At 39.8% G+C, this 57671-nt stretch carries 45 protein-coding genes (2 of these 45 cut by a window edge); 22 read left to right on the top strand and 23 right to left on the bottom strand.

The features are described from left to right. On the bottom strand, positions 1 to 377 hold the 5' portion of the coding sequence (rluD, locus tag H5182_RS08265) for a 23S rRNA pseudouridine(1911/1915/1917) synthase RluD (RefSeq protein ID WP_145237221.1). The gene continues 601 nt to the left of window position 1, outside the view; only the first 377 of its 978 coding nucleotides appear in the window; the start codon lies at positions 375 to 377; the stop codon falls past the left edge of the window. Between the two features lie 141 nt (positions 378 to 518). On the opposite strand from rluD, the gene H5182_RS08260 reads away from it, so the two are divergent. Beyond that, complete coding sequence (locus H5182_RS08260; protein WP_182759870.1) at positions 519 to 1280, top strand: outer membrane protein assembly factor BamD; 762 nt, start codon at positions 519 to 521, stop codon at positions 1278 to 1280. A gap of 82 nt (positions 1281 to 1362) precedes the next feature. On the opposite strand, the gene glnB is transcribed toward H5182_RS08260, so the two are convergent. Next, positions 1363 to 1701, bottom strand: a complete 339-nt coding sequence (gene glnB / locus H5182_RS08255; RefSeq protein WP_145237227.1) for a nitrogen regulatory protein P-II — start codon at positions 1699 to 1701, stop codon at positions 1363 to 1365. Between the two features lie 195 nt (positions 1702 to 1896). Between glnB and H5182_RS08250 the strand changes: the two genes are divergently transcribed. Together H5182_RS08250 and H5182_RS08245 are read left to right on the top strand one after the other, a co-directional pair. After that, positions 1897 to 2442 (top strand): GspH/FimT family pseudopilin, encoded by a 546-nt coding sequence (locus H5182_RS08250; protein ID WP_149980933.1) that lies wholly within the window; start codon positions 1897 to 1899, stop codon positions 2440 to 2442. Positions 2443 to 2558: 116 nt separating this feature from the next. Then, positions 2559 to 3050, top strand: coding sequence for a GspH/FimT family pseudopilin (locus tag H5182_RS08245; RefSeq protein ID WP_182731097.1), 492 nt, complete (start codon positions 2559 to 2561; stop codon positions 3048 to 3050). 22 nt (positions 3051 to 3072) lie between these two features. On the opposite strand, the gene H5182_RS08240 is transcribed toward H5182_RS08245, so the two are convergent. The 13 genes from H5182_RS08240 to murJ all read right to left on the bottom strand — a co-directional run bounded on the left by H5182_RS08240 (position 3073) and on the right by murJ (position 17950). Continuing rightward, positions 3073 to 3495, bottom strand: a complete 423-nt coding sequence (locus H5182_RS08240; RefSeq protein WP_145237238.1) for a type IV pilin protein — start codon at positions 3493 to 3495, stop codon at positions 3073 to 3075. Continuing rightward, on the bottom strand, positions 3479 to 6703 hold the full coding sequence (locus H5182_RS08235) for a PilC/PilY family type IV pilus protein (protein ID WP_182734405.1): 3225 nt from the start codon (positions 6701 to 6703) through the stop codon (positions 3479 to 3481). The genes H5182_RS08240 and H5182_RS08235 overlap by 17 nt, the downstream gene beginning before the upstream one ends. Positions 6704 to 6713: 10 nt before the next feature. Beyond that, positions 6714 to 7196 (bottom strand): pilus assembly protein PilX, encoded by a 483-nt coding sequence (locus H5182_RS08230; RefSeq protein ID WP_145237244.1) that lies wholly within the window; start codon positions 7194 to 7196, stop codon positions 6714 to 6716. Continuing rightward, entirely contained in the window at positions 7184 to 8173 is a 990-nt protein-coding gene (locus H5182_RS08225) for a PilW family protein (RefSeq protein ID WP_145237247.1), read from the bottom strand. Before H5182_RS08225 ends, H5182_RS08230 begins: the two co-directional genes overlap by 13 nt. Before the next feature lies 1 nt (position 8174). Then, entirely contained in the window at positions 8175 to 8735 is a 561-nt protein-coding gene (gene pilV, locus H5182_RS08220; RefSeq protein ID WP_145237250.1) for a type IV pilus modification protein PilV, read from the bottom strand. A 133-nt stretch (positions 8736 to 8868) separates the two neighbouring features. Then, a complete protein-coding gene (locus tag H5182_RS08215; RefSeq protein ID WP_145237253.1) occupies positions 8869 to 9570 on the bottom strand; it encodes a LytTR family DNA-binding domain-containing protein in 702 nt (233 codons plus the stop codon). Continuing rightward, a complete protein-coding gene (locus H5182_RS08210) occupies positions 9567 to 10607 on the bottom strand; it encodes a sensor histidine kinase (protein WP_182759868.1) in 1041 nt (346 codons plus the stop codon). The genes H5182_RS08215 and H5182_RS08210 overlap by 4 nt, the downstream gene beginning before the upstream one ends. A gap of 38 nt (positions 10608 to 10645) precedes the next feature. Beyond that, positions 10646 to 11575, bottom strand: a complete 930-nt coding sequence (gene ispH / locus H5182_RS08205; RefSeq protein WP_149980806.1) for a 4-hydroxy-3-methylbut-2-enyl diphosphate reductase — start codon at positions 11573 to 11575, stop codon at positions 10646 to 10648. After that, positions 11575 to 12015 carry an FKBP-type peptidyl-prolyl cis-trans isomerase gene (gene fkpB, locus H5182_RS08200; protein ID WP_145237262.1) on the bottom strand — a complete coding sequence of 147 codons (441 nt, stop codon included), beginning with the start codon at positions 12013 to 12015 and terminating at the stop codon, positions 11575 to 11577. Before fkpB ends, ispH begins: the two co-directional genes overlap by 1 nt. After that, complete coding sequence (gene lspA / locus H5182_RS08195; RefSeq protein WP_145237265.1) at positions 12012 to 12512, bottom strand: signal peptidase II; 501 nt, start codon at positions 12510 to 12512, stop codon at positions 12012 to 12014. Before lspA ends, fkpB begins: the two co-directional genes overlap by 4 nt. Before the next feature lie 9 nt (positions 12513 to 12521). Further along, positions 12522 to 15350 carry an isoleucine--tRNA ligase gene (ileS, locus tag H5182_RS08190; RefSeq protein WP_182759867.1) on the bottom strand — a complete coding sequence of 943 codons (2829 nt, stop codon included), beginning with the start codon at positions 15348 to 15350 and terminating at the stop codon, positions 12522 to 12524. A 25-nt stretch (positions 15351 to 15375) separates the two neighbouring features. Then, positions 15376 to 16302, bottom strand: coding sequence for a bifunctional riboflavin kinase/FAD synthetase (gene ribF / locus H5182_RS08185; protein WP_145237272.1), 927 nt, complete (start codon positions 16300 to 16302; stop codon positions 15376 to 15378). Positions 16303 to 16411: 109 nt separating this feature from the next. Continuing rightward, positions 16412 to 17950: a murein biosynthesis integral membrane protein MurJ gene (gene murJ / locus H5182_RS08180; RefSeq protein WP_392352530.1), complete on the bottom strand. Its 1539-nt coding sequence runs from the start codon at positions 17948 to 17950 to the stop codon at positions 16412 to 16414. A 297-nt stretch (positions 17951 to 18247) separates the two neighbouring features. Between murJ and rpsT the strand changes: the two genes are divergently transcribed. Beyond that, positions 18248 to 18508: a 30S ribosomal protein S20 gene (gene rpsT / locus H5182_RS08175; protein WP_145237275.1), complete on the top strand. Its 261-nt coding sequence runs from the start codon at positions 18248 to 18250 to the stop codon at positions 18506 to 18508. 92 nt (positions 18509 to 18600) lie between these two features. Here the strand turns inward: rpsT and H5182_RS08170 are convergent, their stop codons facing one another. Then, positions 18601 to 18984 carry a response regulator gene (locus tag H5182_RS08170; RefSeq protein ID WP_145237278.1) on the bottom strand — a complete coding sequence of 128 codons (384 nt, stop codon included), beginning with the start codon at positions 18982 to 18984 and terminating at the stop codon, positions 18601 to 18603. 109 nt (positions 18985 to 19093) lie between these two features. On the opposite strand from H5182_RS08170, the gene H5182_RS08165 reads away from it, so the two are divergent. The 3 genes from H5182_RS08165 (at position 19094) to smrA (ending at position 20601) form a co-directional block, all read left to right on the top strand. Continuing rightward, positions 19094 to 19543, top strand: a complete 450-nt coding sequence (locus H5182_RS08165) for a hypothetical protein (protein ID WP_145237281.1) — start codon at positions 19094 to 19096, stop codon at positions 19541 to 19543. A gap of 99 nt (positions 19544 to 19642) precedes the next feature. Next, on the top strand, positions 19643 to 19888 hold the full coding sequence (locus tag H5182_RS22330; RefSeq protein ID WP_145237284.1) for a hypothetical protein: 246 nt from the start codon (positions 19643 to 19645) through the stop codon (positions 19886 to 19888). A gap of 134 nt (positions 19889 to 20022) precedes the next feature. Next, a complete protein-coding gene (smrA, locus tag H5182_RS08160; RefSeq protein WP_182734410.1) occupies positions 20023 to 20601 on the top strand; it encodes a DNA endonuclease SmrA in 579 nt (192 codons plus the stop codon). Positions 20602 to 20631: 30 nt separating this feature from the next. Here the strand turns inward: smrA and H5182_RS22325 are convergent, their stop codons facing one another. Beyond that, on the bottom strand, positions 20632 to 20763 hold the full coding sequence (locus H5182_RS22325; RefSeq protein WP_257325490.1) for a hypothetical protein: 132 nt from the start codon (positions 20761 to 20763) through the stop codon (positions 20632 to 20634). Positions 20764 to 20861: 98 nt separating this feature from the next. Beyond that, the gene (locus tag H5182_RS08155) at positions 20862 to 21782 is read right to left on the bottom strand and encodes a glyoxylate/hydroxypyruvate reductase A (RefSeq protein ID WP_182734413.1); all 921 of its coding nucleotides are present in this window, start codon (positions 21780 to 21782) and stop codon (positions 20862 to 20864) included. A gap of 169 nt (positions 21783 to 21951) precedes the next feature. On the opposite strand from H5182_RS08155, the gene H5182_RS08150 reads away from it, so the two are divergent. The 3 genes from H5182_RS08150 to H5182_RS08140 all read left to right on the top strand — a co-directional run bounded on the left by H5182_RS08150 (position 21952) and on the right by H5182_RS08140 (position 26417). After that, complete coding sequence (locus H5182_RS08150) at positions 21952 to 23664, top strand: lysophospholipid acyltransferase family protein (protein ID WP_182759866.1); 1713 nt, start codon at positions 21952 to 21954, stop codon at positions 23662 to 23664. Between the two features lie 412 nt (positions 23665 to 24076). After that, positions 24077 to 25690, top strand: a complete 1614-nt coding sequence (locus H5182_RS08145; RefSeq protein WP_182759865.1) for an ATP-binding protein — start codon at positions 24077 to 24079, stop codon at positions 25688 to 25690. Between the two features lie 19 nt (positions 25691 to 25709). Further along, positions 25710 to 26417 carry a response regulator transcription factor gene (locus H5182_RS08140; RefSeq protein WP_182717074.1) on the top strand — a complete coding sequence of 236 codons (708 nt, stop codon included), beginning with the start codon at positions 25710 to 25712 and terminating at the stop codon, positions 26415 to 26417. 123 nt (positions 26418 to 26540) lie between these two features. On the opposite strand, the gene H5182_RS08135 is transcribed toward H5182_RS08140, so the two are convergent. The 3 genes from H5182_RS08135 to H5182_RS08125 all read right to left on the bottom strand — a co-directional run bounded on the left by H5182_RS08135 (position 26541) and on the right by H5182_RS08125 (position 30327). Continuing rightward, positions 26541 to 27212, bottom strand: a complete 672-nt coding sequence (locus H5182_RS08135) for a hypothetical protein (protein WP_182717073.1) — start codon at positions 27210 to 27212, stop codon at positions 26541 to 26543. Between the two features lie 227 nt (positions 27213 to 27439). Then, positions 27440 to 28627 (bottom strand): succinyl-diaminopimelate desuccinylase, encoded by a 1188-nt coding sequence (gene dapE, locus H5182_RS08130; RefSeq protein WP_182731092.1) that lies wholly within the window; start codon positions 28625 to 28627, stop codon positions 27440 to 27442. Positions 28628 to 28908: 281 nt separating this feature from the next. Beyond that, complete coding sequence (locus H5182_RS08125; RefSeq protein WP_145237310.1) at positions 28909 to 30327, bottom strand: MATE family efflux transporter; 1419 nt, start codon at positions 30325 to 30327, stop codon at positions 28909 to 28911. Between the two features lie 237 nt (positions 30328 to 30564). Here H5182_RS08125 and H5182_RS08120 point away from each other — a divergent pair, with 237 nt between their 5' ends. Then, complete coding sequence (locus H5182_RS08120) at positions 30565 to 31218, top strand: OmpW family protein (protein ID WP_145237312.1); 654 nt, start codon at positions 30565 to 30567, stop codon at positions 31216 to 31218. A 46-nt stretch (positions 31219 to 31264) separates the two neighbouring features. On the opposite strand, the gene H5182_RS08115 is transcribed toward H5182_RS08120, so the two are convergent. After that, entirely contained in the window at positions 31265 to 31801 is a 537-nt protein-coding gene (locus tag H5182_RS08115; protein WP_182759864.1) for a thioesterase family protein, read from the bottom strand. A 111-nt stretch (positions 31802 to 31912) separates the two neighbouring features. On the opposite strand from H5182_RS08115, the gene H5182_RS08110 reads away from it, so the two are divergent. Beyond that, positions 31913 to 32401, top strand: a complete 489-nt coding sequence (locus tag H5182_RS08110) for a hypothetical protein (RefSeq protein ID WP_145237744.1) — start codon at positions 31913 to 31915, stop codon at positions 32399 to 32401. A gap of 27 nt (positions 32402 to 32428) precedes the next feature. On the opposite strand, the gene tyrR is transcribed toward H5182_RS08110, so the two are convergent. Further along, complete coding sequence (tyrR, locus tag H5182_RS08105) at positions 32429 to 33985, bottom strand: transcriptional regulator TyrR (protein WP_145237318.1); 1557 nt, start codon at positions 33983 to 33985, stop codon at positions 32429 to 32431. Positions 33986 to 34237: 252 nt separating this feature from the next. Between tyrR and H5182_RS08100 the strand changes: the two genes are divergently transcribed. The 10 genes from H5182_RS08100 to hppD form a co-directional block, all read left to right on the top strand. Beyond that, the gene (locus H5182_RS08100; protein ID WP_220491207.1) at positions 34238 to 36463 is read left to right on the top strand and encodes a CapA family protein; all 2226 of its coding nucleotides are present in this window, start codon (positions 34238 to 34240) and stop codon (positions 36461 to 36463) included. A 25-nt stretch (positions 36464 to 36488) separates the two neighbouring features. Next, the gene (locus tag H5182_RS08095) at positions 36489 to 38480 is read left to right on the top strand and encodes a hypothetical protein (RefSeq protein ID WP_145237321.1); all 1992 of its coding nucleotides are present in this window, start codon (positions 36489 to 36491) and stop codon (positions 38478 to 38480) included. Beyond that, positions 38473 to 41589, top strand: a complete 3117-nt coding sequence (locus tag H5182_RS08090) for a poly-gamma-glutamate biosynthesis protein PgsC/CapC (RefSeq protein ID WP_182759863.1) — start codon at positions 38473 to 38475, stop codon at positions 41587 to 41589. The genes H5182_RS08095 and H5182_RS08090 overlap by 8 nt, the downstream gene beginning before the upstream one ends. After that, positions 41576 to 43849, top strand: coding sequence for a hypothetical protein (locus tag H5182_RS08085; protein ID WP_182759862.1), 2274 nt, complete (start codon positions 41576 to 41578; stop codon positions 43847 to 43849). Before H5182_RS08090 ends, H5182_RS08085 begins: the two co-directional genes overlap by 14 nt. Continuing rightward, positions 43833 to 44603: a hypothetical protein gene (locus H5182_RS08080; protein WP_145237330.1), complete on the top strand. Its 771-nt coding sequence runs from the start codon at positions 43833 to 43835 to the stop codon at positions 44601 to 44603. Before H5182_RS08085 ends, H5182_RS08080 begins: the two co-directional genes overlap by 17 nt. After that, entirely contained in the window at positions 44588 to 48928 is a 4341-nt protein-coding gene (locus H5182_RS08075; protein ID WP_182759861.1) for a hypothetical protein, read from the top strand. Before H5182_RS08080 ends, H5182_RS08075 begins: the two co-directional genes overlap by 16 nt. A 1-nt stretch (position 48929) precedes the next feature. Further along, entirely contained in the window at positions 48930 to 53042 is a 4113-nt protein-coding gene (locus tag H5182_RS08070) for a poly-gamma-glutamate synthase PgsB (RefSeq protein WP_182759860.1), read from the top strand. 313 nt (positions 53043 to 53355) lie between these two features. Then, positions 53356 to 54570 (top strand): DUF642 domain-containing protein, encoded by a 1215-nt coding sequence (locus H5182_RS08065; RefSeq protein ID WP_182759859.1) that lies wholly within the window; start codon positions 53356 to 53358, stop codon positions 54568 to 54570. 437 nt (positions 54571 to 55007) lie between these two features. Next, positions 55008 to 56438 (top strand): peptide MFS transporter, encoded by a 1431-nt coding sequence (locus H5182_RS08060; RefSeq protein WP_145237342.1) that lies wholly within the window; start codon positions 55008 to 55010, stop codon positions 56436 to 56438. Positions 56439 to 57062: 624 nt separating this feature from the next. Further along, positions 57063 to 57671: the 5' portion of a 4-hydroxyphenylpyruvate dioxygenase gene (gene hppD, locus H5182_RS08055; RefSeq protein WP_145237345.1), read on the top strand. 438 nt of this gene lie beyond the right edge of the window; the window shows 609 of its 1047 coding nt (coding positions 1–609); the start codon lies at positions 57063 to 57065; its stop codon lies off the right edge, out of view.

Genomic DNA, 57671 nt, shown 5'->3' with positions numbered 1-57671 from the left:
ATATCTGGATAATGATGCAACAATGCATTGAGCACTGTGCCATCAGGATTACCGGCACCAGGGTGCACAACTAAACCCATAGGTTTGTTGATAACCAAAATATCATCATCTTCATAAACGATGTTTAATTTGATATCTTGCGCTAAGTATTCACGTGGGGCTTCAATGCTAGTTTCAACATTGACTGTTTCACCACCAAAGAGTTTCTCTCTCGGGGTGTTTAAAATTTCACCATCCACGGTGATTTTATCATCCAAAATCCACGTTTTTATACGTGAACGTGAATAATCAGGGAACAATTGTGCCAATACTTGGTCTAGACGTTTACCGCCTAACTCAGTTGGCACCTCGGCTTGAAGAGAAATTTGCTCTGACATTAGTAACTTTACCCAATTTACCAGTGCAAGCTGTGCTCGACTGGGTTAGAATCGCTTTTAATAAAAGCATTATATAATAAGCATAGTTTACTCGGTTTTACCCACTTGGCCTAGCCGAAGACATCGAAGGTAACAAATAAAATGATAAATAGAATAGGGAAACGTGCATTCGCCATTGTTTTTACAGTTTCATTACTTGGTTTAGGTGCCTGTTCGTCAGCACCTGATGCAGAAGATATCCAACGCGTTCCTAATAAATCAGCGCAAGCGTTGTATGATGATGCCAAACAAACACTTGATTCAGGCTTGTACGCGCGTGCAATTGAGCTTTTGAGTGCGATTGATTCACGCTATCCGTTTGGGCCTATGTCAAAACAAGTACAAATGGATTTAGTCTACGCCCATTACCAAGCGGGTAATACTGAACAAGCGCTTGCAACAATTGACCGTTTTATTCGCTTAAATCCAAACCACAAAGATTTAGACTATATGTACTACATGCGTGGTTTAGTAAATATTAAAGCCGATAAAAACGCATTCCAAGAGTATTTTGGTGTTGATAGAGCCGACCGTGATGCTAATCGTACCCGTGTTGCCTTTACTGATTTATCAACCTTAGTCAATCGCTTCCCTAATAGTAGCTATGCCCCTGAAGCAAAAAGACGTTTAGTTTGGTTACTCAACAAAATGGCACGTTACGAGTTGAAAGTTGCTGATTACTACTATGAACGTGAAGCTTACTTAGCAGCAGCAAATCGCGGTAAATACGTCGTAGAGCATTATTCTCAAAGTAGTTATTTAAATGAAGCACTGGAAATGATGGAAAAAAGCTACAACAAGCTTGGTTTACCAGAATTAAGTAAACACGCCAAAATGACCCGAGAGTTAAATAAAAAGAAATAAATTAACATATACAAAAAAGGCGCTACTGATTGTTTATAAGTAGCGCCTTTTTTATGTCTGACTTTTAATCTCAGATAATAAATTAGATCGCGTCTTCATCTTCTTCAGCAGTACGAATACGAACTACACGCTCAACGTCAGTGACGAAAATCTTACCATCGCCAATTTTACCTGTTTGTGCTGTTTTAACGATCACTTCAATAGCACGGTCAACATCGTCATCACCAAGGACAATATCAAGCTTTACTTTTGGTAAAAAATCAACCATGTATTCAGCGCCACGATAAAGCTCAGTATGTCCTTTTTGACGGCCAAAACCTTTCACTTCACTGACGGTCATGCCAGTAATACCGACATCAGACAACGCTTCACGAACATCATCAAGTTTAAATGGTTTAATTATTGCTTCAATTTTCTTCATTATTAGTCGCTACTCTTATATTGCCAATTGAATCGATTTTAGACAATCCTGCACTTCATAGCAAACAAAGCAATTGAATTACGGTGATTTAATCGTCAGCAATGGTATGATTATATCAATTGGAACAATTATGTTTAAAATAAGTTCTTCAAAGTGCGCTGATTTACTCAGCGCACTCCAGTACCAGAGGTGAACATGAACAAACAACAACATGGCTTTACATTACTTGAGGTGATGGTCACCCTTGCGATAGTCGGAATTTTAGCCTCAATCGCTTTTTGGAATAGTAGCGACATGCTTGAAAATAACCGAGCTGAAAATTATTTGCTGGAGTTAAAACGTAACATCAACTTTGCTCGCGCAAAAGCCACGAGTACCGATTCATTGATCGTTGTGTGCAGTGGTAATACAACCAGAATAGAAAATGACAAAAAAGTGACCTGCTTAGATAGTTGGAATGACGGCTCTATAATCGTCTTTTATGATAGTAATAGTAATGGCGATCATAACCCACGCAGAGGAGACCGAATTCTCAGAGTTATGGAAGAAGTCCCTGACAATAATCAATTAACATTTTCAGGTGATAATTCATTGATATTTGATGCAAGTGGTCGTATTACCTCTAACCCAGGCACATTCATCTACTGTCCAAATAAAGATAACAAAAACAATAAAGCACTGACAATCAGCCAATCTGGTACGGCATTTTATAACGGAGATACGAGCGGCACCTGTGATTAAATTTCGCTCTATATTTGCATCTGATTTAGGGTCAACTAAGCTTAATCTACTTGTCATAATTGAGAACTTCAAGGATGAAGGATATAAACAACGGAGCAAAGCGACTAGGAACCACGTTGATTGAAACTATGGTAGTGTTAAGCATTATGTCAATAATGTGCCACTTAGTTTTATTTAATTATCAGCCATTACTCATAAATATCCGCCTTGACAACCATATCGCAAAAGTAAATCGAGCTATTGGCTTATCCCGTTTAAGCGCAGTATCTTATGGCGCAAACGTAACATTTTGCGCCCTTAAAAATAATCAATGCCATAGCGATAATTGGCACAAAGAACTTACTGTGTTTACTGATACTAACAAGGTGGGTAAATTTGATGGTAAAGATAAGGTTCTATTTTACATTGAACCAACACACTCTGAAGATATGCTCACCTACCCTAGGCCATTTATTACTTTTCGATATAACGGCACACCCATGGGCTTTCATAACGGTACATTTATATATTGTCCTAAGTATAAACAAGCAAGCCACAAAGGGCTTGCTATATCTATAAGCTATACTGGCAGAACGAAGATTAAAAATACCTCAAAATGCCAAGAGTAACCAAAAATAAAGCCATTACAAACTATTTACCCCAGCACATTGCAGAATTCGCTTTCGGTGTTGCGGTTTTTAGTCCTGCATCATCAATAACAAAGGTCTTACAGTCATCATCTTTTAATGGAGGACCAGCAACTGGAGTTGCTGTAAAGCTAAATGTCCCTGCATCGTTATCGACTTCAACCTCAATAGTATAAAAACCATGCTCAGTTGGTGTCGTTACACCAATATTTGCTAAATCATTTGTATATTCTCGATTATCAACAAAGAACTGCTCTTGCCGATTAGCCGCATCAAGTAATGACGTGATTGCTTCTGTGCGAGCAGTCCGTTTAACATGTTCAAAATAGCTTGGTAGAGCAATTGAGGCAATAATGCCTAATATTGCTACAGTGATCATGAGCTCAATTAATGTAAACCCTCGCTGCATGTTATTTTTGGTTGTCATTATTCTCTCGCTTATAGATAAAGGTTTGTTGAGTTTTAAAACCAAAGCCAATGGGCACCGCATCACTCACAAGCTTAATTTTGCCATCTTCATCAAACGTAATGCCTGGCCCTAGGATCTCTTTTGGTATAAATGGGTTTTTCGCACTAAATTCATCTTCAGTCGCTTTAGTTTGCTTTACTCCTGGTCCTAGTAATAAAAACTGGCTTTGTTCATTACATGCTTTACCATCACTGTCGCAAACTTCTGAGGTGCCAAAATAAAGTTGCGGTGTATCTGGTACATCATTGCTCGTGACATAACGCAATTGGTTATATACCTTGCTTCCGTAGTGCAAGTGAAATGCATATAAACCGCCACTTCCTCCACTTAAAGAACATTGGTTAATCGTGGCATCTGCTGAAGCTGGTGTGAAACTTGTAAAATAAGCAACTCCTCCAACTACAGTTGCAGCTGCGAGCGACTTTTCACCACTGCGAGGAAGATCATAATACCAACCGCTTTTTTTACTAAGCTTCACTTCCTCTTCTGTAAACTGCTCAATATCATCTAGCGCATTTGCAAAAGGATCACTATTTACATTCATTAAATCACTAGGCGTAATAGTCTCAGGAATGTCATCTCCTATAAATGACATGGTCACAGTATTAATATCACGGATCATATACAATTGATCTTGTACCGTTGTTAGTGTTGGCTTTGGTCTATTACCACTACCAATTAATATTGCGTCAAATGGGGTATCCTCGCGGATTATACTTGTTTGATTATTGCTTGTGGTACTGGTTACCTTGCTAAACATTGTACGTGCTACGGTCGCCTTATAAAAAAAGCGCCTATCTTGACTAGAAATTGCTCCCCCCAATTTAGCAAGTTCGAAATGGGTCCAAGGGTTTTTACTGTCGGTCGGGTTTGCACTTGGCATATCTACACGCCAAATACTACCCGCAGTATCTGTTGCATATAAGCGATCTATAAAACCGTCATAATCTGAATCAAGTATCGAAACTGTTGCTGCAATACTATGTTTTCCTTTAAAGCCTGTTTTAGGCGTTAATTCCCAAACCAAGCTACCGTCTGATGCATTGACGATATATATACCGCGCCCTTTCGTATCATTACTGAGTGATACATTGTCTTTATTAGTATCAAAACCAGCACCAAAAATTAACACTGGCTCTTTCTTTCCCTTAATATATGACACAGTTGGAGCAGACCAAGTTTGTGCTAACTCTTTATAAACTCCACTGCCACCTTGAATTGTCCACATTAATTTTGGTACATCTGGATTAGTAATATCTAATGCATAATATTGGTTACCACCACGTCGCATACCGAAGAATGCCCACACGCGATCACCAGCTTCAACAACACCATCACGATCAGCATCATCAAAAAATACAGTAATTGGGCCGTCAACACCGTACACTTTGGTGTCTGCTTGATTATTACGTAATGGAGTTAAAATTTTATATAAACTACTTGGAATAAATGACCATGTTTCGCTAACATCCTTACCTTTATCGTGGAACATATGCAGAAAACCAGCATTAGTACCAATCAATATGCGAATGTCACCACTACCATAATCAATCGTAACTGGCTTTGAGTGTAATGGATCACCAAATATATCTTTTCGTTGATCACGCCGAGAGCTATCTTTATCTTCATCATCAACATCTACCCCTCTAGCCCATTCAATAGTTGAACCAACACTATTGATATCTGTGCCAAAGCTAGTAGCAACCTTAGCAAGACTACCGAATGCGGTTTGCAACGTTGAGCTTTGAAACTCAATCAATCCTCCTTTAGGGGAATCTGTATAAACAGTTCGCTCTGCTAAATTGGTAAGGTGTAAATTGACACCACCACTTTCTACCGAATTACCATCAGGTGGAGTGTTCTCGGGTAACCAAAATGTCGATGCGGTTGACTTAATCAACCCATCGTCGTTCAGTGCAGGGGTCGAATTGGCATCAACTATTTCAGTTCCTGACACTTTTAATTTTTTCAAATTACCACGCCAGCGAGCGCCGGTTTCAGGGTAAAACATAGCGTAATATATAGATTCTCGACTACGAGTTTGATCAACATTATTACTAGCTATGGAAGGTGAAGTAAAAGTATCGTTTACTTCACGGATATTGGTAATGAATTTTTTAAATGCATCAGCTAATTGCTCTGCAGTATCTGCATATTCGTATTGACCACCACCGAGTGTAGCGGTTTCCTCTAGTAGTTTTTTACCAGAGCTACTCATCCCCGATCCAAAGCCCACGGTATATACACGGCCGGTTTCGTGAATATCGGGAGTTTGAGGATACAAATCAACAACGACCTCTTCGATGTTAGCCTTTTTATTCGCGTCTACACCATGAATTACTTTCGCTAACTGATGTAAGTAGTTACTGTAGATGTAATCATTATTATTTAAATAACGACCGAAATATGACTTATATGCTTCACTTATCGCACCGTCACTATTATTATCACTTCCAGCAGATGGATCACCGTCCGTCATATAAATTATATTTACTGAGTTATCACAGCGCTTAGCTTCCTCTACACTATCTGCAAAAGGTGAAATATACGTGTAACTAAAATTATCTACCCATACATTTTTACAAACCCAAACCCAATGCCGACCTTTACGCTCCCAGTCACACTCTTCTACTTGTTTTCTATCATTAACCTTATTTTCAACACTAGTATCCCGATTTGACTCACTAACTTGCTCGCCATAGTGCAAACCTTTCCCTGTTATATACAAATATGCTTCCCAAAGAGTTTCAGCTAATGGAGTACCACCATCGGCGGGTAGGTTATCTATTGATGCTTTTATAGCATTATGTGAGCTACCAATACCATTCAATATATAACCGCCATCAGTACTGTTATAGCGCATAAGCCCAAAATCGATGTCAGGGTTACCGGTGATCAACTCAGTCATAGCATCTTTAGCCACTCCAAGTCGACTGTCATTACATACCTTCCAGCCACCATTATTATATTGACCACAATCTTTACCTGTTTTGGATGAAAACGCCATACTGCCAGAGGTATCAAAAATCAATAAAACTCGCGCTCTTTCGTCTATTTCTACATTATGGTTTACATATAATTCAATATCTTCCGCATAGCATTGCATACTTAAAAGTACCGCGATACTAAGTGAAATATTCATAACTAACTTTTTAAACTTGATCATATTTACTCACTTAACCGCCAGTATTCAAGCTTGCCATTTCCTGAGCAATGCCTGATGTTACTGTTATAGTATGTCTACTTTTTGAGCCAAACGTAATGGTACTGTTTACCTGCACCATATTGCACGAAATGCCCGCTGTAAAATTAAACTTTCGAGGACATGGTAAGTCTAGTGCACCATTATTTAAATTACTCATCGTACTTGTTGTATCATCTATCTGAGGCAGTTCAAGCGTGCCATTTGGTATTTGAGCTCGAGTATATAGAAAATGACTTGTGCCGCCCTTGTTAGCCTCACCTGCAATCAATTGTTGTACGTTACCCATTAATAAATTTTCAGCTTCTTCTCGCTCAAATGCAGCATTAGTAATTTTTATATCTACACTACTACTGCTCATAAGTGTCACCGCAATGCCAGTGACAGCGACCACCATAATCAAAGCAACGACCAACACAATTCCTTGCTGTTTGGCAGCTGGTTTTAAATACGCCATAAGTTAGCCCCCACATTATTTAAGCGAATAGTTGTTGTAAATAAAGCTCGACGAAACCTGTCATTAAACCTAAGCACTCGTTGACCTGCATCCTCACCTAAAGTATACGTTTGATTGAGCTGATTTAAGTCTGCATATTCTTGTAATGACCGCACCAGTATAAAAACTTGTACGGTTAATATTCCTCGGCGGTTTTCCCAATCTGTTGCTGTCATCATTCCTACGCTTCGATAAGCATCCACACGGCCGTCATTATTTGTATCTAGCCCAAATAAAAAACGCATGTTTTCAACACCTTCCATAATAGTCTCAGTAATCATTTGGTCTTTTCTGGCGCTAAGTCGGCGTCGCATTAGTACCGGCACATTGATATTTTGTCCATTGACTTGATAAGTTTGTTCATCAATGTAATAAACGTGGTGACGATAACGCCAAATCGTTGCATTGCCGTTTATAGTCCCAGCAGCTATTGGACCTTTGCGAAATTCAGCTCGCTCTTGCTCAGCTATAAAGTAATAATTACTTGAACTGGTATCAGCAGGATCAATTTGCAGACCCTCTAGAAATTTCACCTGTAAGATATCTGTTGTATCGTTTGAATCTGTAATACAGTTCAACTGCGCGCCTCCAGTTGATTCAAGTGCAAATACCGAACGAAAATTACTATTTGCATTATTAACGGGGAAACTACCGTTATTAAGTCCAGAAAAACAATCACCAGTAGGGTTGGTTAGAGTTGTGGTATTTTCTTTCGAAAATGAATCTTCGTAGAATGTCCCCCAAAAACCGATTTGCTCTATATCGCGCTGCATAATATTTAATGCTAAACGACCCGTTTCTTGTAATTCACCAATTACCATAGTATCTCTGGTCGTTACTTTCATACTTATGTAAGTAAACATAACTCCGCCGAGCACTAAACCACCAATAAAAAGTGCGATCATCATTTCGACTAAAGTGAAACCTCGCTGCTTCATGCTAGCTCCTTGAATAAACATAGCTTTTTAGTACCATAACGCGGCGGGTATTACTTTCTTCGCCACATGTTATTTTTTTTGTCTCAGCATTAGCAGTGATCTCTTGACGTCCCCGCCAACTTACCACGACTTGAATATTAAACCCTCTGCCACCATTACCTGCCGCTACAGTATTTTCTATACACACAGTGGCGTCATCGAGCGCGCCAGTATTTTCACGGGCTTGTATGGCACGGATCCATTGTTGACGATCTAGAGCAGCTATTTGAGCTGAGCTACATGTATCGGTGTAACATGTTCGAGACTGTTCTAGTGCTGTGTTACTGGTGAATGTGCCATTATACTGAGTGATTGACGCAACTCGGTCATTTGCTCGTATCCGTTGAATAATGTCATTACCTAAAGCAACTGCTGCTGCTCGTTGCATAGAGTCGAAGCTGGCTTGTTTTGCTTTTGCTTGTAATGCGACCGCACCGAGTAGGCCAAAGCTTAAAATCACAAACGCAATTAAAACCTCTATTAACGTAAAACCATGTTGCGATGTATGCTTGATGGACCTCATATTACACCCAATATAAAAATACCTGATTATAAGGATATGCTAATAATATGTAGATACAAGATGGGTTAGGATGAACGGTTATATTTGTTGATGAATGGTTAACTATGCATTTTTGCTGCAAAATTTAATGTGCTTAAAGATGCTCTTTTACTGTTTTATAAGCGCGTCTACTTACTGGTAATAAACAACTGCAACCTTCTAATAAAACCACATGACTGCCATCTTCAGCTTTTTTTAGAGCGATTAGCCGGGACAGATTAATCACTATCTTGCGGTGAATTCGTAATAACTGTGTAGGATAATCCTGCTCGAGTTGTTTTAAGCTTTGATCAAGCAATGCCTCACCGTTAGTAAAAACTAAACGCGTGTATTTCTCTTCAGCTATAATATAACAAACATCCTCTAATGCCACACTGCGTGTCACCCCCGCAAGCTGATAACTGATTGCCGCTGGACGTTGCTTTTGTAGATGGGCGCGTGTTAAACGACCTAGTTGATCTATTGTTTTTGCTAGATTTTGCTCCGTCACAGGTTTTACTAAATAACCCGCGGCACTGAGTTGCAAAGCTTCTAAGGCATGCTCAGGATGAGCGGTGACGAAAATAATAGCCGGAGGGACAGACAACTTGTTCAATTGTGTTGCAACTTCTAAACCGCTCATAGCAGGCATATCAACATCCAGAAATACAATATCAGGAGCCTGCAGCTTCACTTGTTGCAAAGCCTCGTTGCCATTACTTGCTTGTGCTGCATGGTTATAGTCTGGGTAATGAGCAAGTAATCGCTGTAAGCGAGCACGTGCTAGTGGCTCATCATCAACTATGAGTACCTTCATGCTTGCTCCTTGGCATTATTAATAGCCAGGGGCAGTACTAACTTTACCCGAAAAATATCACCTCGTGTTGTCATTGTCAGCTTTGCATGACCTTGATAATAAAGATCTAACCGCTGGCGAATATTATTCAGTGCCATGCCATTTCCTGAGCGTTTTTGCTGCTGCGACGAGATTGGGTTTTCAACTAAAATGACTAACGAGCGTTTACTAATATGTAACTCGACGTAAATTATAGCGCCAGTCAATGAAGGCTCAACACCGTGACAAACAGCATTCTCTAGCAGTGGTTGTAATGTTAAGCACGGAATAGTTATCTCTGGCAATTGTTCCGGTAATTGCCAGTTAACTTGTAAACGATCAGCAAACCGCCAACTTTCAAGCGCAATATATTGCTGAGTCAGTGCGATTTCATCACTTAGTGCAGTCTCTTTCCCCACTCGCATTGCCGCTTGAGATAATGCCGCGAGCGCTAAAATCGCTTGCTCTGCAGCTTGAGGATCATAATGAGTAAGCTCCGCTGCGGTATTGAGGCTGTTGTATAAAAAATGCGGACGAATACGTGCCTGTAAGGCATCTAGCTCAGCGCGAGCCAACGCATTAGTTTGCTGGTCTTTTTCAAAATGAATAGTTAAAAATTGAATAAACAATGCGGTGACTAGAAAAGCGACTAATAAGTTTCTTAAAATAAACTGATAAGTATGTTGTTGTGCAATAAAGTCGCCTCCATAGGTCACTAACAATACGCTGAAAACCGCCGTTGTAAGTAGTAATGAAGCCATTAAAGCACTTAATTGCCAAGGCTGACCCAAGTTTGCAAGTGGTTTACGCAGTAAGTAAAGCCAAGTTAGACTAGACAAAAATGTGAGATGTAAAAACAGGCTGATCCCGCCGAGGCGGATCCAAATATCATCCGCAGTTGCAGGAGCGAAAGCTAGTATAGTGGCGATAACTTGCGCAACGACTAAAGTAGCAAGTACGCCGCGTTCTTTAAACAGCGCCGCAAAAAGCAAAGTATTGGTTTGCACCGACTTGCTCATTGCGCGCTCCTTAATAATGTCCTGTCAGTACGCTAAGGTTAGCGTAGCTCAACGGGTACAGCAAATACGATATTCTCTACTTCGCCTGGGTTTTCAATAACCTGTTTACCGCCTAATTCTTTAAGGCGGTTAATCACTTGTTGTACAAGCACTTCAGGGGCTGATGCACCCGCGGTAACACCAACCGCATTGACATTAGCAAACCATTGATCTTCAACATTACTGGCGTCATCAATTAAGTAAGCAACAGTACCCATTTTATCAGCAAGTTCACGTAACCGATTTGAATTTGAGCTATTTTTAGCACCAACAACTAATAACACATCTACTTTATCAGCTAAGTCACGTACCGCATCTTGGCGATTTTGTGTGGCGTAACAAATATCGTCTTTACGTGGGCCATCAATCGCTGGAAACTTACTTCTTAAGCCATCTATAACATCTGCGGTATCATCTACCGATAATGTAGTTTGGCTACAATAAAATAAGTTATTTGGATTTTTCACGTTTAGTTTGGCAACATCTTCAGGCGTTTCAACTAAATAAATACCACCTTTAGCGTTATCGTATTGCCCCATGGTGCCTTCAACTTCAGGGTGACCATGATGACCAATTAAAATACACTCGATACCTTTACGACTAGCGCGGGTCACTTCCATATGCACTTTAGTGACCAATGGACATGTTGCATCAAATACTTTTAAATCTCGACGCTTAGCTTCACTGCGTACAGCTTGTGACACGCCATGGGCACTAAAAATAACAATGCTGTCGTCTGGCACTTGATCCAATTCTTCAACAAACACCGCACCACGTCTTTTCAAACCATCTACCACGTAGCGGTTATGGACAACTTCATGGCGCACATAGATCGGTTTTTCAAAGATATCTAACGCACGTTCAACGATACTAATCGCACGGTCGACTCCCGCACAAAAACCGCGCGGATTTGCCAATAAAATTTCCATTACCCGTTCACCTCTAAAATATCAACTTCAAAAGTTAAACGTTGACCTGCAAGCGGATGATTAAAATCGATGGTCACAGACTCACCCTGCACTTCACGAACAACTCCTGGTAATTCGGTACCATCAGGTTGAGTAAACGCAATAATAGAGCCAATTTTTGCCGGCGTTTCTGGGCCAAACTTACTACGGTCTACATAGTAAATATTATCTGGGTTTGGTTGACCAAAAGCATCTTCTGGCTCAAGTTCAAATGACTTGCTGTCACCAGACGCTAAACCAAATAAGCATTTTTCAAAGTTAGCCGTTAGACTACCATCACCCATCGTTAATTTTGCAGGCTTATTATGCACTTTGGTTGAATCTGCCGCAGAACCATCCGATAGCTTAATTGAGAAATGAAAAATAACCTCTGATTTTTCACCTATAACTGCTTGGCTCATGCTTTTTGCTCCTTAGGACTTTCGCCAGTAAAGGCATCAAATAATAATAATGCGGCACCAATACAAATCGCACTGTCGGCAATATTGAACGCAGGGAAATTCCAGCTTTCATAATAAAAGTGTAGAAAGTCAATCACATAACCATGGCTGATACGGTCATATAAGTTGCCAATTGCGCCCGCTAATACTAACGAATAAGCACTGCATAAAATTTTATTAGTGGCAGGTAAACGTTTTAGCCACCAGATCAATAATACGCTGATTGAAATAGCGATAACGCTTAAAAACCAACGTTGCCAACCACCCGCTTCACTTAAAAAACTAAAAGCTGCGCCATAGTTATGCACATAGGTTAAATTGAAAAATGGCAATATATCAATTGATTCGCGTAAATTCATGGTTTTAACAACCAGTGTTTTACTGGCAAAGTCTGCTACTAAAAGTAGCAAACTTAACCAAAGCCACACTAAACCACTTTTTTGGGCTAGTTTGCTCACTTCCTACTCCTATGCGAATTGGCGTGTTTCGCCTTCGCCATCTACATTGCTAACACAACGACCACAAATTTCTGGATGCGCAGGATTTGCACCTACATCATCACAGTAATGCCAACAACGTTCGCACTTTTGTGCATCAGTAGCTGATACGCTGATGTATAAGCCTTCAATTTCAGTTGTTTGAGTTGCATCTGGTTGTGTATCAACAGCTGTAACAGTAACGTTAGATGTTAAGAATACAAAGCGAAGCTCATCACCCAAAGCTGCTAATTTAGCTGCAAGCTCTGCATTGGCAAAAATATTCACATTAGCTTGGAGTGTCGCACCGATCACATCTTCTTTACGTGCACCTTCTAACACACGGTTTACTTCATCACGCACAGTAAGAATCGTTAACCAATCGTCATTACTAAACTGGCCTTCGCCAACCGCTTTTAAGCCATCATACCAAACTGAAGTAAACACATATTGGTCACGTTCACCTGGCAGTGCTTGCCAAATCTCTTGTGCGGTAAAGCTCATGATTGGCGCCATCCAGCGAGTCATAGCTTCGGCAATATGATATAGAGCTGTTTGACATGAACGACGGGCATGACTATCACTTTTCGCTGTGTATTGACGGTCTTTGATCACATCTAAATAGAATGAACCAAGCTCACCAGTACAGAAATTCATTAGCTTTTGCGTTACTTGGAGCATTTGGTAACTTTCGTAAGCCGCCAAAATTTCATCTTGTAATTGCGCCGCACGGCCAACAATCCAACGATCAAGTTCAACCATGTCATCAATAGCTACTTGGTCAGTTTTAGGATCAAAACCACTTAAGTTAGCGAGTAAGTAACGGCTAGTGTTACGAATACGACGGTAGCGATCCGCAGAACGGTTGAAGATTTCATCTGATACGGTCATTTCTGCAGTGTAATCAGTTGAAGCAACCCACAAGCGTAAAATATCTGCACCGAGTTTATTCATCACATTCTGTGGTGAAATAACGTTACCTAGCGATTTTGACATCTTACGGCCGTTTTCATCAACAGTGAAACCGTGAGTTAGCACTTGACGATATGGTGCATGACCATTAATTGCCACTGACGTCATCATTGATGACATAAACCAACCGCGGTGTTGATCTGAGCCTTCTAAGTATAAATCAGCTGGACCAACTAAATCTTCGCGAGCATCAACCACACAGGCGTGCGTTACACCAGAATCAAACCATACATCTAATGTATCTTGCACTTTCATGTATTGCTGAGCATCAGCTTCACCAAGTAAAGTTGCAGGCTCTAAGTCATACCATGCTTGAATACCGGATTTTTCAACCAGCAGGGCTGCTTTTTCAATCAAAGCTTGAGTATCAGGATGAAGAGCACCGGTGTCTTTATCAACAAACAGTGCAATTGGAACACCCCAGGTACGTTGACGCGAAATACACCAATCCGGGCGACCTTCAACCATGTTTGCTATGCGGCTTTCGCCCCATTCTGGCAACCACTGAGTGTTTTTAATCTCTTTTAATGAATCTTGGCGCAAATTAGCTTGATCCATACTAATGAACCACTGCGGCGTTGCACGGAAAATAATTGGCGTTTTATGACGCCAGCAATGCGGGTAACTGTGCGTTAAGGCATGGTGATGCATAAGCGCATTACGCTCAGTCAGCACATCAACTACACTCGCATTGGCTTTGAATACATGTTGACCTGCAAAAAGCTCAGTGTCAGGTAAATAAACACCATTTGCACCAACCGGGTTAGCCACCTCTAAGCCGTATTGTAGACCTGCCACGAAATCTTCTTGACCGTGGCCAGGTGCTGTATGCACGATACCCGTACCAGAATCAGTAGTAACATGATCGGCCACAATCACTGGTACATTAAAATCATAAAATGGATGCGCCACTTGTAAATTTTCAAGTGCTGAACCCGTTACATAACCTAATACGTGAAAGTGCTTAAAGCCGTAGCGATCCATTGCATCTTTAACTAGCTCTGACCCTATAATCAAACGCTGCTGCGCGCCTTCATCATCAACTTGCACTAAGGCATATTCTAGTTCAGCATGTACGGCAACCGCACGGTTAGCTGGCAGTGTCCATGGTGTAGTTGTCCAGATCACTGTACTGACTGTACCTTTACCTTCATGATCGGCTTTTAAATCAAGGGCACTAACAACGGCTGCTTGATCAACAAACTCAAAACGCACATCAATCGCTGGTGATTGCTTATCTTGATATTCAACCTCAGCCTCGGCCAATGCAGAACCACAATCAGTACACCAATGCACAGGCTTAGCGCCTTTGTGTAAATGGCCTTTTTCGATGATACGTCCAAGCACACGAATTGCGTTTGCTTCGAAGTCAAAATTCATGGTTAAGTAAGGCTTATCCCAATCAGCAAATACGCCTAAACGTTTAAAATCAACTTTTTGGCCTTCAACTTGTTTTTTAGCGTATTCACGACATTTCTCACGGAATTCTGCAGCCGTGACTTTAACGCCTGGCTTACCCACTTTTTTCTCTACCATTAATTCAATCGGTAGACCATGGCAATCCCAACCAGGTACGTAAGGCGCATCAAAATCAGATAAGGTTTTTGATTTAACAATAATATCTTTTAGAATTTTATTTACTGAATGACCTAAATGGATATCGCCGTTCGCATACGGAGGGCCGTCATGCAAAATAAAGGTTTTTTTACCTTTCTTAGCGTTGCGAATTTGACCGTACAGGTCGTCTTCATACCATGTCTTAAGCATTTTTGGCTCACGTTGTGCCAAATTGCCGCGCATTGGAAACGTCGTTTCCGGTAAATTCAAAGTATGCTTGTAGTCGCTCATTAATCCTAGTTTCCGTATCGGCTACCTAATTTAAACCAAAACACTGTTTAGCGGCAGCAACATCAGTTGCTATTTGTGCCGTCAATTGTGTTAATGTCTCGAATTTTTTCTCATCGCGAAGCTTTTTAATTAACTCCACGTGCATAAACTGTCCATAAATATCTTGCGCAAAGTCGAACAGATGAACTTCTAATAATGCGCGTGTTCCATTAAATGTGGGTTTGTTGCCAATATTTGCAACCCCATACACTGTTTTATCGTTTAACGTTACTTGTACCGCAAACACCCCATTTACAGGGCATACTTGCCGCTTTAACGCAATATTTGCAGTTCTAAAACCTAATTCACGACCGCGTTTCCAGCCATGGATCACTCGCCCTGATATTGCGTAATCATGACCTAGCATCGCTTTGGCTTGCGCTAACTGACCTTCAGCTAATGCTTGGCGGATCAAGGTGCTGCTTACTCTAGCATTTAATTGCCGAAAACTCGCGGTGCTTTTTACATCCATATGAGCCGCGAGGCCCATTTTTTTTAGTAAATTAAAGTCACCTTGGCGTCTTTTACCAAAGCGAAAATCATCACCTACGGTTAGCGCTTTGACACCCAACTTGTTGATCAGTATTTCTGTCACAAATTGCTCAGCTTGCATATTGGCAAATTGCTGATTAAAACTAATACAAATTACCCGTTCAACGCCTAACTTTGCTAACAGACCTAGCTTATCGCGTAACCGCGTTAATCGAGCTGGCGCATTATCTCTGGCAAAAAACTCTTGTGGCTGAGGCTCAAATAACATTACCGTACTCGGTAAGTTATATTTTTTAGCGTCATTGAGTAATCCATTGAGTACTTCACCATGACCTAAGTGCACACCATCAAAATTACCAATGGTCAACACACAACCATAATGCTGTGTGCGAATATTGTGGATACCTCTAATTAACTCCATGCCACCTAATGCCTTTGTAAGCGTTATGTACCGAGTAAAATTTCACTTGGGTTACAGAATCACCGATTATACCCAAACCACCTCAAGATGCGAGTTTCAGTTGATTTTTTTAGTCTGATTGAGCACTAACAACGTTTTTTATGGTATTTAGTCTTACCCCGAGTAAAAACAACACTAAAAAGTACACCCCCCCTGCCAGAGCGAGTAAACCTATCAATAAAACAACTTGCTCACTAAAATGCCACTGACGCCATAAAAACTGTGTCGCAGCGTACCAAACTACAGCCCCCATCAATAAGGCGGCGAGCAAACATTTGCAGGTAAACAATAAACTAAAACGCGAAAACTGATAAACCTGCTCTTTGCTTAATTGACGATAAAGCAGGTACGCATTACAACTGGCCGACATTGAAGTCGCAAGCGCCAATCCTAAGTAACCTATAAACGGTGCTAACATAATATTAAAGACCATGTTCAACACCAGCGTAATAATGCCAATACGCACCGGAGTTTTAGTGTCTTGACGTGCATAAAATCCCGGCGCTAAAACTTTGATCAACATAAAACTGACAAGCCCAACAGAGTAAGCCATCACCCCTAAACTCACGGCCTGAACATGATCGACATCCCCTTGACTAAACGCGCCATGATCAAATAATACAGAAATGATTAACGGGCTAATGATCATCAAACCAATCATCGCAGGTAAGCCTAAAAAGATCACAAACCGCACTCCCCAATCTAAGGTGTGCTGAAAATCGCTGCTTTTTTCGCTGCTATGTAATTTAGATAGCGCAGGTAAAATAACCGTCGCGATACCAATGCCAAATAACCCCAGTGGAAATTCGATTAGGCGGTCAGAATAATATAACCAAGCAATTGACCCTGTCATTAACAATGACGCAATCATGGTATCAAGCAGTAGATTAATTTGACTAATAGATACCCCAAACAACGCCGGTAACATTAACTTACGGACTTTTTTTACATTTTCGTCCTGCCAGGCCCAACGTGGTTTACTGAGCATTTTCGCTCGGTACAGAAACGGCAATTGAAACAATAACTGCACCACTCCACCGACAAACACACCAATAGCTAGCGAATAAGCACCAACCGAGAATTTATCGTGTAATAAGATTGCACAGGCAATAATCGAAATATTCAACAGCACTGGCGTAAAGGCCGCAACAGCAAAACGATTATAAACATTCATCACCGCGCCACTTAGTGCAACAAGACTTACAAAAAATAAATAGGGGAACGTTAGCTTAAGTAAGCTACTGGCTAATACAAATTTTTCACCGTCTGGGCCACCTTGCCACCACTCAATAAACCACCCAGTACCAAATAGTGCTGCAATAATTGGCGATGCAATTACACCGATAATAGTTACAACCAGTAAAATAGTACCAAGTGTGCCAGCGGCTTGAGCAACAAACAGCCTGACTTTGTCGTCTCCTTGTTGCTGTTTGATTTCCGACAAAACTGGCACAAATGCTTGCGCAAATGCCCCTTCAGCAAATAAGCGGCGCAAAAAGTTGGGAATACGATTAGCGAATAAAAAAACGTCGGCGGCAGCACCTGCGCCAAGTAAATTTGCGACAACAGCATCTCGCACTAATCCTAAAACACGCGATATCATTGTCATTGCACTTACAATCATACCGGAACGAAATAATCCTTTTGCCACACTAAACCTGCTTTAAAACCAACGATAAAACCAATTATGCCACAGTCTTTTTTATAAATCGCTCTAAAGCACTAGGCTGAACTCACCGCCTTTGTTACAATAGCGGTATTAACTGTGCTAGAGCGGCAAATTGATGTTCGTTATATAGGAGCAGTTTTTCTTGGTATGTCAAATTTTTATTGACATTCACGATTAAAAAAGGCATATTCCACGGCCTTTAAATTAAGCTTATTTTAAGATTGTTAGGAGCAAACCTTGGCTAACATCAAGTCTGCAAAAAAACGCGCTATCACTAGCGAAAAAAACCGTCAGCATAACGCAAGCCGTCGTTCAATGATGCGTACATACTTCAAAAAAGTAGTTGTTGCTATTGAAGCGGGCGACAAGGAAGCTGCACAGCAAGCTTTCGCAGTTGCTACACCTATTTTAGACCGTTATGCAACTAAAGGTCTAATTCACAAAAACAAAGCAGCTCGTCATAAGAGCCGCATAGCAGCTAAGATCAAAGCGCTATAATTTGTTTTTGCTAGAATATAAAAAACCGGTCTTGACCGGTTTTTTTATATCTATCATTTAACGCTTAAAATTATTTAAACACTGTTGTTGCGTTAAACAACGTCTAATTCTGGATAAAACTTTTTCAACATTGCCGCTATTTTCTTCGGTGTAAATGGTTTTACCACAAATCCTTTAGCCCCTTTATCGATTGCATCTTTAACATTCTCAACCGTTGAGTGAGCCGATACCATAACGACATTAGTTTGTGGGTTTATTTCATTGATCTGCGCGATAATCTCTTTACCATCACCGTCTGGCAACTCAATATCTAAAAAAATAATATTATAATCGGCCGCTTGGCAAGCACTTATACATTGCGCAGCTGTCGACGCTTCTCTAACATTTTCAATACCTAAGTGCATTAATGTTTGATGGAGAAAGCTGCGCACTGTTCCAACATCATCCACTATTAAAATTGAAAGCTGCGTATTCATTGTTGATCCCCGTAGGTTATGAACTAGGTTTAAGTTATTATGCTTAATAACTTTTCTAATTTAATAATCTCATTATAGAGAGCTCTGCTTAAAAGGCCAGATTTGCTTTATGTCAAATAATATAAAAAAACAATCCTTGCTAGGAAAAACGCCTCAACGAAAAAAACCAACGGCACCAACTAACAAGCGAAAAGCGCCTGCTCAGGCAAACGTCACGCAAGCACAAACACAAACTGCTAGTAGTGAATTAACTGAAACAAAAAAAAGCCGCACAGGCATTATTGTAGCGGGTGTTATTGTGTTTGCTATTTTAGTTATCCCCAAACCACAGTTATTAACCTATGAAAAATTAGGATTAGTAACGCAAAGTGTATATTGGCCGGGACTGTTTGGTTATGGCGCCATGTTATTTGACTCAAATTTGCAGCCAAATGCCGATTTAGCGCGTAATAGCCTTTATTTATGTCAAAACAATAAGCAACCAGATACTTGTCAAAAATATCGAGTAACCGAACAAGCCGGCTTTTTTTCTGCATTACAAAAATTAATTTTGGATTAAAAAAACTAATCTGAAAATATAAAATTACTTGGTTGAAAGGTGCGCAAAATATCAACATAATGGCGCTCCTTTTTTCAACACTTGAACAACGATACAACCATGCTAAACGAGCTAGATTGGCTTTTAAATATTATCCTGTTAGCCCTAGGATTAGGGGCGTTTTTTATCAATCAATTAACAATACTGCGTGTAGCGGCGATCAGCGCCTGTGCTTTACTGTTTTTGTCATTTAGCTTGGATTTAATGTCGTCGAGTGTTATTTCAAACATGAGTTTAGTGTTGATAAACACGTTTTACTTGTTCAAGGTTTATACCTTTGGGCAATTAAATGTGCCGCAAAATTAATATCTCTCCCTAGATAATTTTATGTACCCTACCGGGCTTTGCTCGGTAGGGTATTTTTTTGCGCGAATAGAACTTGGGCAGCAAAATGAACTAAGTTAAAATCATCGGCGTATTATGCTACTTTGGGTATCACTATGCCTTTAACTGACTCTGATTTATTTTTAACGTCTATGGAAGACGTTGCTCGCCTAGATCACGATACGATCGAACCATCACAACACTTAACTGGCCCCTCTTTAGCCCAGCAACAAAAACGCAAAGCCGCAGAATTAAATTTAAACATCGATGAAAATTATCTACGTAGTGAATTAGTCGAGCTATTAGAGCCTAATGCACTATTGAGTTATAAAAATGCGGGAGTGCAAGATGCTGTATTTAAAAATCTTCGATTAGCTAAGTATCAGCTTGATGCGACACTTGACTTACATGGCCAAACACTAAAAAACGCACGCCAAGCCTTATTTGAATTTATAACTGATTGCCAAAAAAGTAATATTCGTGTGGTAGTGATCCGCCACGGCACTGGTATCAAAAACAAAAAGACCCCTGGGGTGTTAAAAAGTTATACCAATAAATGGCTACAAGAAATTGACTGCGTATTAGCCTTTCATAGTGCACTTAGGCATCATGGTGGCAGTGGTGCAAGCTATGTGTTAATTAAAAAAAGTGATGAGAAGAAGAGTGAGAACCGGGAGCGTCATAGTAAACGCTAACCCGGCTTCGTTATCAATTGTTGGTTCTATTTATTCTGTTTGGCTTTGTAAAACGGGGGCTTGTTCACTTGCATTAGCTTGATTAAACCATGCAGACACACCCATTAAGACCACTGAAATAACGATAATACTAAATTTAACGCCTGTTTGATGCTGTTTCATTGTACACCTTATTATTATTGTTAGTGTTTTTTGAGTTAACTAGACTAACTAAAATTACAGATGTTAACAAGATGTACTACGCTATTGTCGCTGAACTTTTAATAACCTTTTGTTCTATCAACCTGATTATTTAATTTAAGGCCTGTTTTCATACGTTGTACATTATTAGCAATCTGCTGCGTTACAGTTTCCAGATCAGACAATGCCGCGCAATGGGGAGTCATTGTAACCGCTGAATGATGCCAAAAAGGATGCTCTGCAGCTAATGGCTCTTGTGCAAAAACATCCAATGTTGCTCCTCTTATAATTTGATTATCTAATGCCCAAAGTAAATCGTCTGCAACGACGTGCTGGCCTCGCGCTACATTGATGAGCACGGCATGACTTGGTAGCTGCATTAATAAGTTGCGATTAATAAAGCCCTTCGTTTGCGTGGTTAGTGGTAATAAACACACGAGATAATCAGCCTGTGCTAACAAACTTGGTAACTCACTTACTTGATGAATACAATTTACTTCGGGTATATTTTTAGGGCTTTGTGAAAATGCACTTACGGTAAAATTATTAGCCAGTAAACGTTTAGCGCAGCTTTGTCCTAACTCACCAAAACCTAAAATCACAACATGATTATGACTATAAGCGCGTTTTGGCAGCCATTGTCGTTGTTGTTGCTTAATCACATAGTCTTTAAGCCTTAACTTATGCGCTAAAATATGGGTAAGCACATACTCTGCCATATCATGAGCTAAATTTTCATCAACGATGCGTGTCACAACGACATTGTCAGGGAGTAAGTTTAAATCAATGCTATCGACCCCTGCGCCAAATGAAGAAACTACTTTTAAATTCGGTAGTTGTGCCCACATATCTGCAGGTGCCAGCCAAGCAAGCACAAATTCAACATCCTCTAAGTTATCACAGTCTGGCCACTGTGAAATTTTTACACCTGGTAATTTAGTCGCTAACGCAGTAATAATTTTACTGCAATCACGTCCACTAATCGCAACGAGTACGCTCATGTTATGCCTATAGAGTTGTTGATTTGCAAAGAGTATAACCTTTGTTAAAACATTTAATCTAATCGAATTACTGCTCGGCTCTTTAAAAAGTCACACAACTGCAACCTAATTGTCATGGCAAGCTTTTACTCTGGCGATATATTGATCACCATATGCAAACGAGGTAATTATGATCAGTGTTGATAAAGTAATCGCAGCAAATCTACCACAATTAGAAAACTCACCTAAAGTAAAAAGTTTAGTTAAAAAAGGGTTAGGTTATTTGCTTCACGAACAAGAATTTGTTGCATTTGGTGATGCCTACCCGCACTTACAAGGCATTGAGTTTGTTGAGCAAGTGTTGGATGAACTAGATTTTGATACTCGCTACAAACCAAAGCAGATTGAGAATATTCCTAGTGAGGGTAAGTTAGTTATTGTTGCTAACCACCCTATTGGCTCTTTAGATGCACTGGCATTAATTAAAGTATTATCAAGTGTTCGTAAGGATTTAAAGGTCGTTGCCAATCGCATGTTAATGTCAGTTACGCCAATGCACTCATTATTACTGCCGGTCGATAATTTATCGGGTGACAGTAAAAAGCAAGAACTCAATAATATCCACCAGCACCTTAAAGAAGCTGGGGCCATTCTCATTTTCCCAGCAGGTGAAGTGTCGCGTTTAAGCCCTACCGGAATTAAAGATTGCAAGTGGAATAGTGGTTTTTTACGGATCGCAAAAAAAGCCAATGCGCCAATTTTACCGATTTTTATTAAAGCCAAAAATAGCCCACTTTTTTATGGCACATCGATGATTTACAAGCCTTTAGCGAGTTTATTACTGGTTAAAGAAATGTTTAAACAACGACAAAAATCATTAGAGTTTGAAATTGGCGCATCGATACCTCCAGAGTCTTATTTAATTGAAAACCTTAAAGACAAAGAAGTAGTCAATCTGATCCGTAAGCAGCTTTATGCACTTACCTCAAAGAAAACCTTACCGCTTAAAACACAAGCACCCATCGCCTCCTCAGAATGCCGCAAGGAACTAAAAAAAGCCATCGAACAGTGTGAGCTATTAGGCACAACTCAAGACGGCATGCAGATATACCTTTATCAATATCAAGGCAGCTCAGCGATTTTCAGAGAGCTTGGCCGGTTACGAGAGATTTCGTTTCGCACTGTTGGTGAAGGCAGTGGTAAGCGTCGTGATATTGATAAGTACGATATGGATTATCAGCACTTGGTTTTATGGGACGGCTCACAACTTGAATTGGTTGGCGCATACCGACTTGCTTGTGCTCAAGCTATTATTGATAAACACGGCCGCAAAGGTTTATATACTGATAGCTTATTTTCTTACAGTCATGCAATGACTCCTTACTTTGCTGCAGGTATTGAACTGGGTCGCAGCTTTGTACAACCTAAATACTGGGGTCGTAAAAGTCTTGATTATTTATGGTATGGGATTGGCGCGTTTGTGAAAAATTATCCTCAGTATCGCTACCTCTATGGCGCAGTCAGTGTCTCTAACGCGTTGCCAGAACCAGCCAAAGCCATGTTAGTTCATTATTATCAGCATTATTACGGCGCTAAGCAGGTTATAGCTACACCTAATAATGAGTTCAAACTCACAGAGCAGCAACTCATACAGTGCGCAAATCTATTTAGCGGTGATGATGTCAAAGAAGACTTTGTTGAGCTCAAACATGTGCTCGCAAACATGGGTGCCCAAGTACCCACTTTATTTAAACAATACACCGAACTATGTGAGCCTGGCGGCGTACAGTTTTTAAGTTTTAGTGTTGATCCTGATTTCAATAATTGTATTGATGGCTTAGTGCTTGTTGATCTTGAAAAAGTAAAAGAAGGCAAAGCAAAAAGATATTTAGGAAAGAACTAAGAACGCAAAGGTGTATAAAATAAGGACGACCAGCCATCTAGCTTATTTACTATACCCAAGCCACCTCAAGATACAGAATTCAGCGTTTCACAGGGGCTTAATATCAAGGTGTTACTTTGCAAGAATGGCAATCCCTTTTAAGAAACAACGATGAGAGTAAGTCCCTGTGAAACGCCCAACGGGTTGGTTTAAAAGCGATTTATACTGCGTTATTGATTTTAACAATAGAACCACTATTACTTGCAATCAATGCCTTGCCTAAATCGCTTTTAATTCCAACTAAAACTCGCATCTTGATGTGGTTTGGGTATATATCCGTAACGTGAATTTGCGTTCGCTGTATGCTATCAAAAGTAGTTTTTATGTGCAGATATGATAAAGTGGTTGTACACAAATTGTTGACAGAACAGCTATGAAAAGGTCCCTGCTATTTTTATCTTTTATCATTATTTTTTCGGTAGTTAGCATTCAATTATTGGTGATACCTCATTTTGAAAGTAACGTCAGGTACCCTACTGAAAAATGGGCTTTAGAGTTTTTAACATCAGGCTCTACGGATCTTCTTGCACAACAATTACAATCCATACCTAAACACCAGAGAATGGCCTACTTACAAAACATACAAGCTAATTTTGGCTTTGAACTTACTTTACAAGACTATCAACAAAGTGATTTTTCAAGTGAGCAACAATCTTGGCTCGCAGAGGATAAAATTTGGGGTGATCCGCAAACAGATTTAGCATATCGAAAAATAGATGACGAACAGCTATTAGTAATTGTAAAACCCAATACGGTTCCTAAGCATCTGATCAACGAAGCGCAACGTTGGATGATGGGCTCTTTTTACCTACTGAATAATATGCTGATGCAACACCCACAGCAGAGCTGGCCGTCGATAATTGATTCGCTCAGTGATGATTTTACATATCCCGTTGCACTGATGACATTGAGTGAGTTAACTTACACAGAGCAACAAATAGCCCAATTAAAAACAGGAGCTATTGTGACCATATCAACTGCGGATTCTGATTTTATTGGCTATCCCGCTGACATTGCCGTTCAACGCATCAAAAATAGCGATAAAGTAATTGTACTTGGCCCTTTTAGCCCTCAACTAAAGGGCAAAGTGGTGTACATGTTAAGTATCTTTTATTTTATATTCGGCTTTTTTCTGCTTATACCAATTATAATATGGTTAATTCCTGGCTGGCGCTCTATGTTATCGCTCAATAAAGTGGCGATATTACTTGGACAAGGTAAATTTGATGCTCGCGCTAAGCTAATTCGTTTTAGCCATCTAAACCACTTGTCCAAAACGTTTAATACCATGGCCGAAAAAATACAACGCCTTATCTCTTCTCATAAAACTCTGATCAATGCTGTATCACATGAATTGCGAACTCCCATCGCACGCATTGAATTCAATGTTGAATTACTTAGAAATAGTACAACCAATGACTATCAACTAGGGCAACTAGAGCGGATTGAATTATCTTTGAATGAACTAAATTCATTAGTGTCAGAAATGCTTACACATGCTCGATTTGAGCGCGAAATACCCACTCTTACATTTGCAACCGTTGAACTTAATCATTGGATAAAACAAGAGTTAATCTGTTGGCAAGAAGCCAACCCTGATACTGAGATTGTTTTACTTGAACAAGGCGTTTGCCATGCAATGATTGATAAGTTTTATATGAGCCGTGCATTAAGTAATTTAATGCGCAATGCCATAGCGTATGGAAGAAACCATATTCAAGTAAGCTATGAACAAACCGCAAAAGGCTGGCTGATTTGTGTTGCTGATAACGGTGATGGTATTCCTTTACCCTGTGCTGAGAAGGTATTTGAACCATTCTATCGAGAAGATCAAAGTCGTAATTTGCAAGTCGGTGGAACCGGACTAGGCCTTGCAATCGTTAAACAAATTTTAGGCTGGCATGAAGGAACCGCGAGTGTTGAGCCATCCAGTTTAGGTGGTGCATGTTTCATACTAAATTGGCCAGCCAAACGCACACATCGATAATCCACATAGAGAACAAGAAATGAAAACAAAGATTTTAGTGGTAGAAGATGATTTACCGCTTGCTGAGTCAATTCAAGAGTATTTAACGATTGAAGGCTATCAGGTTGAAATAGAATCAAATGGCGAGCATGCGGTCTCCCGTATTCTTCAGTGGCAGCCAGCTCTGGTGCTGCTTGACGTTATGTTACCGAACAAGGATGGCTTAACGGTATGCCGCGAAGTAAGGCAGTCATACAGCGGCTATATTTTGATGTTTACTGCACGAGAAGAAGAAATTGATCAGGTTGTAGGGCTTGAAATTGGTGCCGACGATTATTTACTAAAGCCGGTGAAACCTCGCTTACTACTGGCAAAAATTAAAGCTTTTTTAAGACGTGGACATCCCACAGATCCACTCGCCATAAAGCCACAAACGAAAGAGTCTATAACGTTTGGGCAATTAATCATTAATACGCACAACCGAACTGTCTCTTTAGCAACGCAACATATCCAGCTCACAGACGGCGAATATGACCTACTGCTACTGCTTGCTAAAAATGCAGGAGTTATTCTGTCACGTAGTGACATTGTTGAAAAAATAAAAGGTTATCACTATGATGGAATTGAACGTGGTGTTGATAATCATATTAGCCAGTTACGCAAGAAGCTCGGTGATAATGCGCGTAACCCAATAAAAATTAAGACTATCCGTTCCAAAGGCTACTTATTTGTAGTTAGTGCGTGGTAGTTCTAGGTGGATATGGCGCTATATCTCCAACATGGGAGTAGCGCCTTTTAAAGACTTGAACTGTGGATAATACATCTATCTCAGCAACTATTTCACACTAACCAGAGGAGTTTTAATCTAAAGTTATTCTTCAGCCATTACTCGTTTACCATTACTATCGACAACTAATAAATATGAAGCGCCAAAATTACCCGCACATAAATCGATAGCCTGATTGGCAACTTTTAGGCCATTAGCACAATTACTCACCGCTAAGAACGCTGTGACACTGCCCTTTTTTGTAGTTAATACTTTTTTATCATCAATTGACACATCATACTCGCCGTTGGCAAATAAACGCACATTAAATACATCTGCAGTATTGTTTTGTTTTTTATCAATGACAGACAAAGCCCGCTTACCTGAAGATTGCCAAGCAATTACCCATAAATCGTCGTTATTACTCAAGGTTGTATTTATGCGTTCCTCTTTATTCGCATTGATACTATCTTTAACTCCCAAGTTAATCATGTTATTGATTACTTTATAACTGTAGTTATAGCGACTACCCACAGCATTGGCCTCTACATCGCCCGCAGCGATATTATCACTATCGAATAAACCACTGTAGCCGGTGCTAATACTCCTTTTTTTGACATGAAAGTCAGCCATATAATCCAATGAATTTATGAAAGACATATTTGCTTGATGGGTTAATTTATCATCTAATTCATCCGTGCTTTCACCACATCCACTTAAAGCAGCTGCCACACCAAACAACAGTGCAATACTAAATCCTTTATTACTGGTGCTCATAACAATCTCCATAATGTTTAATTTTATCAACGCTAAAAACCGCACTAAACGCTGTTATTACTTTAATAATTTTTTATTAATCAATTACTAAGTATTTTATTTCGAATAGCGAAATTTACTGAAAAAATGTTAGCATATCCTTTACGATACATCTCTCAGCGCTTGTCGGACATTGTCAGAAATTGTCTGTTTATAATGAACAGTTTAATGATGGCCTTGCGTTATAGTCAGCTGATACGGCTAAATACCTGCTCTAAAAGCTGTGTATATATTTTCTCAATTTTTAGTAAGTCATTAATAGGCACATGCTCGTTAACTTGGTGGATGGTATTATTTCGTACCCCGCATTCAATCACTTGGGTGTAATCATTGGCAAAAAACCGCCCATCAGAAGTTCCGCCACTGGTACTTAATAAAGGATAACTGCCTGTCACATTAAAAATAGCTTGTTCAACTTGAGTCAATAAACAGCGACGCGTTTGATGACTCGTATAAAAAGGCTCACACGGACGCTCCCATTCCACACTCAGCAAAGCTTGTAAATCGTCCAACGCGAATTGAATCTCATTTTTTATATCACTGCTTTTATAACCATGGCTATAACGAATATTAAATGTCATTTCACATCGTGCTGGCACCATGTTATCGACAACATTAGCAATATTAATCCCGGTTATTTGCAAGCTCGTATGTGAACTTGGCTCGTCACGCTGCCAAGTTATGCTAGTCAAGCGCTTGATTACTTCTGCACTAAGATGAGCTGCATTGATGGTGTTTTCTGGATAAGCAACATGCCCTGCTTTGCCGTTGATCACTAACCGCGCAGACAGTGCACCTCGACGGCCATTTTTGATTGTATCACCAACATGCAAATGACTGGTTGGCTCGCCGACAATGCAGCCGTCAAGTTGGATGCCCTGTTGCGCTAAACGCTCGGCAATCAGTAGTGAACCATATTCCGCTTCCCCTTCTTCATCAGAGGTGATCAACCAGTAAAAAGTACCTTTTTTTGCAGCTACGTTAGCCAGTAATGCACGACTGGCACATAACATGGCGGCAACGCCCCCTTTCATATCAGCAGCGCCTCGGCCATAAATCGCGCCATCAATAATATCACCTGAAAATGGTTCTGCTCGCCACGCTCCTCCAGATGCGGGGACCACATCAATATGCCCCGAAAAAGCATAGCGTGGCCCATCACCAAAGCTTACTTTAGCTATTAAGTTAGTAACATTATTAAAGGTAAACTGTTCACAGTTAAAGCCAAGGTCTGTTAACTGCTTTGCTAACCAGTCTATTGCCCCGGCTTGCTGTGGCGTAACAGATTTAAATTGGATCAGCTTTTGAAGGTAACTGACCACAGTATCAGTGTGGATTGCATCATTCGTGGTGTGAGATTGGATAGCTAAAGTCATAATTAACACCCTTATTAAGAGAGAGTGTATTCATTACAACCTGAATTTATGACCGCTTTATGAAACACGGATTATACTAATCGTTTTAAGTTACTGACCATTTATAGCGACAGAAAAATACAGTGATAACAAGGCAGAGATTTTGACATGTAGTTGTTCTCGGCAATTGCTCCTGCATTGCTCTACCTCTTGCATCCATGCAGTCGTACATGAAAAATTACTAACGCAGTTAGCGCTTTATTTAGCGCGCTAGAATGGTTAAATATTTAAGTCGATTGGTATTAGTGTGCACCTTCTTCGATGAATGCTTCTTGGCTGACTTTAGCGATATCTTTATCATCTTTGGTCAATTTTGTTTGTTGCCAACGACCACGACAAAACCACAAATACGATAGCGATGCGACGATCACATTGGTGACAGCAAACGAGTACCAAATGCCGTGATCGCCCAGATGTGTGTGTTTTGACAAAATATACGCCACCGGAAACTGTACTACGCATTGAGAAAACAGCGCCAACAACATCGCATTAAGCATGTTCCCTGATGCTCTAAATGCAGCCACCACACATAATTGCACGCCTATTCCGCCCCAAGTTAAGCACATAACACGAATAAACTGTGCGCCTTTGGCTATCACACCTTGATCATCGGGGATAAAAAATGCCACTAAGTAAGGTGCAAATATAAATGCAATCGCCCCAATAAAAGACAAACCACATAATCCCCAAAGTACCGCCAACTTAGTAATTTGCTCTGCTCGTTGCGGGTTACCTGCGCCCATATTCTGTCCAACTAAGGTCGACACAGCCATCGAGAGTCCCATAGCCGGGATCATCACCATCTGTAATATATTTGAACCAACACCATAAGAAGCAATGGTTTGAGTGCCAAAACTAGCCACTAAAAAAGACATGATAATCAAACCAAATGCACGCGCTGACAACTCCACAGAGCCTGGTGCACCTAAATAAAACGCTTGTTTGATATAACTGTAATCAGGAATGAAACTTGATAATTTTAGCTTAATACCATGGCGACCACGCATAAAAATAACAATGCCAGCAATGGCTGCCAAACTTTGTGTCACCAATGTAGCCAGCGCTGCCCCCATCACCCCAAGACCTGTAAAGCTGCCATAACCAAAAATAAATAATGGATCGAGTACAAAGTTTAGCAACACGGTTACGGAAACAATGATCAGTGGCACCTTGGTTTGGCCAATACCCCGCATTAAGGCTTGAAACATGGCATAAATAAATACAAATACCACACCCACAAATGACACATGCATAAATTTTAAAGCATCGTTATAAACGGCATCTTCAACACCCAGTAAATGTAAAAAGTAAGGAGATAGCAAATAACCGATAATTCCTAAACAAATGGCCGTCACAGTCACCATTAACACTGTTTGTGCGGCCACATGGTTTACTTTATCTTGCTGGCCAGCCCCCATATATTGCGCTGACAAAATAGCCCCCGCCATCGCAAGTCCAGAGCCAATCGCAATCACTAAAAAAGTCACTGGCATACTTACTGACACCGCTGCAACTTGTGCCGCCCCTAGACGACCAACCCAGAACGCATCGGTTAATTGATAGGCAGATTGTAAAATATTGATAAGAATAATAGGAACTGCAAGTTTTAACAGTGCTTTGCTAATAGAGCCAGACAGAAAAAGATGGTTGGTTTCGTTCATTGTATACCCTTGCTTTAAGCAGCAATTATAACTTATTTTCCTGACCTATTGATGAATAGCAATAAAAAAGAGTGCACTGTCAATCGATTTTAAACGTCAATTAAGTAAACCTTAATCTAAATCAAACAAACGCTGCGCCGTTTTATACCCTGTTATAAAGCTTGATCTAGAACAGTTTTTTATTTTTTTTTTGGCTGATAATAACGCCAATTCAAAAAGTAGTTCTCGGAGAACAGCATGAAAAAACAACTTAGCGCAGCGTTACTCACCTCACTTTTAATCGCATCTCCTTTCGCCAGTGCAAACTTAAGCGTTAATGTCGGTGCTATTAATGTTAACCCTGACAATAGCAGCTCAGCGATCAATGAAGATCCAAGTTTAGGCTTAAAAGGTAGCTCGGATACACAACTGGGTATTACAGTTGACTATGCATTTAACGATCAGTGGGTTCTAGAATTGGTTGCTGCAACACCCTTTTCTCATGAAGTTAATGGCACCGGTGGTTTAGCTGGCAATAAAATAGCTGATATTAAGCAATTACCGCCGTCACTAATCGCTCAGTACCACTTTTTAGAAAGTACTTCAGCATTTCGCCCATTCGTTGGTGTAGGTATTAACTACACAGTGTTTTTTGATGAGCAACCTTCTACAGCGCTAAAAACAGTACTGGGCACCAACGACGTTGAAGTAAAGCTTGATAACTCATTTGGTTTTGTAGCTCAAGCAGGCTTTAACTATATGCTAGATCAAAACTGGGGCGTACATGCGATGGTATCAATCATGGATATTGAAACCGATGCAACTGTTTATGCCGATGGTAAACAAGCTCTTACTTCAACAGTAAAAATTGATCCTGTAGTTGCCATGTTAGGGGTTAAATACGCTTTTTAAACATACTCTAAAAAGGCCTAACGACCTTTTATCAGTGTATGTAAATTCAACTGGGAAGATTTGTTATTTTTTTCTGCTCTAACATTTCTTTCCAGTGCATAATTTCCGCAGGTAATATAGGCACAATACCATCAAAGTTTACCGCCTCTAGCATTTCTTCTACGCTGACGACACCTCGCTTGCGCTTAAACACACCTCTTACATAGGCGATCGCATGCAAGCCACGCTCGGAATGAAATTTTTGCTCAATATAAAAATACTTATGATCCCAACCAACTAAGCGCGTGCTAATGGTATATCGTTGCATTGGCTTAATATCACGAATATAAGTGATGGCCGTGGCGTTAACGATAGGAAACCAACGTTTTTTCATAATCGTTTCAAGCAAGCCAACTCGCTCAGTCATCCAAGTGCGAGCTAAATCCATCATTGCTAAATAACGAGAGTTAGTAAGATGTAAATTAATATCACAATCACTTGGCAGCGCTTTGTAATCTATATCCACAGTGTCTAACAATGATTGATAATCACGGTTACGTTTGATTTTAAAAAATAATAATAAAAGACGAAAATATAAGTTCACAATAAAGGTCTTACCAGTTAACAGTTTTGTGAGTGTAGCATAGCGTATTGCATTGGAGAATATTCTGCTCTACTCTGAAATTCTCTGATTATAAATAATAGTAGAAAAATGATGAAAAAATCAGTTTCTTATTTGAGTATGGTATTTGCATTGATGAGTACCAGCGCGATGGCCGACTTTAACTATCCTGGCGAAGGAGACGTACGTTATCCAACTGGGGTTGAAAAGCCGTTTCAATTTGGGTTTGCTTGGCAGCAACAAAATAGCAAGTTTACTATAGGTAAAAAAAGCTATGATATGCAATTACCTGAATCCTATTCCATTGCTATTACTTTAGCAAAAGACGACCAACAAGTGTGGGTGCAAGAATTTAATAATGGCTTTATTGAAGGATTCAGCTGGGAAATTGGCGAACACACAATCAAACTTGAAAAACGTCAATATAAAGGCGCGGTAAAAGGGGATTATGTTATCAGTTTAGATAACAAAGATTACTTTTTTGCTCGTAATAACATCAGTATCTTAATTAAGTTCACCGCTGAGGGTATCGATACTGTCGCTATTGACGGTGTAACCAAAGATATGGGTACTAAGCAATAGTACCCAATACTGTTGATTTGAGTCAGTTTACACTTTTACCGTTTTACGATTAATGCCGTAATCACGTAGCTTATTTGCAACTGCGGTATGACTTAACCCTAAACGCTTAGCCAATTGTCTCGAACTTGGGTAAGCAGGGTACAACTTACGTAATAATGTAGCCTCAAAACGCTTTACAGCTTGGTCGAGCGAGCCCTCAAAATCAGACTCCAAGTACCCTAAATCATGTGTAAATGCTGGTAATTGTAAATGCTCAACACGCAGCTCGTTATCATCTAATAACGAGACCGCACGGTATATCGCATTTTCTAATTGGCGGACATTGCCCGGCCAAGGATAATCTTGTAAAAACGACAAACACTCTGCAGATAGTTCCGGAATTGCATGACCATTTTGCTGCGCATATTTTTGAATAAAATGTTCTGCAAGTGGCCCTACATCAGCTTTACGATCACGTAGTGGAGCAATTTCTAAAGTCAGTACATTGATCCGATAGTATAAATCTTCTCTAAACGTACCCTCTTGTACCATCGCGGGTAAATCTTTTTGCGTGGCGGCGATAATGCGTACATTTACTTTTACTTCGTTCTCATCGCCAACTTTGCGAAATGTACCATCTTGTAAAAAGCGCAGTAACTTAGTTTGAAGTTGGGTAGACATTTCACCCACTTCATCTAAAAATACCGTGCCACCATCCGCTTGCTCTAATACGCCGCGTTTTGGCGCTGCATTTTCTTCATAACCGGCATAACCAAATAATTCAGACTCAGCAACATCATCAGGCAGTGAAGCGCACGATAAAGCGATAAAAGGTTTTACAGAACGATTAGATGCATAGTGACAAGCGCGTGCCAGTAACTCTTTGCCGGTACCGGTTTCACCAGTGATAAGTATCGGAGCTTCAAGTTGTGCCATTTTACGCGCTTCACGAACCACACGACGCATCGCAGTGCTAAAGTTGTGAATAGTTGCAAAGCTTTCTTGACCATAACGACGAAACGCACTTACCTGCTGACCTAAACGGCTTTGTGATTTAATGTTGATCACCGCACCGGCTAATACATCACCTTCATTGCCTTGTGGTACTGCGATTGGCAAGATATCCGCGATAAAATCTTCACCAGCCACCTCAACCCGGGTTGTTTGTCCCAGTACTTCTTTGCCTTCTAACCAACGGGTAAAGTTAAAGCCTTTCAATAGATTATTAATATTTGAACCAATAACTTCTTTTTCAGTTAACTGTAAATCTTTACATGCAGCATCGTTGCAAAGCCTTACCCAACCTTTGGCATCAATTGAGATCACACCATCTGGTAGCGCACGCAACAATGTGTTGAGCTCATTATGCTCACGCTCAGAAGGTAAAAAAGCGGTGGTACGTACATCCTGTACACCATCAATTAATCGAATTGAGGGCATGATTTTTTGAAACTGCTCAAATTCAATCGGTGGAAAACTCACATACATACGACAGTTAATTGAATCAACTTCAATACCTTTTAAATCAACGCGATAGTTGACTAAAATATTGAGTATTTCTTGAGCAATACCGATGCGGTCTGCACAATGGATATCTAAACGCATTTCACCCTCAAAAAGAGAAAACCTACTATGTCGCAAATAATACGCTAACTACCCATCGCTGGGTAGTCTATTGTAAAGATTTTTGGACAAATGATACTAACCATTATTGCAAAGACTTTTTATGGCAACTGACTATAATTTAGTATGAATGATATTAGAAAAATTCAAATACTTGGCTAATATCATTTCCACAAAAAATCCGTATAATGAAAACGTATTAAAAAATGTAACTACAGTGATAACGAGGCTTGTTTGAAAATTAAAAAATATAAACTCTTTTCTATTCTCTGCTTAGCCCTAATTATCGCTGGCTGTAAGGTTGAAGACCCCTATGATACAGGCGAAACACAAGCCCAAAAGAGCGATGCACAACTGCGCGATGATTATTTAAAAAAAACGTTTAATGGTGTAATCACAATAACCGATCAGCAAGCTAATAGTGTGGCTGGCATCATGGTTGAGTTTGCAGGACAGCAGTATCAAACAAATGCCAGTGGGCAAATTAATTACTCAGGTATTACAACAGGTAACCATCGGTTAATGATCGCTGATGAAAGTTACTTCCCTGCTGTCGCTACAGTCAAAATTACTGCTGATAACACTCAGCAACAGCTGACCCTAACAGCTAAGAGTAGTAACTCGGTTAGCCTGCTATTTGCTGGCGATACTATGTTTGCACGACGCTTTTTAGATCCCTCTTTGGCAACTATGACGGCTGCGATCCCTGATGTCGCAGGGGCACTTATTCGTCCAGCAACAGCCAGTGAAAATGCTCAAGCATTAACACATTTTGTCGCACCATTTTTTCAAGCTGCTGATTTTTCATCAGTAAACTTAGAGACACCGATAACAAGTAGTCCTGAAGCAGCACATCCAACAAAAGAGTTTAGCTTTTTTTCATTACCTGAGACGCTAGATGGGATCAAAGCCATTGGTATTGATTACGTCGCACTAGGAAATAATCATGTGTATGACTTTTTAGAAGATGGCCTCAATGATACTTTGCTTGAAGTAGATAGCGCTGGCCTTGCTCACAGTGGCGCAGGGAAAAACATAGCCAGTGCTTACCAAGCAAAGTTCATGGATGTGGGAACACTCACGTTAGGACTTTTTTCAGCGACCTCCATTACAGGTAAAGAACATGCAATTACCTATGTTACCGATGCCACAAAAGGCGGTGCCGCAGATTTAACAGAAACAGAATTAGTCTCCAACTATCTTAATGATGCAGTGCAAAATAGTGATTATGTAATTGCCCAAATGCATGGTGGTGATGAATACACTTATCAACCCAGCGGTTACATTAAAGGCAGGTTTAATTCTTTATCCAAACAACAAACCAATTTATTAGTTGCTCATCATCCGCATATTGCCCAAGGCTTTGCAGTTTTTAATGGCGTACCTGCCATTTTAGGCTTAGGCAATTTTGTGTTTGACCAAGACCGCTTAGAAACGCTGCTTGGCGTTGCGGTGTTAGTAAATGTAGACAAAGATGCATCTCCTATGACGAAGCGCGCTTTTGCTTACCCTGTTTATGTTGAAGGGTATCAGCCTAAATTTACCAATGGTTTTTTGAGTGATTATTTATTACGACGTCTGGCTGAGTTTTCTGATAATAACATTACCTTGATCCCACGAGATGGTTATGCCGATGTATTTTTCACCGCAGATCAAGCGACTGTTTCTCAGCACACGGAAACAGTTACAGTTACCCCAAATCAAAGCATTCTAGATTTACGCAACTTTGCTCCATCAACAAAAGCATTTTTATCTAAACTTGAAATCATTGACGGATCGCCAAGTGATGTCACTTTAGGGCGCGATTTAATGATTTTCGGTGACTTTGAAGATTGGGATAACGATGATGAACAACTAGAAGTTGCTCGTTGGGATCACACCGGCGACAGCGTAACGCCTTGCTTAAGTGGTGCTCGTTCAGGCGCGCAAGGCTTATGCTCTGCTCGCACCCAGTTTGATAACACGCCATCGCTGCTCCCATTTAGACAAACCATTCGTGCAATGGAATTACCTAATGATGATGGCTCAATTGATGTCTTCAAGGAGTTTAGTTTGTTTGGTTACAGTAAAGCTGAAAACGCCGGAAAACTAGACGCAAAAATAGTTTATACCACCGCTGAGGATGGCCTTGAATTTTCTACTCAATTGGTCGATATTGAACCGGCTGGTAACCATGACTGGCAAGCCTTAAACTATGACTTTTCACTGCCTTCTGACGACTTAACACTTGGCCCAGAAAAGTTACCACCGCGCGGTATTAAAGTTACCTTGCGTCACTTTGCGCCAAATAGTGGCGAAGCAAGCTTGGCGTTGGATGATATGGCAATGATTTCATGGCAACAAAAAGTAAACTTCACTGATACGATGTGGCGCACGGATAAAATCCATGGATTTGACTTTTTACGTTTAAATGCAACGTCTTCTGTTACGTTTAAACTAACGTATAGCACCTTTAATTAATCTCTATTCTATTTTGGAGCTAATCGTGGCTTTTAAACAACAGTTTTTTTTACTTAAACGCCAGCGTTCTTTTTGGCTTACTATTTGCCTGTTTATCATTGTGGTGATCTCAAATTCATTATCACTGTTTAATTCATCAAATGCCTTTTTCTATAGCCGTTTAGCAAATCTTACACAAAGCCAGCAAAGCAATGTTGTGATCATTGAAAGTGAGCATTTAAGTCGCGAACATAATGAACTAGTACAACAACTATTAAGCTATCAACCAAAAGCAGTATTGGTTTTTGCTAATGAACAACTAACAGTAAATAAAACCTTGACGGACATGGCACAAAACACTGTTTTTTACCCACACCCTAAAAATGACTACTGCCTACCACATATAAACGATTGGTCTGGCTACAATGTTGAATTAGCCGCTATGGCTGACAGCTCATGTCTGGCAATTTGGCCGGCACTGTTTAACGACCTTGATAGTAGCAAAAGTGTATTGCTTAACTTCGCTTTAGCCCCTTCTGCACTGCCAAAGTTTTCAGCTGAACGGCTGATGACAATGGACATTATGGCCAGCCAGTTACAAAACAAAATCATTATTCTCGGTCAACATAATGCTGGTTTAGGGGTAAAACTTAATGCGCCTAAATTAACCCAGACATCAAACTATTTATTACTTACTGCTTATATTGCCGATACACTTGATAAGCAAAGCAGCATATCGCTACTGACACTATGGCAAAGCACCCTACTGCTGCTTAGTATTTCTTTACTACTGCTGTTCGCTTTTCAAAAATTATCAATTAGTTACAGTATCGTAATTGCAGTGCTAACAAGTATATGTTGGTTTGGCTTAGGGTATTTTATTTTAGTGTTTCAGCATTTATTTTTACCCGTTGGCCAGATGACCATTTTTACCTTTATTACACTAGTGTGGGTAATATTGGTTAGAAAACTCAACGAAGACAGGGAGCTCACTAGCCTAATTGGGAATATTCAACAGAAAATGGCTGGGCGCTATTTACCAAAGTCATTTATTTCTCAAAGCTCGCCTTGGGATGCGATTATTCGCCTGGTAACTCAACAACTTGCTTTGAATAAATCGATATTTTTAGCGCGTAAAGAAGGCGATCACCGACTAACCGAAATAAGAGCCGTCAATTGCCACCTTAGTGATATTAAAGAAATGCGCCGCGATTATAAGCGCGCGCCATATTCAGATGCTTTAAAAGAATTTGGTGTTGTGCCAATTTTGCGCCCATTTTTTAATGAGCTAAGTGACGGTGAGCTGCAATATATAGTGCCATTGATCTATGCCGGTGATGTTCGTGGTTTTTGGGCAATGACAGTAATGCCTGATGCACAATTTAACAAACAAGCATTTGAGCGCAATGTAAATGCCTTTGCCGGACAAGTGGGTGAATTACTGTTCCATTATCGAATTATTGAATCACAAAATAATGCTAATGATAGCGCCCTATCTCAACTACTCACTTTGAAATTACAAGAACCGCTCAGCCAGCAAGTGAAAACGTCGATAGCGGAAATGGAACAAAAGCTAACGACCTTAGAGCATGTGTTTAATAATGTTCGCTCTGCGACTGTATTATTTAATTTATTTGGTCAAGTGGTGCAAATAAACAAATCGTTAGAAAAACTAGCTGCGCAGCATCAATTCTCTATTTTTGATATGACAGCATTGGATTTGCTCTGCTTAGTTACTGATTTAGATACTGAAACCGCGAAAGGTAAATTACGCTTTATCACCTTACAAAAAGGCGATATTTATCTTCAAGCTAAGCTTGATGAAAATACCTATATACTCAATGTTCGAGCAATGGATGCAAGTCATCTACAAAATGCATCTGGCGAGCCATTTCAGGTTTCAGGTATTTTATTTGAGTTTATTGATATTGCGTTTTTTATTGAGCAAATGCCCAACAGCAAACAACTGTGTGATTCATTATGCAAACAACAGCAATTTTACGCTCAAAACTTGATGGAGCCATCAACTAGTGGGTGATTTTATTTTACAATTGTTTCCAGCAGGTGGTGGCTTAGGTCAATCGGTGATCACCACTGTATGGATAGGCATTACTGTTGTTTGTTTGTTAAATTTACGATTTGGTTTTCCGCTTACTGGGCTTGTTGTGCCTGGTTATTTAGTGCCACTACTTATTGTTAGCCCAACCTCAGCCGCCGTTATCTTAATTGAAGCGGTAGTAGTGTATGGCTTAATGCTCTTTAGCGCTAAGTACGTAATGCAAAGATTTGGCTACGCCGAGATGTTTGGTCGTGACCGCTTTTTTGCCATTATCTTGATCAGTATTTTAGTGCGTGTAGTCATGGATACTTTGTTTTGGCCATTGATTGCTAACGTGCTCAGCGGTTGGGATATAACCTTTGATTATTCATCACAGCTTTATTCCCTGGGGTTAGTTATTATCGCCCTCACTGCCAACGTGATGTGGAATGGTGGCTTTAAGTACGGCATGAAAGTTACCATTGTTCAGCTACTAATTACTTTCTTATTAGTTCGTTTTGCACTCATGCCAATGACTAACTTTAGCATCGCCAATTTAGCAATTATGTATGAAGCGGTTGCCGCATCAATTATAGCGGCACCAAAAGCCTATATTATTTTGGTGATCACTGCGTTTATTGCGTCGCGTGCCAATATTAAATATGGCTGGGAATTTAATGGCATTATGCTACCCGCATTATTGGCGCTGCAGCTTATGCAGCCAACTAAATTGCTCACATCCTTTGCAGAAACAGCCATTATACTGATCATTGGTGCTTCGCTATTAAACTTTACGCGGTTACGTAATGCCAATATTGAAGGTGCAAGATTATTGCTATTTTTCTTCAATATCGGTTTTATCTATAAGTTATTTTTAAATTATTTTGTGGTGCACTACTACCCTGAAATAAAAGTTACCGATACCTTTGCTTTTGGTTATATGCTGTCTACGCTTTTAGCATTAAAAATATATCAAAAAAGCGCACTAGGCTTAGTGATCCGAGCCACCTTTCAAACTTCAATCCTAGGCGGTGCGTTAGCCATTGTGATCGGCTTTATTATCATGTTTATCCCTTCTTTATTTGTTATAACTGACATTAAAGAATTGCAAAGCACAAACAAAGTCAGCGCTCTTGGTCAACAGATCAGTGAATATAAAAGCTACCTTTATACGAGCAATAAAGGACAACTAGACATCAGCAGTTATCAAGCTAGTCAGGACAAAAATAACTTTAAACAAGCGATTTATGAAATTAATAAAGCCCCTAATTCAATAGAAAACTTACTGCTGAATAAACAGCGCTTAGCTAAACTTGATTTTCAATTGCAATTTGATGATAGTTATATTTACATTCGCGATGCTAGAAAAACCTCGCAACGCGGGTTATTTGTTATTTCTCGAAAACCAAGCGCAGATTTCATAGTCACGGTACCATTTCCCACTTCAGAAAGTTTAGCGAGCGACTCTGCGGGGCTTATATTTTCACACTTTGACAGTCGTGCCTTAGTATTTGGTACCAGTGCTACACCAACGACGGAATTAACTCATAATAATAAACAAAGTCCTTATTATTTAGCATTTATTGAAGCGCTGGGGCTTGAGCAACTATTTCAAGTACGGGAAGTTAACAATCGCACAAATCGTTTGTTAATCAAAACCCCTGTCGGCGCAACAAGTCAGTATTGGATTTACAATCAGTTACCAAGCTCACTCAGCCAACGTTTGATCCAACAGCTATTAGGACATCAAGAGACTTTTTTTGGTCAAGCAACCAATAGCTCTTTACCTGCAGCAAATTTTAATGGCCAGCTGTTTGAAGTGTTTTTAAATAGTGATAACTACACTACGTTATTAGCTAACATATCTCGTGATGAAAGTAATAACGAGGACAACGCAATTAGCTATGCAACGCAGAGCCTGAATGAAGTGATTGAGCTATTTGCTGACAACATTACCGCTAAAGGCAGTGGCGCTTATAAACCATTAACGGCAAATCAAGCCGCCTTGTGGGAATTTGAAATATTACACCCTCTATACCGTTTAAAAACTAAGCTGACGGATCAAGATGTAGATGAGAATATAATCAATCAACTAAATCAAATTAATGCCACAGCCAGACTAATGGGCTATCAGCTAACATTACTCAATAACGCGCAAGGTCGCTTTTTACTTATCGCCCCTTTCGTTGATGGGGCTGCAATAGCCTATGGTCAAGGTTTCTATGTCATCAATCTGACATCAAGTACCCAACTTAATATTGAAGTACCGCGACCATTATTTGAAAGTAATACCTTAAAGTTTGCCACTGAACTATTTGTAAATAGCCGGGCAGAGCATTTACTGATCGCCGGTGCCCATCCTTATGCGCATCCACAAGCGAATGTATTATTACCCAATAACGTTGATTCATTATTTAATGTGGTTCATCAAAGCTATTTACGGTTTGCACAAAATAATGCCATTTTAAACTTACAAATTCGTAGTCACAGTGCACCATCATGGATCAGACCCACCGCCCTAGCTTTTGAATATACGCAATCAAATAACGCCCACCAGCATCTTTTACAAACACTTAATCACAGTTTGCAAGATTTGGCTGTTGATTACCAAGTTGTGCAAGGCCAAACCGCGACAAGAGGTTTAGAGCTTGGTACGTCGCCGCAATCTGGCTATCAAATATTTGCTCCCCACAGCGAACTAGCAACCCTGTGGCTTGCATCTGATTTTAAACAGCAATTTTCTGTTAACCAGCAAAGTCTTTTACAACGCTTGCTCGCGATTTCAGCGCAACCAACAATTAAAGTAATGAATATAACCACATTATCACCTGCCAATTGGCAAGCTGTAAGTTCACAGCAGCAAAGTCATTTTTTAAAAACGATTGAGCATTATGCCAGCACGCAACGCTTGACGGCACTGGCACAACTATGTAAACCATTCGCTAACTGTGAATTACAAACAATTGAATTTGAAGGCCGCCAAGAGTATGCCCTCGCGATCAGACAAAAAGGTAAGCTGTTGGCAATTTTTAATCCGATAACAAACCGTCTCACTGACCAAAACCGTTTTAACACTATGATGATTGAGGGATCGTATGCAATTTATTAAACGACTCTTAAAAATACTCATATTGCTCCTAATACTTACTGGGCTTAGTTTTGCGCTGTTTAGTTTTTATCTGTGGATACAGTCAGCTGAACCTATAACTAGCCGTTCGGATGAAGAGACACGCTCTAACGTTCAATGGCTAAGCACTGAAAAACCATTGATTTTTTCGTTTTCTAGCACTAGAACACACTCGATCCGAGTATTATCAAATGCGATATTTTCTGAACCACAGGATTTAGATAAACCGATAAACTATGCCATTGAATACGCATTCTTAAATGAAAAAAAACAAGTAATTAGTAGTCATGTCTATCACCATGCGTCAAAACTAACACCTCCCGACAATGAGCAACAAATAAAGCAAATTATTGAAAATCGGCAAGCTTTACAGGTCTCATCTGGGCAATCTTTTTATATCAGCCCAGAACAATTAAAGAACGTTACCAGCGTATCATTAAAGTTAATTAGCGAAGATAGCCAAGTTATGGGAGTTGTAGTGCGAGTCCATGCTAAAACACATAACGATAATGATGATAAATACAGCGCGTGGCTCAAGTTACCATTAGAGCGAAGAGAGCGAAGCAGCGCATATCACAGTATTGGGGTTAATGCGTTATCAACCACAGAAATAAACAATGCAGTTACCTATTCATGGCTAAAACTTGCTCCACAAGGTATTCCTGGGATCGACTTTAAAGCCGACATTTTATATGAAACGCTGCCCTACAATGTTGTTACTTATGACTTTGCGCAGCAACAACTTAATTTAAATGACTATTACACCGATGCGACACTGTGTGCGAGCATTGAACTAAAACAGCCTGATTCGCTTATTTTCAGTCTGGACAAATCAGCTGAAATCAATTTAACTTGGTATGATTTAAGTCAGTTTATTGCACCACATACTGTGCTTTATCGCGCAAATACAGCGCAGCCACTGAGCTTTATTACCGAGCCATTAGATATTGGTTTAGTAACTATATGCAGCACCGAGCCACTGTTAAGTAATTGGTCTTTTAGCTCACTACAACCGTTAACGACCGCACAAGATGGTTACTATCAAATAAGTAACTTATTAAATGCTCGCTTCACACTTGAAGGAAGTAGCGATATTAACATCGATCTCAGATCATCTAGTCGAGGTCATGCTACTGTGATTGTTTATGATCAAAATAATCAGCCAATTGATACCTTTACTATTTCTTATGACGATGAATTATCTGAATTTGATCGAGTTATTCTAGATTCCACACAACGAGAAAAAATTCCTAAAGCAAATAGCTTTTATTTACGTCTTAACGAACGTGCAGCGGCATTGGTAATTACAACTGAGCAACCGACTCTTGTACGTGTCAAATCACGTAATAGCCAGTTTAACTATCAACGTACGGTATGCCATACGAAATGTATTGAAGCTCCAAACTTTCATGATATTGCCGCTTGGTATGAGCAACAAGCTGATAACCATTACGACTTTACTGAACAAGATAGTTACGTCAATATCCGAGTTTTCCAAGAGCCACCAGAGATCCTAATTAAAGACAGTTTCTATCAATCAAGAGAGCTGTTTAAACAATTACCGATCTCTAATGTCGCATTGGTCAATAGCCCAACAAAATATTTTACCCCAGTTACTGAGCCCAGCCCTTATAACTTTGCACCATTGCAAAATAAGCATCTGCTGCAAGCGGCGACTAATGCGCCAAGTACAGATCCAGGCAGTGTGGTTTATCAACTAAACAACAAAACAGCCAGAGAAGTAAATTTAGTAGACACTGACTTTGAACAACTGGCAAGTATTGAAAAAAATGCCCAACAAATTTATCAAAACTGGCAAGGGCAACGCCCGTGGCTTAAACAACGGTTGTATAAACTTACGGCAAATACGCCACTAAAATTAGCATATCCAACGCAACGCCCGTACAGTGTGGTATTAAAAGCGTACAGCCATTATGCTGAGCAGAGCATTATCCTCGATATTGCTCAACGTGCTAAATACCAAAGTGGCTTAACCCATGATTATAGTATTGCAAACAAGCGCTATGGACTTCAGCCGAGCCGCTTAAGTGATGCCTTTTTGATCCATCCAAAAGACAGTCAACTATTTGCTTACCCGGCAATTACTCAACAGCTCAATGCTGATGTTCGTGCGCTCAACAGTTTAACCATTACAAGCAATAAAACCGTCTGGATCGCAGTATTAGAAGAGTACGCTAACGAAGAAGTAAAAATAAGGTGGTGGAATGATGATGCAAGCTAAACGGTTACTTGCGATAATATTACTGTTATTAACTAGCGCAAGTTACGCTAGTTCGTCATCACAAAATGGTGCCTATGCGGTTACAAAAGCCCAACTAGCGCAATGGCTGAGCACGCAAACAAACTTGGCGCAAGGCAACGAACTAACATCAGCGTTAACTTTAGTAACGAAAGATGAACACGTTATAGCAGGAGAAATAAAATACCAGTCGAGTGGCAGTCAGTGTATTGCCTATGCTCCGCACCGCTATTTTGACAAACACAGCTACCCTATTGCGATGGCTCTATTTACTGAATGCCAGGTTTTCTTAGCCAATACCATACATCGCAATACACTTGCAGCTGATGGACAAAAAAGTGATCTAGGTAAATACCACTACAGTGTTACCAATGCGTTTATTCAAAGCTACGCCAACACAGTCGATCAGTTCGTTATTTATCAGATACACGGCTTTGATCCAAAAAAACGACACACTAAAAAAGCACGCAATAGTGATGTAATAATCAGTCATGGTGCCAAGCCAGCTACAGCTAAATTACAGCAAATAAGCCAGTGTTTAACTGACAAATTACAACTTGCCAGTTATGTATATCCGTTAGAAGTTACAGAGCTTGGCGGCACAAAAAATATTTTAAATAAAATTCTGCCAAGCAATGGCGAATTTTTCCATATTGAATTAAGTGATATATTACGCGCGCAACTTGTTCAACAGCCTACTTTGATGAGTCAATTTAAAATATGCATTACGCTATAACTGCTATTATTTTCAGCCTATTGCTTACTTTGAGCCCACACGGCTTAGCCAGTAATGACAATATTTTGAGTTCGCCTATGTGGCTAAATGTGACACCTAACGTGCATTTAGATAAATCTCAGCAAGCGATGTATTTTGAAGCTAAACAAAGTCGTTATCTTTGGCTGGCAAAAGGTCAATGGCTGGAGCTGGATAGTACAACATTTAATTCGTTTATTTACAGCTCGGGGACCAGTCACCTTGCCCAGCAGAGACTCAATGTGAGTCGCGATTTTATCTGTGAACAAGCCAAGTGTCAGTTACCGATTGCATCATATAACCGCATTTTAAAAATCACCAATCACCTTGATGAAGGTGTAACCTTAACGGCAATGGTCGGTGAAACAAACCGTCACCGTGATAGCTTCCGTCGCGCCGTAAAGCTACCACGAGCGGTAACTCGTTTACAATATGGTCAAAATATTGAGCATTATTATCACTTTAAAGCGGGCGAAAAAGTAAAACTGTACTTTCAACACGCTAAAAAATTAAAACTAACTGTGCGCAAAGATTTACTAAATAAAGATATTAACGGCAAAGTCTATACCTATGTAAATGAGCAACCGATCAGTGTGCTCGGTGTTATTGCCAGTCGCGCCAGCGAGTATAGTGACCAACACATTGGTTTGGCCAATACCGATTACTTAGCAATAGATAAAGGTGAATACCTAACTATACGTAGTGAAACAGACGCTTATATTAAACTTGAGCAAAATCACAGAGCAATTTTTGATGATCAAGCAATGGATAAGCAACAAGAACGTTTGTTTCAACCATATTGGGTTAATAATTTAGACAACACGCTGCGTGCTATCTACTCTCAACACGACTTATCACAGCTAAACAATTCACCTTATCAAAGTGGTGAATTACTTTCGCAACGTCGTTATCAAGATTTACTTAGCACAATTTCATCTCGCGATTTTCTTGTTCCGAAGTCGCAGGATAAAGCGTACTTTAATAGTCAATTTAAGCAGTTTGATAGCTTTAGCGGACTGCGGATGGTTGATGATACTGGCTACCCTGTACTATCAGAGCACTATGCGCAAATACATCAATTAGGCCAGCAACAGCATCAATTTTCTCTAAACAATAAACAGCGCGTGAGAACGACGATAACACTGCATGCGCGCAGCAGTGTCGATAGCCAATTGTTAGTTCGCAGTGGTAACTTAAAATGGCATTTAACCTTGCTAAAAAGCGAAAATTTTGCCGCTTTTGAGTTAAACGTGCCTTTAACAACAACTCAATTAAGCATTCAGAATCTTCAGCAACAGCGCCAACCAATTGAATACGTAATGCAAAGTGATCAATTACTAGATTTACCAAATAATGAATTGCTCTATGCACAAGCAGGTACGCTAAAAGAAAAAAGTAATCTTATTCATAACTTATTGGCCCAGCAAATTAGCCAAATCGGTGATGAGTTTACTGCCGCACTGCTCCCTTATAAACCACTGAAAACAAAAACTGCGGCAATAACTTCCACTGATACTATGCATTGGCAACATCAACTCGGTGAAGCTGAGTATTTAATGGCAGAGCATCCACTTCAGGCACTGCAATTAATTAAAAAATTAGTCAACGTGCCCAATACAGATATTGCAATTAAAGCGTGGCAATTGCGTCTCACTATTTTGATGGCGCAAGGGCGCGACGCTTTAGCCAAAAGCTACCTTGAAGGGCTCTACAAAAGCAGCCAAGAAGTGGCTATCAAATCCTATGCTGGCAATCAGTTGATACAACAATATCAAGCATTAGAGCAAGACTATAAACTGCAAGGTTTATGTGCCAATGCTTTAGATTTATTAGCGCCATGTAGGAACATTTTGATTGCGCTTGCAATCAAACAACAAAAAAACTTACTCGCATTGTGGTTAAGTCATGACTTACCTAATCAAGCGGCATTGCAAACAAGCTTTGCAAAATTAAATTGGCGCGATTACAGCGAAGCAGATATTCAACAGCCCAGCTACGAACTTGATTACCCAGGCACGCAAACGCTTGCCAGCCCAACGGGGTTAATACAAGCACTGGTGGTTAATAAAAGCCAAGCGGTAACATTCAAAGCGCAAAGCCAACCACTCACAATTGCCCTAAGAGCGCGCAGTACCAGTGTTCAAAATGGTCAATATAAAATGAGCTGGTTGTTTGCACAACAGACATCGCAATCATCAAAATCAGCGCAACACACTGTACTGCCAATTTTTTCTGATATTAACTCGCAAACCCTATTACGCAATGATGCTCAACCGCTGTCGATCTCCAGTGACGCGTTGATCACATTACAAGCTGGTGAGTCAGTTCGCTTATATAGTGATCAACAAACATTTATTTCCTATAAAATACTCTCGCAGCCATTGACGACGACGTATAATTATCAAAATATGGCAACCCGCTATTTTTGGCAAACACCATTTATGGCGTTGCTATATGACACCGATATCAACATGCAGACGTTATTGAATAATACCTTATTTAAGTTGGCGGATAAAACGCTAACCACCAATGAGTACACGCAAGTTTTAGCGAAAGTAAATGCCCTGAGCTTACCTCCACAACTCGCGCAGTTATTTTCACGTATACAAAGTTATGGCCAGTGGGTTCCTCTACAAGACTATACTGACTTTGCTGGCACGCAACTCATTGCTGTGGATTCTCAAGATGAGAGTAGCTATAGCGACCAATTACTGCGTACCAGTAGCCAAGGCGGTTTTACGCAAGGATTAGTCTTACGCCCACATCATGATTTACATATTGACTTGAGCCAAACCCGCTCAGAACAAATTCGTTTAAACTTTCATTTTTCGGTCGCAGAGTTATCTGCAGCGGCTGACTTATCCCAAGGGAATGTCGCGAACGTTGCAATAAAATTAGCCACATCGGAAAAAGTTTGGTCAATACAACCTGATAAACCAACTGCATTTGGTTTTAATAAAACTGAGCTAACCGATAATGTGCTCTCGTTGCAATGGCTTAATCCTTATTTATCACAAATGATGACAATCAGCGCACAAGAGTACCGTAATGGTCGCTGGTATGACTTACCGCTTAGCAATAACTTGTTATTTTACACTGTTCTGCCAGAGCGGCATTTAATCGCACAATTACCAGCCGATCGCTTAGTTAAGCTCGAGCAAATGCTCCCAAGCAGTATTGTTGGTGAATTTGAACAACGCCTTGAACGCAGCTTTTTCCACCCAGCAGGTAAAATAGAAGTCAGCACCGACAGCATCAAGCACGTTCGCTTATATACTTGGCAATTGAGTGAAAGCAATCATAAAATTTCTAATTTTGAAGCCGAGCAAAACAGCTTCGCAAACACCGTAATTTACCAACTGCCCGTTGCTCAGCGTGCCCTGCAAACTGAGGTCGCACAGTTTCATCCAGACGACTTAAGCTGGCAAGCATTTATTAATTATGACCGCCGAGGTATTTTTGAATCTAGCGAAAACGTCCCTATTCGTCATAGTATGGATGTTGGCGCTAGGTTTCGATTAAGTGACGATGAGAATTGGTATCGTCTTGATCTTACTTACTCTTTGAGCGAACAAGATAGCGAACTATTTTCGATTGATGGCTATCATTCTTGGCAAGATCATGACAGTCCTTGGTACGTCGACAGCGCCTTGCAAACCACATGGCAACCAAGTCAAGCAGGCACTGACAGCCAATATGCATTTAATACCTATGTGCAGATTGGTCAGATCTGGCGCATTGATGAAAGTCATCGTCATCAATGGCAAATAAGTCCATTCTACAGCTACAGCAGTGCTAATATTGAAGACTTTTTATTTGATCCTAAACTCAATTCAGACATTTATAATTTTTATCGCGAAGATCACCCGCATGGTTGGCGAGGCGAATATCAATATCGCTATCAACCGTGGGTTGATAGTTACTTTAATTTTCTCGCCGGCAGCACGTCCAATGCCGATTGGACAAGCCTAGATATTTTGCGTTTTGGCGCATCTTGGCATCAATATTATCAAGGGCAAATCTTCCAAGCCGGATTAACCAGTTACTATAAGTTTGCTGATAAACATCGCCCTAATAGCACATGGCAATACATCACCAGTGTAGGTTGGCGAAAACAGCTGCCATTAGGTAACTTTTCACAAGGGTGGATCAAAGTACGTTGGGACCAAGATTGGTTTAGAAATGACCATAACATCAGTCTCGAGTTTTCGACTGGCAATATAGCTGACACCGGTTTTGGTGTTTTCTCTCACGACGAAATTATTTTTGAGTCACTGCAACTCAATCACTTTTTAGAGCAGAATTAATATGGCAAACACCAAGAAAGTTACTCCCTCTAGCGAATTAAAAGATCGCTTAGAACATCTATTGTTTGCTGATATTGCTAATTTTTGGCTGGACCTTTATCGCCAAAAATACCGTCAACTTGTTGATGAACTAGCGCAGTGGGAATTGCTGCAAAATATGCCCGATGGCGAAGATCAGGATATTTGGCTATTGCGCCAAGCAATTGCTTTTTTACGTCATCGCGTAGAACATAAACAGCAAAGTTTACAAAAGTTGGATGCCGGTTATCTGCTTTTTATTGAAAGACTCAGTCATGCAGAAATCAGCGCCGAACGTGAATTCCATATTTTAGATTACGCTCAGCAACTAGGCGCCACGTCTGAACAATTACGCCAAGATAAACTTGCCTTTAATCGTTGGTTTGACGAAGGTGCTGTGATCAACCGTTACCAAGATATAGTCGCTGATATTGAACAAACTCTTAAATTTTTAATTGGAAAGCTTGGCGACTTAAGTAATCGCTATTTAAAAAAATCTTCAAACGATATAGCAAAAGCGTGGCAAACTCTGGACTTAGAGAGCTTCTTTTTACAATTATTAACCAAGACCGATAATGAACATGTAAGAAATGCGCTATACCGTGCCTTAGCGAATCAAGTACAACTGATGCATAACCATGATGGCGATCCAGAGCTAAGTGCAAATTTAATTGAAACCTTAGTATTAGCATTAGAAGAGGTGAATACACCGCATTTAGCCCGTTTGGATATATTAGAAATTTTGATCCATCAACGGCCAACCTACATTCGTGCATTTATGCAGCAGCTGATCCAACAAACTGATCAGTGCCAACTTAATGCTGAAGAACGGTTATTTATTTTAGCTGCGTTACCAAAAATTTTAACCAGCCAGAACACATTGAGCCACTTATGTGAAAACCTGTTAATGCAGTTAGCCGAACACAGTTATCCACGAGTAAGGCAAAGTGTTATAGAGCAAGCTGGTAATTTTTCTGTCAGTTTTTTACAAAATTTATTAACCGAACGATTAAAAATAGAAACCGTTGATGCCGTGCGCTTTACGTTAGTTAAACAACTAAGTAGCCCTCGTATAGATACCGACAACTTTGCATTCAAACTCTGGTGGCAACTATTAAGTGGTAATGAAAGCTTTGCCATTAAACGTTTAACGTTAGAGCTCACTGCTCGTATGATGCTCAATCAACAATTAGAGACAAACCAACCAAATAGCGTTTTCACAACTTATATCAATTGTTTAAATGAACGATTGCAGAGCGAGCCGGTGCTGGCTATTCGCCGTTTTATCAGCCGTACCAGAGAGCAATTAGTTGCATTTGAGCATCAAAATTTAATGGCTGAGTTAGAGCAAGTATTACCAAACTCTGCAACCCTATCTCAGCTCGATAAAGAATTAGATGAAGAGTTACTTGGTCGCTTACTCAGTCGTAAAGCTCAGCAAAGCGAAGGCTACAATGTTAGTAAAAATAAATTAACATGGCAGATCCGCAGTGGTTATCGTTATGCGTTTAGGTTGTGGCGTTTTATACATGAATGGCGCAACCCAAGCACAGACAAACGCCAAAGCTTTAATCATAGCAAAGCCCGAAAACCATCTGCCTTTATGCATGTTCCTAGTTGCTCTGTAGCGGAGATAAGCACTACCAATGTTCCTGGCGAACCGTTATTTGATACTGATGAATACTCAGCGCGGCCACATTTACCGTTACCTGATTTCTTACTCTCGGTACTGAGCCAAGACAATTTAAAACAGCCAGCAAAAACCTATACGCCAGATGGTATTTTATTAGTTACCCCGCCAAAGTCATTATTTCAGCGAATTAGCAGTTATATTTGGCTAAGTATTAATATTGATAGTTTAGATACACAACGTAAAGGTAACGAAATAGAGCAAAACAATTACCTGACAGCACTCAATAAGCACGGTTTTAGTTTTGAATTTAAAGCCTATGGTGAACAACTCGGTTGTACGTTTGATGTAGAGCCAAATATTAGTAAGCTTTATAACAAGCTAAGTTTTTCTCCACTACTGGTAAATATTTGGCTGAATTTTAAAGAGTATCTTTACTCAATCTATCAAAACAGTATTGGTCAGCTTATCTTTTTTGTAGTTGGTTTTATGGTTTATTTTTGGGGACGTCATATTCGCATAAGCCGACGTATAAAAACCGACCGTCAAGCAATTCCAGTCAGTATTGGTGGTTGGGGCACCCGAGGTAAATCTGGCACTGAACGCTTAAAAGCCGCGCTGTTCAGCAGTCTTGCGTTAAAAGTAATAACGAAAACAACGGGCTGCGAAGCAACCCTTATTTATGCTCGCTCCAATGGTGAACAATTTGAAGTGCCTTTATTCCGCCCATTTGATAAAGCCAGTATTTGGGAGCAAAGTGATGTTTTACATTTTGCTAAAAATGTCAAAGCAGATGTCTTTTTATGGGAGTGCATGGGCTTAACACCTCGCTACGTCAAAATACTCAGGCAGTGGATGCAAGATAACTTTTCAACTATTACCAATGCCTATCCTGATCATGAAGATATATTAGGACCAACAGGTATTGATGTGGCTAAAGAAATGGCAAACTTTATCGCCCCCAAAAGTCAGGTTTTTACTAGCGAACAAACCATGTTCCCTATTTTAGATAAAGACGCTACACAAAAAAGCAGTACCTTAATTCAGGCACATTGGGGCGATGGTTATCAAATCACACCCGACATTAGAGCACTTTACCCATATGAAGAGCACCCGGATAATATTGCTTTAGTATGTAAGATGGCAGCCTACATTGGCCTGGAAAAAGACTTTGTATTTAAAGAAACAGCACAGCGTATAGTACCTGACATTGGTGTTTTACAACACTTTAGCCCTGTACCTTTTACACATTTTAGCATGTCATTCGTTAATAGTATGTCAGCCAATGAACGCTTAGCGACCATAGAGAACTGGCGACGCTTAGATTTATTTGGCCTAAGCAAGGATCCAAGTAAACAAACCATCGCCTTGATTAACAACCGAAATGACCGTGTAGCACGTTCAAAAGTGTTTGCCCAGATGCTCGTCGAAGATTTACCGTTTGATAAAATGGTTGTCATTGGTACCAATGTTGATGGCTTTTATAGCTATTACTTGCACGCTTTTGCTGAGCGCTTTGAACGAATAATTAGTAATAATGATTTACAGGAATTAGAATTGTTGTGCTCTCAGCTACACTGCATTAAAGAAGCAGATACAGTTGCCGAAATAATGAATAAAGCACTTGAAGGTAGCTACCAGGCAAAAGAATTTACCGCCTTGAATAATGCAGAGCAATTTACTGATTGGCTCAATGGACAGGCACAAACATTAAGTGAACAGCAGCGAATAAGTTTGCAAGATGTTTTTAATCACTATTTAAGCTATCAACAGATGCGGCCTTTGTTGAGTGATTTAAAAAAGAATCAACATAATTTACAAACAATATTATTGGAATTAGTCAAAAGTAAATGCATATTAATTACTAACTCCAAGGTCACCCCCGATCAATTAACGATCATGCTAACTGCACTTGCGAGGCCTCACTGTCACCAAGTCATCATTGGTATGCAAAACATTAAAGGAGCTGGCTTAGGCTATGTTTATGGCTGGCAACAATGGCAAAAGATTTACGATAGCATAAGTATGCTTTTAGATAACAATTGCTCAGCTGAACAGTTTAAAAAAACCTTAACGCGCTTATCACTGATCAGTACATTTAGTCAGCTTGAGCATGCTTATTTAAGCAGTGCGTTATTAGAGATAAAAAAAATGCATCATGCGCAAAATGAATACAGCCAAGCAGAGCTTGTGCATATTAATGAACGTTTGAATAAACATCAGCAACAGCTAGACAATAAAACCGACAGCCAGCAACAAGGCCCATTAAAAAGATTTGCCATACAAGTGGCTGAATCATTTTTAGATGCTGGGGCTGCTGTTAAACGCAAAAAAATTGCCAACCAAGTTTATAAAGATATCGCAACCCAGCGTATTACTCTTGAAAAAGCTATTACGGTCTTAGGAAAGCTAAATCGCAATCAAAAGCCCGGCTGGTTAACATTTTCAAATAAAGATAATAGCTAAGTTAATCATACCGTAAAAACCTACAAAGCCTTAATTACTAATTAAGGCATACCGACCTAAACAAATGTATTAACTTAATTTTCAGCTAAAATTTTAGTTATAAAATAAGTAAAATATTTTCAAAGTAATTACATTCAGCAAGTCACTGTTTGCAAATGAATTATTTAAAAAAGACAAATAAAGCAGTGAATTATTGCGAAAACGCTCATGTTCAACATTTGACCGAACCCAATATTTATAGCAAAATAGTACCATAAATTGTTAATAAAAATGTTAACAAAAACAAAATGAATTACTTGGTAGGAAAAGTACTATGAAAAACTCATTGTTTAAGCTTGCAACATTACCTTTATTGATCGCTTCAGGCTTTGCAGCAGCATCAACGAACCTAGTAGCAAATGGTTCTTTTGAAAACACTGCAACAATTTCTGGAACATGGGGATTATTAAATCAAGTCTCAGGTTGGCAACGTTCAAACAATGCTAAGTTTGAAATCCAAACCAATAAGCTTGGCCTTATCAAAGCTCAAGATGGCAGCCAGTATTTAGAGTTAGATTCGACAGCTAATTATAGCGTTTCGCAAACATTGAATACTGATGTTGATCATAACTATGAAGTAAGCTTTTATTATTCAGCACGTGTAAGCGGCGATGCAAATACTAATAAAGCAGAAGTATATTGGGATGGTGAGTTACTCGATACGTTAAATTCAACCACCAAAGGCTGGCAAAAGTTTACGTACACTGTAAAAGCAAGTTCAGCAGCAACCGAACTTAAATTTATCGGCGCTGGTAAATCTGATTCATTCGGTGCGTTTATTGATGATGTTAAAGTAACTAGCCAATGTGCATCAGGCTTATACGGTATTAATAACTTCGGTACGAATGAAGAAGGATTTGTTTACTTTTTCAACACTGACACAAACACATACTCTAAAGTAACGGGTTTAAGTAACACGGCATCAAATATTGCATCACATAATGGTGTTTTATATTTCATGGAGCAATTAGATAGCTCGACTAAAGTCTCGCAAATTTTATCACTTGACCTTGCTACGAATGAGCAGGCATTGGTTACATCTGCAACTTCGTACCCGATTTACCGCTCTGCAATGAACGCTGATGGCACAACATTACGTACCACAAGCAAAACATACATGTACGATTTTGACCTAGCAACAGGTGATAAAACAGTACTTGGTAAATTAACTTTCCCTGGTGATTCGTTCGCTGATGGTGATATTGCTTATTCAGCTGATAATAATGTTCTTTACGTTCTTACCGGTAAAGCACTTTATACTATTGACCAAGGTTCAATGGAGTTGTCTTTAATTGGTGAGCATGGTGTTGATCAAGCATCTGGTATCGCAATTGCTGCAGATGGCACAATTTATGTGTCAGGACGTGTAAAAGGCGAGAACGCTAAAATTTACCGATTAGATCAAAATACTGCGGCGGCAACATTCATTATGGATGGCCCTTCACATGTTAATGATTTAACGTTTGTTGATAGTAACTACTGTAACTAATTTACACTGTTAATAAGTCTTTATTTAAAGGCCGAGTAATTTATTACTCGGCCTTTAGTATTTGTTACGCATTGTGTAACAGCTCCTCAATGCCACCTTATTTACCCGCTATACAAAAAATGAGCAAGTGTCATTTCATTACGCTTATTACCGCAAAGCCCCTTCGTGCCTTACGCTGACGCTTTAAAGCCATCAGTAATCTAACTATCGCAAGCACTTCCCCTGCACTGCCCGTGTATGTATACTTAGGCGCAATTGTAGCTAGGATAAGGGTGTGACTCTTACCCACTAAGCAAAAACTTAGTGAGCAAACCATTACCTTAGCTGCATTAAAAATAATATTCATGGCCACCCGTTCTGTTTGTGTTGAAAGCACATGAACGACCAAAGCAAAAAATATAAGGCCGCAATAATTAACGTTGAGTTAGGAAGTAAATATGAGTTCATTACCTAAAGCAGGTGATTTTTTAGGGCATCCTAAAGGATTATTTCTGTTGTTCGGCACAGAAATGTGGGAGCGATTTGGTTATTACGGCATGCGTGCCATTTTAGTACTTTATCTTGTTGCTATTGTCCAAGACGGTGGTTTTGGTTGGAGTAATGCAGACGCACTAAGCCTTTATGGTACGTTCACAATGGCGGTTTATATCACTCCATTATTTGGTGGTTGGTTAGCTGATAACGTACTTGGTCAACGAAAAGCTATTATCATCGGCGGTCTACTAATGGCTGCTGGCCATTTTACTATGGGTATCCCCCACGATATGTTAGCCGGCCAACAGGAAAACGTATTTTATATCGGTCTTGCTTTATTATGTATGGGTAACGGTTTATTTAAACCTAACATCTCAACTATGGTTGGCGACTTGTATAAAGAGGGTGATCAACGTCGTGATGGCGCCTTCACAATCTTCTATATGGGTATCAACTTAGGTGGTGCGCTTGGTCCACTTGTTGCGGGTTTCGCAGCTGCATCTATGGGTTGGCAATATGGCTTCGTTGTTGCTGGTATTGGTATGCTAATTTCGGTAGCGATGCAAGTAGTACTTAGTAATAAGTACTTAGGTGATATTGGTGTTGTTCCTGCCGCTAAATTAGCGCAATCACAATCAACTTCAAATACCAAAGAGCCGCTCACAAAAGTGGAAACTGACCGTATAAAAGTTATTTTCACTATGAGTGTATTTAGTATCATATTTTGGATGGGTTTTGAGCAAGCCGGTGGCTTGATGAATTTATTCGCTAATGATTACACTGATCGTATGTTGTTCAACTTTGAAATTCCAGCGTCTTGGTTCCAATCATTAAACTCAATCTTCATCATTATTTTTGCGCCTATGGTTGCCATAGTATGGTTGAAACTTGATAAACGAGAGCCTAATTCTCCAGTTAAATTTGCCATTGCGTTGATATTCTTAGCGCTTGGCTTTATCACTATGATTTTAGCACTTATGACCCAAGGTCAAGGTGAGCCACTACAGATCAGCATGATGTGGTTAGTATTATTTTACTTATTCCATACCTTGGGTGAATTATGTTTATCGCCGATCGGCTTATCAATGGTGAGTAAACTAGCACCACTGCGTTTAGCATCAATGCTAATGGGAATTTGGTTCCTATGTACTGCTGTTGCGAATAAGATTGCTGGTTTCGTAGGTTCATTCTTAGGTGAAGGCGAAGAAGCGCTTGATAACGCATTGGGCATTTTTATTGGTTTAGGCGCTACTGCTGTTCTCTCTGCTGTGATCATGTACTTACTAAGCGACAAGCTTGTTAAATGGATGCACGGTGCTGAAGGTCAACACGAGCCACAAACACAAGAGCACATTTTAGCTGAAGAGCTTGAAGTAGTTGCTGAAAAACCGTAACGTTGTGTTTATTATCTCCCCACAAGCTATGCCGCTTGTGGGGATTTTAGTTGCTCTATTTATATCGCCATGATTAATTCCTGCCAACCAAACGTCGATTTAAGTTACGATATTAATAAGGCTGACTTCAAAGCGCGTAACAAAAGATTATAAATTACTTTTCAACAGCTTCATTAAACACATCTGATAGGCCACCACGCACGTTCAACGAAACGCTGTAGCACTGCTAGCAAAATGCCCCAGCCATTACTAGTAACCTTAGCTTAGCGCAGAAGAGTTAGTTTTTTAACAAATACGGCTCTAGCGTAAACAATTTATTACACCACGTATATTTAATAAGGGGTGAATAGTTCCTTTATTTGATTATTTACCCCCTTAAATAAGAATAAATTAATTCTATTTATCAATAAGTTAATAAAAGTTTAAGTTACTTAATACAAGGCCTTTCAATACAAATCTCAAAACCAAGCATTAATGCTTATGCATTTTAAAATGATCGTCCCATTTAATTTACAAAGAGCCGTTTGCCTAAATAGCTATCGGCTCTTCCCCTGCTGCCAATTATGGTTAATTATCTGCGCATCAGACACAACAAGACGCAGTGTTTATTGCGGGAGAATTATAATGAGTGAAGTAACTAACCCTTTAGGTTTGGTAGGTATCGAGTTTACTGAATACGCTACACCTGATGCAGATTATATGGATAAAGTATTTACCGATTTTGGTTTTTCAAAGCTCAAAACATTTAAAGGTAAAGACATTGTTTATTACAACCAAAACGATATTCACTTTTTACTAAATAATGAACGTGATGGTTTCTCTGCAGAATTTGCAAAAAGTCATGGTCCTGCAATTTGTTCTATGGGTTGGCGTGTAGAGAATGCTCAACAGGCATTTGACACCGCAGTAGCGCGTGGTGCAAAACCTGCGACTGATTCAACTCATAAAGACCTACCATATCCGGCAATTTACGGTATTGGTGACAGCTTAATTTATTTCATTGAGCAATTTGGTGACAAAGGTTCAATCTATGAGCAAGACTTTGAAGACTTAAGCGAACAAAACATTGTTGATGATAAAGGCTTTATCCGCATCGACCATTTAACTAATAACGTTTATAAAGGCACTATGGAAACATGGGCTAACTTTTATAAAGACGTATTTGGTTTTACTGAGGTTCGTTACTTTGATATCAAAGGCCAAAAAACAGCCTTGATCTCTTATGCACTTAAA

Origin of the sequence: Pseudoalteromonas sp. SG44-17, assembly GCF_014164235.1 — a bacterium.
GTDB classification, from domain to species: Bacteria; Pseudomonadota; Gammaproteobacteria; order Enterobacterales; family Alteromonadaceae; genus Pseudoalteromonas; species Pseudoalteromonas rhizosphaerae.
This window is presented reverse-complemented; position numbering and strand designations above follow the sequence as displayed.

Coding starts and splice junctions, on each gene's coding strand:
- ileS (WP_182759867.1), bottom strand. CDS start 15,350: ATGAGCGACTACAAGCATACTTTGAATTTACCGGAAACGACGTTTCCA.
- fkpB (WP_145237262.1), bottom strand. CDS start 12,015: ATGAGCCAAGCAGTTATAGGTGAAAAATCAGAGGTTATTTTTCATTTC.
- H5182_RS08085 (WP_182759862.1), top strand. CDS start 41,576: ATGCAATTTATTAAACGACTCTTAAAAATACTCATATTGCTCCTAATA.
- H5182_RS08260 (WP_182759870.1), top strand. CDS start 519: ATGATAAATAGAATAGGGAAACGTGCATTCGCCATTGTTTTTACAGTT.
- H5182_RS08110 (WP_145237744.1), top strand. CDS start 31,913: ATGAAAAAATCAGTTTCTTATTTGAGTATGGTATTTGCATTGATGAGT.
- H5182_RS22330 (WP_145237284.1), top strand. CDS start 19,643: ATGCTAAACGAGCTAGATTGGCTTTTAAATATTATCCTGTTAGCCCTA.
- H5182_RS08075 (WP_182759861.1), top strand. CDS start 44,588: ATGCATTACGCTATAACTGCTATTATTTTCAGCCTATTGCTTACTTTG.
- H5182_RS08155 (WP_182734413.1), bottom strand. CDS start 21,782: ATGAGCGTACTCGTTGCGATTAGTGGACGTGATTGCAGTAAAATTATT.
- H5182_RS08215 (WP_145237253.1), bottom strand. CDS start 9,570: ATGAAGGTACTCATAGTTGATGATGAGCCACTAGCACGTGCTCGCTTA.
- H5182_RS08235 (WP_182734405.1), bottom strand. CDS start 6,703: ATGATCAAGTTTAAAAAGTTAGTTATGAATATTTCACTTAGTATCGCG.
- ispH (WP_149980806.1), bottom strand. CDS start 11,575: ATGGAAATTTTATTGGCAAATCCGCGCGGTTTTTGTGCGGGAGTCGAC.
- H5182_RS22325 (WP_257325490.1), bottom strand. CDS start 20,763: ATGAAACAGCATCAAACAGGCGTTAAATTTAGTATTATCGTTATTTCA.
- H5182_RS08210 (WP_182759868.1), bottom strand. CDS start 10,607: ATGAGCAAGTCGGTGCAAACCAATACTTTGCTTTTTGCGGCGCTGTTT.
- H5182_RS08135 (WP_182717073.1), bottom strand. CDS start 27,212: ATGAGCACCAGTAATAAAGGATTTAGTATTGCACTGTTGTTTGGTGTG.
- H5182_RS08140 (WP_182717074.1), top strand. CDS start 25,710: ATGAAAACAAAGATTTTAGTGGTAGAAGATGATTTACCGCTTGCTGAG.
- pilV (WP_145237250.1), bottom strand. CDS start 8,735: ATGAGGTCCATCAAGCATACATCGCAACATGGTTTTACGTTAATAGAG.
- H5182_RS08250 (WP_149980933.1), top strand. CDS start 1,897: ATGAACAAACAACAACATGGCTTTACATTACTTGAGGTGATGGTCACC.
- H5182_RS08230 (WP_145237244.1), bottom strand. CDS start 7,196: ATGGCGTATTTAAAACCAGCTGCCAAACAGCAAGGAATTGTGTTGGTC.
- H5182_RS08125 (WP_145237310.1), bottom strand. CDS start 30,327: ATGAACGAAACCAACCATCTTTTTCTGTCTGGCTCTATTAGCAAAGCA.
- H5182_RS08060 (WP_145237342.1), top strand. CDS start 55,008: ATGAGTTCATTACCTAAAGCAGGTGATTTTTTAGGGCATCCTAAAGGA.
- H5182_RS08070 (WP_182759860.1), top strand. CDS start 48,930: ATGGCAAACACCAAGAAAGTTACTCCCTCTAGCGAATTAAAAGATCGC.
- H5182_RS08150 (WP_182759866.1), top strand. CDS start 21,952: ATGATCAGTGTTGATAAAGTAATCGCAGCAAATCTACCACAATTAGAA.
- smrA (WP_182734410.1), top strand. CDS start 20,023: ATGCCTTTAACTGACTCTGATTTATTTTTAACGTCTATGGAAGACGTT.
- H5182_RS08145 (WP_182759865.1), top strand. CDS start 24,077: ATGAAAAGGTCCCTGCTATTTTTATCTTTTATCATTATTTTTTCGGTA.
- H5182_RS08065 (WP_182759859.1), top strand. CDS start 53,356: ATGAAAAACTCATTGTTTAAGCTTGCAACATTACCTTTATTGATCGCT.
- H5182_RS08240 (WP_145237238.1), bottom strand. CDS start 3,495: ATGACAACCAAAAATAACATGCAGCGAGGGTTTACATTAATTGAGCTC.
- H5182_RS08120 (WP_145237312.1), top strand. CDS start 30,565: ATGAAAAAACAACTTAGCGCAGCGTTACTCACCTCACTTTTAATCGCA.
- H5182_RS08080 (WP_145237330.1), top strand. CDS start 43,833: ATGATGATGCAAGCTAAACGGTTACTTGCGATAATATTACTGTTATTA.
- H5182_RS08165 (WP_145237281.1), top strand. CDS start 19,094: ATGTCAAATAATATAAAAAAACAATCCTTGCTAGGAAAAACGCCTCAA.
- H5182_RS08170 (WP_145237278.1), bottom strand. CDS start 18,984: ATGAATACGCAGCTTTCAATTTTAATAGTGGATGATGTTGGAACAGTG.
- murJ (WP_392352530.1), bottom strand. CDS start 17,950: ATGACAATGATATCGCGTGTTTTAGGATTAGTGCGAGATGCTGTTGTC.
- dapE (WP_182731092.1), bottom strand. CDS start 28,627: ATGACTTTAGCTATCCAATCTCACACCACGAATGATGCAATCCACACT.
- ribF (WP_145237272.1), bottom strand. CDS start 16,302: ATGGAGTTAATTAGAGGTATCCACAATATTCGCACACAGCATTATGGT.
- glnB (WP_145237227.1), bottom strand. CDS start 1,701: ATGAAGAAAATTGAAGCAATAATTAAACCATTTAAACTTGATGATGTT.
- tyrR (WP_145237318.1), bottom strand. CDS start 33,985: ATGCGTTTAGATATCCATTGTGCAGACCGCATCGGTATTGCTCAAGAA.
- H5182_RS08225 (WP_145237247.1), bottom strand. CDS start 8,173: ATGAAGCAGCGAGGTTTCACTTTAGTCGAAATGATGATCGCACTTTTT.